Source organism: Mesorhizobium sp. BHscii (assembly GCF_053848065.1).
Genome location: NZ_JBSPKW010000002.1, coordinates 218,072 through 274,278 on the forward strand (window position 1 = coordinate 218,072; position 56,207 = coordinate 274,278).

Annotated in this window: 54 protein-coding genes and 1 tRNA gene (2 of these 55 running past the window's edge); 23 read left to right on the top strand and 32 right to left on the bottom strand. The window is 62.1% G+C overall.

Annotated features, from left to right (window positions below; genetic code table 11):
- On the bottom strand, positions 1 to 2,190 hold the 5' portion of the coding sequence (locus tag ACWTU7_RS03860) for an OmpA family protein (RefSeq protein ID WP_455837844.1). It extends 21 nt beyond the left edge of the window; 2,190 of the gene's 2,211 nt are visible here — the first part of the coding sequence; it begins with the start codon at positions 2,188 to 2,190; its stop codon lies beyond the left edge, outside the window.
- A gap of 212 nt (positions 2,191 to 2,402) precedes the next feature.
- On the opposite strand from ACWTU7_RS03860, the gene ACWTU7_RS03865 reads away from it, so the two are divergent.
- Positions 2,403 to 2,849 (top strand): YcgN family cysteine cluster protein, encoded by a 447-nt coding sequence (locus tag ACWTU7_RS03865; protein ID WP_127210840.1) that lies wholly within the window; start codon positions 2,403 to 2,405, stop codon positions 2,847 to 2,849.
- A gap of 293 nt (positions 2,850 to 3,142) precedes the next feature.
- Complete coding sequence (locus tag ACWTU7_RS03870; protein WP_292180700.1) at positions 3,143 to 3,505, top strand: hypothetical protein; 363 nt, start codon at positions 3,143 to 3,145, stop codon at positions 3,503 to 3,505.
- A gap of 115 nt (positions 3,506 to 3,620) precedes the next feature.
- On the opposite strand, the gene ACWTU7_RS03875 is transcribed toward ACWTU7_RS03870, so the two are convergent.
- Positions 3,621 to 4,331, bottom strand: coding sequence for an SIMPL domain-containing protein (locus tag ACWTU7_RS03875; protein ID WP_455837843.1), 711 nt, complete (start codon positions 4,329 to 4,331; stop codon positions 3,621 to 3,623).
- Between the two features lie 237 nt (positions 4,332 to 4,568).
- Between ACWTU7_RS03875 and ACWTU7_RS03880 the strand changes: the two genes are divergently transcribed.
- A tRNA-Ile gene (locus ACWTU7_RS03880) sits at positions 4,569 to 4,644 on the top strand.
- Positions 4,645 to 5,087: 443 nt separating this feature from the next.
- On the opposite strand, the gene ACWTU7_RS03885 is transcribed toward ACWTU7_RS03880, so the two are convergent.
- The 11 genes from ACWTU7_RS03885 to ACWTU7_RS03935 form a co-directional block, all read right to left on the bottom strand.
- The gene (locus ACWTU7_RS03885; RefSeq protein ID WP_455837842.1) at positions 5,088 to 5,306 is read right to left on the bottom strand and encodes a hypothetical protein; all 219 of its coding nucleotides are present in this window, start codon (positions 5,304 to 5,306) and stop codon (positions 5,088 to 5,090) included.
- A 29-nt stretch (positions 5,307 to 5,335) separates the two neighbouring features.
- Positions 5,336 to 6,571: an aminotransferase class III-fold pyridoxal phosphate-dependent enzyme gene (locus ACWTU7_RS03890; RefSeq protein WP_455837841.1), complete on the bottom strand. Its 1,236-nt coding sequence runs from the start codon at positions 6,569 to 6,571 to the stop codon at positions 5,336 to 5,338.
- A 114-nt stretch (positions 6,572 to 6,685) separates the two neighbouring features.
- Positions 6,686 to 7,069 carry a hypothetical protein gene (locus ACWTU7_RS03895; protein ID WP_455837840.1) on the bottom strand — a complete coding sequence of 128 codons (384 nt, stop codon included), beginning with the start codon at positions 7,067 to 7,069 and terminating at the stop codon, positions 6,686 to 6,688.
- Between the two features lie 58 nt (positions 7,070 to 7,127).
- Positions 7,128 to 7,790: a class II aldolase/adducin family protein gene (locus tag ACWTU7_RS03900; protein WP_455837839.1), complete on the bottom strand. Its 663-nt coding sequence runs from the start codon at positions 7,788 to 7,790 to the stop codon at positions 7,128 to 7,130.
- 3 nt (positions 7,791 to 7,793) lie between these two features.
- On the bottom strand, positions 7,794 to 9,125 hold the full coding sequence (gene otnK, locus ACWTU7_RS03905) for a 3-oxo-tetronate kinase (protein WP_455837838.1): 1,332 nt from the start codon (positions 9,123 to 9,125) through the stop codon (positions 7,794 to 7,796).
- 4 nt (positions 9,126 to 9,129) lie between these two features.
- Complete coding sequence (locus ACWTU7_RS03910) at positions 9,130 to 10,179, bottom strand: ABC transporter ATP-binding protein (RefSeq protein WP_455837837.1); 1,050 nt, start codon at positions 10,177 to 10,179, stop codon at positions 9,130 to 9,132.
- Positions 10,176 to 11,189, bottom strand: a complete 1,014-nt coding sequence (locus ACWTU7_RS03915; RefSeq protein ID WP_455837836.1) for an ABC transporter ATP-binding protein — start codon at positions 11,187 to 11,189, stop codon at positions 10,176 to 10,178. Before ACWTU7_RS03915 ends, ACWTU7_RS03910 begins: the two co-directional genes overlap by 4 nt.
- A 3-nt stretch (positions 11,190 to 11,192) precedes the next feature.
- Positions 11,193 to 12,002: an ABC transporter permease gene (locus ACWTU7_RS03920; protein WP_455837835.1), complete on the bottom strand. Its 810-nt coding sequence runs from the start codon at positions 12,000 to 12,002 to the stop codon at positions 11,193 to 11,195.
- A gap of 37 nt (positions 12,003 to 12,039) precedes the next feature.
- Complete coding sequence (locus tag ACWTU7_RS03925; protein WP_455837834.1) at positions 12,040 to 13,053, bottom strand: ABC transporter permease; 1,014 nt, start codon at positions 13,051 to 13,053, stop codon at positions 12,040 to 12,042.
- 50 nt (positions 13,054 to 13,103) lie between these two features.
- Positions 13,104 to 14,459, bottom strand: a complete 1,356-nt coding sequence (locus ACWTU7_RS03930) for a flavin monoamine oxidase family protein (protein WP_455837833.1) — start codon at positions 14,457 to 14,459, stop codon at positions 13,104 to 13,106.
- 83 nt (positions 14,460 to 14,542) lie between these two features.
- Positions 14,543 to 16,168, bottom strand: a complete 1,626-nt coding sequence (locus tag ACWTU7_RS03935) for an ABC transporter substrate-binding protein (RefSeq protein WP_455837998.1) — start codon at positions 16,166 to 16,168, stop codon at positions 14,543 to 14,545.
- 237 nt (positions 16,169 to 16,405) lie between these two features.
- Between ACWTU7_RS03935 and ACWTU7_RS03940 the strand changes: the two genes are divergently transcribed.
- A complete protein-coding gene (locus ACWTU7_RS03940) occupies positions 16,406 to 17,368 on the top strand; it encodes a GlxA family transcriptional regulator (RefSeq protein WP_455837832.1) in 963 nt (320 codons plus the stop codon).
- A gap of 595 nt (positions 17,369 to 17,963) precedes the next feature.
- On the opposite strand, the gene ACWTU7_RS03945 is transcribed toward ACWTU7_RS03940, so the two are convergent.
- The gene (locus ACWTU7_RS03945) at positions 17,964 to 18,974 is read right to left on the bottom strand and encodes an SIS domain-containing protein (protein ID WP_455837831.1); all 1,011 of its coding nucleotides are present in this window, start codon (positions 18,972 to 18,974) and stop codon (positions 17,964 to 17,966) included.
- Between the two features lie 65 nt (positions 18,975 to 19,039).
- On the opposite strand from ACWTU7_RS03945, the gene ACWTU7_RS03950 reads away from it, so the two are divergent.
- The 10 genes from ACWTU7_RS03950 (at position 19,040) to ACWTU7_RS03995 (ending at position 28,711) form a co-directional block, all read left to right on the top strand.
- Positions 19,040 to 20,215 (top strand): GNAT family N-acetyltransferase, encoded by a 1,176-nt coding sequence (locus tag ACWTU7_RS03950; RefSeq protein ID WP_455837830.1) that lies wholly within the window; start codon positions 19,040 to 19,042, stop codon positions 20,213 to 20,215.
- Between the two features lie 22 nt (positions 20,216 to 20,237).
- Positions 20,238 to 21,065: a MurR/RpiR family transcriptional regulator gene (locus tag ACWTU7_RS03955; RefSeq protein WP_455837829.1), complete on the top strand. Its 828-nt coding sequence runs from the start codon at positions 20,238 to 20,240 to the stop codon at positions 21,063 to 21,065.
- Positions 21,049 to 21,942: an ROK family protein gene (locus tag ACWTU7_RS03960; protein WP_455837828.1), complete on the top strand. Its 894-nt coding sequence runs from the start codon at positions 21,049 to 21,051 to the stop codon at positions 21,940 to 21,942. Before ACWTU7_RS03955 ends, ACWTU7_RS03960 begins: the two co-directional genes overlap by 17 nt.
- A gap of 73 nt (positions 21,943 to 22,015) precedes the next feature.
- The gene (locus tag ACWTU7_RS03965) at positions 22,016 to 22,729 is read left to right on the top strand and encodes an N-acetylmannosamine-6-phosphate 2-epimerase (RefSeq protein ID WP_455837827.1); all 714 of its coding nucleotides are present in this window, start codon (positions 22,016 to 22,018) and stop codon (positions 22,727 to 22,729) included.
- On the top strand, positions 22,726 to 23,733 hold the full coding sequence (locus tag ACWTU7_RS03970) for a Gfo/Idh/MocA family protein (RefSeq protein ID WP_455837826.1): 1,008 nt from the start codon (positions 22,726 to 22,728) through the stop codon (positions 23,731 to 23,733). Before ACWTU7_RS03965 ends, ACWTU7_RS03970 begins: the two co-directional genes overlap by 4 nt.
- 29 nt (positions 23,734 to 23,762) lie before the next feature.
- On the top strand, positions 23,763 to 25,058 hold the full coding sequence (locus tag ACWTU7_RS03975) for an ABC transporter substrate-binding protein (protein ID WP_455837825.1): 1,296 nt from the start codon (positions 23,763 to 23,765) through the stop codon (positions 25,056 to 25,058).
- 100 nt (positions 25,059 to 25,158) lie between these two features.
- Positions 25,159 to 26,007, top strand: a complete 849-nt coding sequence (locus tag ACWTU7_RS03980) for a carbohydrate ABC transporter permease (RefSeq protein ID WP_455837824.1) — start codon at positions 25,159 to 25,161, stop codon at positions 26,005 to 26,007.
- A complete protein-coding gene (locus ACWTU7_RS03985) occupies positions 26,004 to 26,816 on the top strand; it encodes a carbohydrate ABC transporter permease (protein WP_095518973.1) in 813 nt (270 codons plus the stop codon). Before ACWTU7_RS03980 ends, ACWTU7_RS03985 begins: the two co-directional genes overlap by 4 nt.
- Positions 26,817 to 26,828: 12 nt before the next feature.
- On the top strand, positions 26,829 to 27,908 hold the full coding sequence (locus tag ACWTU7_RS03990; protein WP_455837823.1) for an ABC transporter ATP-binding protein: 1,080 nt from the start codon (positions 26,829 to 26,831) through the stop codon (positions 27,906 to 27,908).
- Positions 27,909 to 28,525: 617 nt separating this feature from the next.
- Positions 28,526 to 28,711: a hypothetical protein gene (locus ACWTU7_RS03995; RefSeq protein ID WP_455837822.1), complete on the top strand. Its 186-nt coding sequence runs from the start codon at positions 28,526 to 28,528 to the stop codon at positions 28,709 to 28,711.
- Between the two features lie 157 nt (positions 28,712 to 28,868).
- Here ACWTU7_RS03995 and ACWTU7_RS04000 read toward each other — a convergent pair whose 3' ends face one another.
- The 5 genes from ACWTU7_RS04000 to ACWTU7_RS04020 all read right to left on the bottom strand — a co-directional run bounded on the left by ACWTU7_RS04000 (position 28,869) and on the right by ACWTU7_RS04020 (position 35,504).
- Positions 28,869 to 32,051: an efflux RND transporter permease subunit gene (locus ACWTU7_RS04000; RefSeq protein ID WP_455837821.1), complete on the bottom strand. Its 3,183-nt coding sequence runs from the start codon at positions 32,049 to 32,051 to the stop codon at positions 28,869 to 28,871.
- A complete protein-coding gene (locus tag ACWTU7_RS04005) occupies positions 32,048 to 33,157 on the bottom strand; it encodes an efflux RND transporter periplasmic adaptor subunit (protein WP_455837820.1) in 1,110 nt (369 codons plus the stop codon). Before ACWTU7_RS04005 ends, ACWTU7_RS04000 begins: the two co-directional genes overlap by 4 nt.
- Positions 33,158 to 33,869: 712 nt before the next feature.
- The gene (locus tag ACWTU7_RS04010; RefSeq protein WP_455837819.1) at positions 33,870 to 34,592 is read right to left on the bottom strand and encodes a tyrosine-type recombinase/integrase; all 723 of its coding nucleotides are present in this window, start codon (positions 34,590 to 34,592) and stop codon (positions 33,870 to 33,872) included.
- Between the two features lie 179 nt (positions 34,593 to 34,771).
- A complete protein-coding gene (locus ACWTU7_RS04015) occupies positions 34,772 to 34,951 on the bottom strand; it encodes a hypothetical protein (protein ID WP_455837818.1) in 180 nt (59 codons plus the stop codon).
- A 214-nt stretch (positions 34,952 to 35,165) separates the two neighbouring features.
- Positions 35,166 to 35,504, bottom strand: a complete 339-nt coding sequence (locus tag ACWTU7_RS04020; protein WP_455837817.1) for a substrate-binding domain-containing protein — start codon at positions 35,502 to 35,504, stop codon at positions 35,166 to 35,168.
- Positions 35,505 to 35,797: 293 nt separating this feature from the next.
- Between ACWTU7_RS04020 and ACWTU7_RS04025 the strand changes: the two genes are divergently transcribed.
- Both ACWTU7_RS04025 and ACWTU7_RS04030 read left to right on the top strand, forming a co-directional pair.
- A complete protein-coding gene (locus ACWTU7_RS04025; protein WP_455837816.1) occupies positions 35,798 to 36,463 on the top strand; it encodes a hypothetical protein in 666 nt (221 codons plus the stop codon).
- 45 nt (positions 36,464 to 36,508) lie between these two features.
- Positions 36,509 to 36,730, top strand: coding sequence for a hypothetical protein (locus ACWTU7_RS04030; protein WP_095518969.1), 222 nt, complete (start codon positions 36,509 to 36,511; stop codon positions 36,728 to 36,730).
- A gap of 115 nt (positions 36,731 to 36,845) precedes the next feature.
- On the opposite strand, the gene ACWTU7_RS04035 is transcribed toward ACWTU7_RS04030, so the two are convergent.
- The 10 genes from ACWTU7_RS04035 to ACWTU7_RS04080 all read right to left on the bottom strand — a co-directional run bounded on the left by ACWTU7_RS04035 (position 36,846) and on the right by ACWTU7_RS04080 (position 45,975).
- A complete protein-coding gene (locus tag ACWTU7_RS04035) occupies positions 36,846 to 37,862 on the bottom strand; it encodes a formate dehydrogenase subunit gamma (RefSeq protein WP_455837815.1) in 1,017 nt (338 codons plus the stop codon).
- A 53-nt stretch (positions 37,863 to 37,915) separates the two neighbouring features.
- Positions 37,916 to 38,512: a formate dehydrogenase FDH3 subunit beta gene (fdh3B, locus tag ACWTU7_RS04040; RefSeq protein WP_127209329.1), complete on the bottom strand. Its 597-nt coding sequence runs from the start codon at positions 38,510 to 38,512 to the stop codon at positions 37,916 to 37,918.
- 15 nt (positions 38,513 to 38,527) lie between these two features.
- On the bottom strand, positions 38,528 to 41,440 hold the full coding sequence (locus tag ACWTU7_RS04045; protein ID WP_455837814.1) for a formate dehydrogenase subunit alpha: 2,913 nt from the start codon (positions 41,438 to 41,440) through the stop codon (positions 38,528 to 38,530).
- A gap of 7 nt (positions 41,441 to 41,447) precedes the next feature.
- Positions 41,448 to 41,660: a formate dehydrogenase gene (locus ACWTU7_RS04050; RefSeq protein WP_095518965.1), complete on the bottom strand. Its 213-nt coding sequence runs from the start codon at positions 41,658 to 41,660 to the stop codon at positions 41,448 to 41,450.
- A 33-nt stretch (positions 41,661 to 41,693) separates the two neighbouring features.
- Positions 41,694 to 42,365 carry a TorD/DmsD family molecular chaperone gene (locus tag ACWTU7_RS04055; RefSeq protein WP_455837813.1) on the bottom strand — a complete coding sequence of 224 codons (672 nt, stop codon included), beginning with the start codon at positions 42,363 to 42,365 and terminating at the stop codon, positions 41,694 to 41,696.
- Between the two features lie 102 nt (positions 42,366 to 42,467).
- Positions 42,468 to 43,169: a DUF3306 domain-containing protein gene (locus tag ACWTU7_RS04060; protein WP_455837812.1), complete on the bottom strand. Its 702-nt coding sequence runs from the start codon at positions 43,167 to 43,169 to the stop codon at positions 42,468 to 42,470.
- Complete coding sequence (locus ACWTU7_RS04065; RefSeq protein WP_455837811.1) at positions 43,166 to 43,678, bottom strand: DUF3305 domain-containing protein; 513 nt, start codon at positions 43,676 to 43,678, stop codon at positions 43,166 to 43,168. Before ACWTU7_RS04065 ends, ACWTU7_RS04060 begins: the two co-directional genes overlap by 4 nt.
- Before the next feature lie 13 nt (positions 43,679 to 43,691).
- The gene (locus ACWTU7_RS04070; protein WP_455837810.1) at positions 43,692 to 44,708 is read right to left on the bottom strand and encodes a DUF6352 family protein; all 1,017 of its coding nucleotides are present in this window, start codon (positions 44,706 to 44,708) and stop codon (positions 43,692 to 43,694) included.
- Complete coding sequence (locus ACWTU7_RS04075) at positions 44,705 to 45,247, bottom strand: DUF6505 family protein (protein WP_095518960.1); 543 nt, start codon at positions 45,245 to 45,247, stop codon at positions 44,705 to 44,707. Before ACWTU7_RS04075 ends, ACWTU7_RS04070 begins: the two co-directional genes overlap by 4 nt.
- Complete coding sequence (locus tag ACWTU7_RS04080) at positions 45,238 to 45,975, bottom strand: biotin/lipoate--protein ligase family protein (RefSeq protein ID WP_455837809.1); 738 nt, start codon at positions 45,973 to 45,975, stop codon at positions 45,238 to 45,240. The genes ACWTU7_RS04075 and ACWTU7_RS04080 overlap by 10 nt, the downstream gene beginning before the upstream one ends.
- 102 nt (positions 45,976 to 46,077) lie before the next feature.
- Here ACWTU7_RS04080 and ACWTU7_RS04085 point away from each other — a divergent pair, with 102 nt between their 5' ends.
- The gene (locus ACWTU7_RS04085) at positions 46,078 to 48,117 is read left to right on the top strand and encodes a 4Fe-4S binding protein (RefSeq protein WP_455837808.1); all 2,040 of its coding nucleotides are present in this window, start codon (positions 46,078 to 46,080) and stop codon (positions 48,115 to 48,117) included.
- 2 nt (positions 48,118 to 48,119) lie between these two features.
- On the opposite strand, the gene ACWTU7_RS04090 is transcribed toward ACWTU7_RS04085, so the two are convergent.
- A complete protein-coding gene (locus tag ACWTU7_RS04090) occupies positions 48,120 to 49,406 on the bottom strand; it encodes a c-type cytochrome (protein ID WP_455837807.1) in 1,287 nt (428 codons plus the stop codon).
- Positions 49,407 to 49,516: 110 nt separating this feature from the next.
- Here ACWTU7_RS04090 and ACWTU7_RS04095 point away from each other — a divergent pair, with 110 nt between their 5' ends.
- Entirely contained in the window at positions 49,517 to 49,723 is a 207-nt protein-coding gene (locus tag ACWTU7_RS04095) for a DUF6494 family protein (RefSeq protein WP_029350232.1), read from the top strand.
- A gap of 42 nt (positions 49,724 to 49,765) precedes the next feature.
- On the opposite strand, the gene ACWTU7_RS04100 is transcribed toward ACWTU7_RS04095, so the two are convergent.
- A complete protein-coding gene (locus tag ACWTU7_RS04100; protein WP_455837806.1) occupies positions 49,766 to 50,641 on the bottom strand; it encodes a substrate-binding domain-containing protein in 876 nt (291 codons plus the stop codon).
- Positions 50,642 to 50,739: 98 nt separating this feature from the next.
- Between ACWTU7_RS04100 and ACWTU7_RS04105 the strand changes: the two genes are divergently transcribed.
- The 5 genes from ACWTU7_RS04105 to ACWTU7_RS04125 are packed head-to-tail and all read left to right on the top strand — an operon-like array spanning position 50,740 to position 56,137.
- Positions 50,740 to 51,432 carry an ABC transporter permease gene (locus ACWTU7_RS04105; protein WP_455837805.1) on the top strand — a complete coding sequence of 231 codons (693 nt, stop codon included), beginning with the start codon at positions 50,740 to 50,742 and terminating at the stop codon, positions 51,430 to 51,432.
- A 2-nt stretch (positions 51,433 to 51,434) separates the two neighbouring features.
- On the top strand, positions 51,435 to 52,157 hold the full coding sequence (locus ACWTU7_RS04110) for an ATP-binding cassette domain-containing protein (RefSeq protein WP_455837997.1): 723 nt from the start codon (positions 51,435 to 51,437) through the stop codon (positions 52,155 to 52,157).
- A 47-nt stretch (positions 52,158 to 52,204) separates the two neighbouring features.
- The gene (locus ACWTU7_RS04115) at positions 52,205 to 53,017 is read left to right on the top strand and encodes a substrate-binding domain-containing protein (RefSeq protein ID WP_455837996.1); all 813 of its coding nucleotides are present in this window, start codon (positions 52,205 to 52,207) and stop codon (positions 53,015 to 53,017) included.
- A 41-nt stretch (positions 53,018 to 53,058) separates the two neighbouring features.
- The gene (locus tag ACWTU7_RS04120) at positions 53,059 to 54,189 is read left to right on the top strand and encodes a molybdopterin-binding protein (RefSeq protein WP_455837804.1); all 1,131 of its coding nucleotides are present in this window, start codon (positions 53,059 to 53,061) and stop codon (positions 54,187 to 54,189) included.
- A 7-nt stretch (positions 54,190 to 54,196) separates the two neighbouring features.
- Positions 54,197 to 56,137, top strand: coding sequence for a molybdopterin biosynthesis protein (locus tag ACWTU7_RS04125; RefSeq protein WP_455837803.1), 1,941 nt, complete (start codon positions 54,197 to 54,199; stop codon positions 56,135 to 56,137).
- Here ACWTU7_RS04125 and mobA read toward each other — a convergent pair.
- Positions 56,121 to 56,207, bottom strand: the final stretch of a protein-coding gene (gene mobA, locus ACWTU7_RS04130) for a molybdenum cofactor guanylyltransferase MobA (protein ID WP_455837802.1). 546 nt of this gene lie beyond the right edge of the window; only the last 87 of its 633 coding nucleotides appear in the window; its start codon lies beyond the right edge, outside the window — the gene reads right to left on this strand; the stop codon is at positions 56,121 to 56,123. The two genes, ACWTU7_RS04125 and mobA, sit on opposite strands and share 17 nt — an antisense overlap.

Below are 56,207 nucleotides of genomic sequence, written 5' to 3' on the forward strand. Positions count from 1 at the left end.
CGCCACCAGCGAGGTGATGCGGCGGATGGCGACGCGACGGTTCTCGCGCTCAGGCTCCGACGTATCGACCTTGAGATATTCCTCGCCATAGCCCTGTGTCGTCAGGTTCTCCGGCGGGATGTTGAAGGCATTGGTCAGGGCCTCGGCGACAGCCTCCGCGCGACGGTCGGACAGAGCGAGGTTCGCCTCCGGCCTGCCGACGGCATCGGTATGGCCTTCGATCAGGAAGGTTTCCGCCGGGTTCTTCTCCAGCAGCTTCTCCATGGCGCTGGCGACGCCTTCCAGTTTCTGCACCTCGGTTTCGGGGATCGAGGCTGAACCGAATTCGAAGTTCAGCGTGTCGAGGTCGATGCGGCGGGCGATGTCGCGCACGCGGGCCGAGCGCTTAACCTCATCGATCGAGTAGAGGCGCTGAACCCTCTCCACCGGCGGCTGTTCGAGGAAGGTATAGTAGTCGTCTGGATCCTCGACCTCTTCGGAATCCAAAATGTACTCCTCGCGCGGAATGTCGATCCGAATCGGCGGCAGATCGTCGCCCGGATCGCGCCAGTCGTCATCGTCGTCATAGTACCGCTCGTCGACATAGCTCAGCACATATTCGCGTCCGTCGGGCGCGATGCGTGAACGCTGGATGACGTCGCCGTAGCGGTTGCGGATGGTGACGATCTGGATTCCGTTGTCACGCTCGACGATTTCCCGGGTGCGATCGCCCGACAACTCCTCATAATAGACGTTCCTCGCGCCACGGCGCATGCGCGGCGTATCGTCGCTTTCCACGATCGTCTGGTTGTTGAACTGTAGGATAACGCGGTCGCCGAGTTCCCTGACGACGTCGACCCCTCGCGGGCGCGGACGGCGGCGAATGTCCTCGACGTCGGGCACACGCTCAACGCGTTTGCCTTTTTCCTCCGTCACCGGGACCATCCTCTCAAGCTTGATCGCCTGCTGGGCCGTCCTGTCGTCGGTGGGCGGCGGTCCCTGGTCGACCGGAGCCGGCTTCGGGGCTTCCGCCTGCTCGCCGTCCTGCTGGGTGGGCTGACCACCCGCGTCCTGGCCGCCCGTCTCTTGCGCGTTGTCCTTGCCGCCCTTGCGCTTGCGCCTGGCATCCTTCTGGCTGTCAAACACGGGAACCGCGTTTGGATCGGACGCTTCGCCCTGGACCGGAGCTTCGCCTTGGGCCGGCGCAGCCTGCTCGCCATCGGCGGGCTGCTTATCGGTTGAGGGCTGCTCACCCGTTACAGGCTTCTTGCCACGTTCCTTAGCCTGATCCCGGGGCTTTTCGCCCTCAGCCGGAGCCGCTTGCCGGTCCGTTGGAAGCGGCTCGGCCTGCTCGCCGGCGGGCGTGTCCTGTTCGGCTGGCGCAGCCTCGATCTGCTGATCCTGGTCCCGCTTCTTGCGCGGCTTGACCTGCTCGTTGTCATTTGCAGGTGCGACCTTCTCGCCTTGCGCCGCCTGTCCGGCAGGCTCTTCGGCAGGTGCCGTTTCGATCTGCTGTTGGTCGCGCTTCTTCCCACGCGGTTTTTGCTCTTCGGCCGGGGCGCCCTGTTCGGCGGGCGCTGCTTCGATCTGCTGTTGGTCGCGCTTCTTCCTGCGCGGTTGTTGCTCTTCGGCCGGGGCGGCCTGTTCGGCCGGGGCTGCTTCGATCTGTTGTTGGTCGCGCTTCTTCCTGCGCGGTTGTTGCTCTTCGGCCGGGGCGGCCTGTTCGGCCGGGGCTGCTTCGATCTGTTGTTGGTCGCGCTTTTTTCTGCGCGGTTGTTGCTCTTCGGCCGGGGCGGCCTGTTCGGCCGGGGCTGCTTCGATCTGTTGTTGGTCGCGCTTTTTTCTGCGCGGTGGTTGCTCTTCGGCCGGGACGGCCTGTTCGGCGGGGGCTGATTCAGTCTGCTGCTGCTCGCGCTTCTTCCTGCGTTGATTACCCTGCTCCTCCCCGGAAGGAGCCGCCTGCTCAGTGGGAGCCGATTCAGCCTGCCGCTCGCGTTTCTTGCGAGACTTCTGCTCCGGTTCCGCCTGCTGCGCGCAGCCTTCCGCCGACTCGCCTTCGGGGCAGTTGGACTGCGCCAGGATCAGTGGGGCCGTCATGCCTTGCAAAGAATCGAACGCGGCGCTGCCCTGCAACGGGAATGCGCCCAACGGCGCGGACGCCATCAGCAGGCCAAGTGCCGTGCCTGCCAGAATCCGTGATTGGCGTTTCATTAAAAATCCTCCTTTTGGCGTCCCATCCCGGCCCAAACTGTTCATCAACCGGATTGGTTCCGGTTAGCAGGCATTAACGGCCACGAACGGCGATTGGCCGGCGTTTTGAAGGCGACTTCGTGTCATTCCTATGGTGCCGGCCTATGGTGCCGGCCGGCTTTGCGTCTGTCGCGGTGCTTGACCTTAACGCCAGCGGGGGCCACATCCCATCAATGGAAACGCCGTTCTGGAAAACCAAGACGCTCGAAGCGATGACCCCTGCCGAGTGGGAATCGCTTTGCGACGGCTGCGGCAAATGCTGCCTGTCGAAACTCGAGGACGAAGACACCGGCGAGATCTACTGGACGAGCGTCGGCTGCCGGCTGTTCAACGCCGAAACGTGCCGCTGTTCGGACTATGCCAACCGGCTGGCGCGCGTCCCGGACTGCGTCGGGCTGACGCCGCAGAATGTGCGCACTATCAGCTGGCTGCCCAAGACCTGCGCCTACCGGCTGGTCGCCGAGGGCCACGATCTCTACTGGTGGCACAGGCTGGTGTCGGGGAGTGCCGAGACGGTGCATGAGGCCGGCATCTCGATGCGCGGCCGGGTCAGCGCCAGCGAGACCGATCTTGCCGAGCCGGACGACTATTTCGAGCACATGCTGGACGACGAGCCTTAGGGGAGCCTCGAGCCAGGGCCCGGAACCGGCTGCGCGACAGGGGCGTTTCTATCCAGATTGTTCAAAACCGGCTAGACTGTTCAGAACCGGCCAGTTGTTCAGAACCGGAAGTGGAGAAACTGCGAAATTACCTCTTGTTGCCACATGAACCCAATATGAACGGCTGGTTCGTAAAAAGTTCAGATACGCTGGCGCATTCTCTTCCCTATCGGTTCGACCAAGACACATTGGTTCGATCAAGACACACCGGTTCGATAAAGAAGGGCGGAAGCCCTGAACAAGGAGAGAAGACAATGTTCAACACGATCAAGACGGCGGCGCTTTCGGCGCTTATCGGCCTCGGCACGCTTGCCGCTATCCCCGCCACTGCCCAGGCAGACAGCATCTATCTCGGCTTCGGCAATAACGACGACCCGCGCGTCGGCGTCTATACCGGCGACGACGATTATTTTTATCGCGAACGCCGCCGCGAACGCGACTGGCGCCGGTCCTGCTCGCCGAACCGTGCCCTCAATAAGGCAGAGCGCATGGGTCTGCGCCGCGCCCGTATTGTCGACGTCAGCCGCCGCACAGTGAAAGTAGCGGGCCGCCAGTATGGCGACCGCGTGCTGGTCGTGTTCGCCAATGAGCGCGGCTGCCCGGTCCTCTACCGGTAAGCGTTCATCTACCGGCAAGGGTGCGGCTCGAAAAACCCCCGGGGGGATCAGTCCTCCGGGGGTTTCTGCATGCAGCAAGATCGATGTTGCCTATTACCCGTGCTTCAGACGGCGGTCACTTCAACTCGAAAGTGACGTTGACCTGCACCGTGTAGGAATTCTCGCCTGCCTGCACCGGAACCGATTCGCGGGCGGCGTCGAAGGCCTTGGCGTTCATCGGTATCGGCGGCGGCGCGACATTCTGGTCGGTGATTTCCAGCACCCGCCCGATGCTGACGCCGGCGGCTTCAGCCAGCGTCTTTGCCTTGGCCATGGCGTCGGCGACCGCCTTCTTGCGGGCTTCGGTGAGGGTTGCAGCCGGATCCTCGTTGGAAAACGAGATGCCGCCGCCCTGGTTGACGCCGAGCGATACCGCCTTGTCGAGAATCTCGCCTGTTTTGTCGATGTCGCGGATGCGCACCGAAAGCGTGTTGGTCACCTGGTAGGCGATGAGTTCGGCTTCCTGGCTGCCGTCCGGCTTGTTGGTGTAGTTGTAGCGCGGGCTGATCTGGATGCCGGCTGTCTGCAGGTCGCGCTCCTTGATGCCAGCCGACTTCATAGCGGCGATCACGGAGGCCATGGCGTCGTTGTTGGCATCGAGCGCGGCACGCGCGGTCTTGGCCTCGCGCATGACGCTAAGCGTCAGCAGCGCCAGATCGGGGGCCGCGGTCGCTTCGCCTTCGCCGGTAACGACGATGCGGGGCGGGGGCGGCGAATCGGCCGCGCCAGCCATCGCCGGAAACGCGATTGCGGCGGCGAGCGCCAAGGGCAAAAGATGTCTGGTCATAAAAATCTCCTCGGTCTGCGATCCAGTCGCGCTTGTCGACTACCGCATCGGCCCAAAAATCGGAATCGATTTCGGAAAGCACGATGCGTAGATTCAAAGCGTTAGAGCGTACTCTGCGCGTCTAAGTGGACGCATGTCGCTCTAATGTCTGAATATGGGCTGATTTGGACGATCTCGGCCAGCCAGTTCGGAAAGCCTTGTGCGATTCGGGGAAAAACATTAATCCAGCCGCGTGTGGGGCCTGTAGCTCAATGGTTAGAGCCGGCGGCTCATAACCGCTTGGTTGGGGGTTCGAGTCCCTCCGGGCCCACCATATCGTTATTTGTCAACGACTTGCATCGATTTTGCCCTTTGGTTAGCCAAGCCCCCGGTGGCGAACCTCCGCGCATCGTTTTGATTTTGTTGAATCATGGTGGGCTGCTGAGGACGAGCTAGAGCGTGTGGCAGGCATCAACGGCCGCCTCGTGAAAAGGGTACCCGCCAGTGGCTGTACAGCATCGCCGTTCCATTCTCTTAATTCTCAGCTCGTGCCAGCGCATCAGTTGGTGAGGGGGGCTATATCAGGTGCATGCGGATAGCCAACGCCACGGTCTGTATCTTGCTGCGGGCCCAATTTGCCGCAGCAATTTATGACGTAATGGTTGACCGCAGATGCCGACAGCCGAACACAGCGCCATAGCGCAAGCGACGCTCGACCGTGACGCGGACAATGGCCCTCCTTGAGGAGCGCTACCGTAAGACAGTCGATTACCTGGTTCAGGTGATCGCCCAAACAACCCCGATCACGGCCTGGCCAAGGCCGGCGGTTGATGGCCGGTTGCACGGCAGCGGTTGAAGGGCCGCAGATCCGCCGCGCATTGCGAACAGGTCAGCGGTCCGCCTTCGGCGGGCCTCACTGTCGCGCCGGGCACTGTTGATGGATTGGAAGGCGATGCCCATGCCGACTTTCAACGATTGCAGCATCGTGACGATCATGCAGCAGGATGAGGCAGTTGTTCGACACCTTACCGAATAACTGCCGCAGTATCGCGCATGGCGGCATCGGCCGCATCGAGCGCTCGATCAATGTCGGCGGCCTGATGTGCTGCACACAAGAACATATTGTGGCGAGGATGTAGATACACGCCGTGACGAAGCGCTGCTGCGCAGAAGACATTGGCGGTCTCGAGTTCCGGATCGTTCTCGAATCGAACCATCGGCATCTGGACAGGACCCGTTTGGCTCAAACGGAACCCATGTCGTTCCGCGGCGGCAGCAAAACCTTTGCGAAGCCGCGCACCCATGGCCTCCATATGCGCCAAGGCATCTGTGGTGCGAAGGATCTTGAGAGTTTTCAGGCCAGCGGCCATTGCGGCCGAGCCGTACCAAAAGGAACCGGTGACGAATATTTTCGAAGCACCTTCCAACATGGTGCGGCTGCCTGCGACAGCCGCAAGCGGCCATCCGTTGGCGATGGCCTTCGAGTAGGCGCCAAGGTCAGGCTTGACGCCATATTTAGCCCAACTGCCCCGCACATCCAGTCGGAACCCAGCGCGGACATCATCCAGGATGAGCGCCGCGCCGGCACGGTCACAGATAGCACGCGCATGACGCAAAAATGCAGCGTCCGGCATCTCCTGCTCGCAATTGACGTCATGGCGATATGCAGTCATTAGAATGGCGGCCAGATCATCGCCGGCGGTTGCAACGGCCTCATCAAGGCTTGTGCTATCGTTGTATTCGAAGGTGATCAGATGAGCACGGTCCTCCGCCGTAACACCGACGAGCGAGGGTGAGCACCACGGCACCGCTCCATGATAGGCGCCACGGGCGACGAGGATTTTGCGTTTTCCTGTAGCCGCGCGAGCGACCGTGACGCAGGTCGTTGTCGCGTCGGTGCCGTTCTTCTGGAGGAGAGCCCAGTCGGCGAATTCGATCGTGTCGACGAGTGCTTCCGCAAGCTCGACCATCAACTCGGTTGGGCCATTGCCGATGTCGCCTCTACCAATCTGTTCGATGGCCGCGGCGTCCACCTCCGGGTGCCGGTAGCCCAACACGTTCGGGCCCCAGGCGCACATAAAGTCGATGTATTCTTTGCCATCGGCATCCCAGACGCGGCATCCGTCGGATTTGGAGAAGAATTGCGGGTAGCCAGGGCCGATGGCGCGGGTCGCCATGTGGCCCCAGACGCTGTTCGGCACAACTCGGCTGGCACGTGTTAGCAGGGCGTGGTCGTGGCTGTTGATGAGGCTGTGTTTCATTTGGATACCACTATGTCCTTGCTTGTTAAGAGGCTCGTTGCAAAGCCGTTGACTCGCTCCATCTTGATCGAAATGCCTGCGACCTTACGCGGACATCACCAAGCGTCTCGATTCTCAAACCTGGAATTTCCTCTTTGCCCAGTCGGCGGGAGTGACCGCAAAGAAAGCAGTTGATGTTCCTTTGCTGCGCCAGGCGAGTGACGTCCCGGCAGGAATCCACATCATGTCGCCAGGCTTCATCGGATAGGCGGCGTCGTCGACGGTGATCTCGAATTCCTGTTCGACCGCGTGGCAGATCATCACTTCGTCATACCAAAGGGTGAAGGGAATCTCGCAGTCTCTGAAGTAGACGATGCCGCTTGCTATGCGGGCTCCAGTATCCGCGTTCATAAGTTCGTTGGTGGATGCTCCGCGAGGGCTGAACGGCGCCGGCTTGAGATCGGACAATCTGTAGTGAGCAATGCTTTCCGAGGATTGGGCAGAAGCTCTGTCGTTCATGGTTCTCTCCTTGTGATTCCAGTGCAGGGATCGCTGCAGGTCGGGTGCTGCCGACAGCCTATGAGGCCACCGGCGCCGCCTGCCAGCCATAGCCTGCTCCGTAGCGTTGCCTGACATCGGCCATTTCGTTGAGGGTCAGCAGAACTGGCTCTGAGAAGGATCGGCAAAGCACAAACTGCCGGACCAGAGTCTCGAGTTTGACCGTTCGTGCAAAAGCCTCTGCGACGGAGGTGCCGACCGCGACCATGCCGTGATTTGCGAGCAGGCAGGCTGACCGATTTTCCAGTGCCTGGACCGCAAATCTGGCAAGTTCCGGCGAACCGAAGGACGCATATTCCGAGCAGCGAACATCATCCCCGCCGAAGCCTGCGATCATGTAATGAAAGGCCGGCAGATTATCTCTCGCGCAGGAAAGCGCTACGCAGTGGTCTGGATGGGCATGCATGACCGCACCAACCTCTGGACGGCTCTTATAAATGGCGGCATGCAATGCCCATTCGGTAGACGGCCTGATGTCTCCGGACCAAGCCCCGTCGAGGTCCATAGCGACTATGAGCTCCGGCTCGAGCTTCTTTGGCGGGATTCCGCTCGGGGTTATCAGCATGCCACCGTTTAGCCGGGCACTTACGTTGCCGGTTGTTCCGATATTGAGATGCTGTGCTTCCGCGTCGAGCGCTGCAGCGACCAAGGATTGGCGAGCATTCTCAGGCTTCGTCGTCATGAATTAACCTTTCGGAGGCCAGCGGGTGAGGAATGGTTCCTGGAGGATCGGGCGACGCATGTCGTCCAAGGCGGAAGCAAGGATGTCGACGCTGCCAAGCTTGCCGGATTTGAGCAGCAGTGCGAGCGGGAAGGGATGAACAGCCACTGCACGTGAGAAACCTGGCTCGCGATAAGGGCCTACTTCGAGGTCCGTGATGCCGAGGGCTCGCACAACCGACCCAGAGGTCTCGCCTCCCGCAATGACCAGACGGCGGATGCCGAGGTCGAAGACAATTGTTTTGGCAATTTCGGAGAGGATCGCTTCTGCGCGCCCAGCGACCTCGAGCCGCCCGTAAGAGGACTGGAGCGCGTCGACGCGCTCCTGCGGTAGCGAAGTGCTGATCGCGAAACTTCTGCCTGCGGCAACAGAGGCCTCGGCGAACCGCCGAGCTTCGGCGACAAGATCGTGGCCGGCATAGGCGCACCCGATATCGACGACGCATACGTCATTTTCTGCTGCGAAGTGTTCGAGCTGCACCGCGGTCTGCGATGCCACACTGCCGACCAGTACGGCGCCAGGCCCATCTACGCCGCTGAGGCGAATCGTGGAAGGCTGTTCGAGCAGGCCCTGCTCCAGCCAAAGTGGCGGCAGATGCGCCGCAACCGATGAATTGCCTGTCAACAATGGCGCATCGATGGCCGCCGCCGCGAGGCTCGCAAGGTGGCGCTCATAAAGCGTATCGGCTATGAAAAGGGACGCGCGTTCCTGCTGACGCTCGCAATAGGCACGTATGGCGTCTGGACCTTGGTCAACCACCGAACAGTCGACGAGACCGACGGCGCGCTTGCTTTGCGCCTGGAGAACGCGGACGATGTTGGAATCCGTCATTGGCGTCAGCGGATCGAAACGCTTCGGTGATTCTGCCAACAGTTGCGCGCCGCCAAACACGTGGCCCTGGTAGACCGTCCGTCTTGTTTCACAAAGGGCAGGTACGAAAAGTGCTTGGCTGGCTCCCAGGCGATCCATGATCGCCTCAGCGCAGGGACCTATATTGCCTGCCGGCGTCGAGTCGAATGTCGCGCAATATTTGAAAAAGATCTGTCGCACTCTGTTCGCCAGCAAAATGTCCAGCGCTTCCATGGTTGAGCGCACGGCCTCATTCACTGGTGCTACCCTCGACTTCAGTGCGAAGACGTGCGCTCTACCGAGACGCGCGGGCACTCCGGATCCTATGGAAAGCGTCGTTGGCACGCCGCGAGCAATCAGCATCGAAGCCAGTTCGAGGCCGCCAGTCAAATCGTCGGCGATCGCCCCGAAGACAAGCGGCATCTGCGCGGAATGATTGGCGGTCATTCGGTCACCTGCGATGTCGCGCTTCGGGACTGTTGACACGGTCTCCTGGGAGTTCTGGAAAATGACAGGCCGCCTGGTGGCCAGGCTCGATTTCGGCAAGTAGCGGGGTCACGTTTGCACAGACCCCCTCAGCCTTCCAGCAGCGGGTGCGAAACGGACAACCTGTCGGCACGTTGATTGGGCTTGGCACGTCGCCTTTCAAGGTGATGCGCTGCCGAGCGCGTTCGGCATCGGGATCCGGCAGGGGGACCGCTGAAAGCAAGGCTATTGTATAGGGGTGGGCGGGCGCACCGTAAATTTGAGCCGCCCGTCCGATCTCGACGATCTTGCCGAGATACATCACAGCGACGCGATCGGAGACATGCCGGACCACAGCGAGGTCATGCGCTATGAAAACATAAGCGATGCCAAGCTTAGCCTGCAACTCGTCCAGCAGATTGAGCACGCCTGCCTGGACCGATACGTCGAGCGCCGATACCGGTTCGTCCAGCACCAGGACTTCCGGTCTGAGCACCAACGCACGTGCAATGCCCACGCGCTGTCTTTGCCCGCCTGACAACTCGTGTGCATACCGCTTGCCGTGTTCGGGAGCGAGTCCCACCAGATCGAGAAGTTCGGAAGCCCTTTCCGCGGCCGCCTTGCCTTTGATGTTGATCAAGCGGAGAGGCTCCGCGATGATCTCGCGAACCCGCATACGCGGGTGAAGCGAAGCAAGAGGGTCCTGGAAGACGATTTGCAGGTGACGCCGGAACTGGCGCATTTCGCCTGCGGGAAGTGTGGTCAAATTCGCACCGTTGAAAGACACTGTGCCTGAAGTCGGTTCGACGAGCCTGAGCAAGCAGCGGCCCAAGGTGGACTTGCCGCAACCGGATTCACCGACCAGCCCGAGTGTTTCGCCCTTCGCCAAATCGAAGGAAATTCCGCCAACCGCTTTCACCGTCCGCCCGGATCCCCATCCGAGCAGTCCGCCTTTGACATCGAACTCCTTGGTGATGTCGCTAACCGACAAGATGATCTGGCGCGAATGTTGCGCCTGGAACGGGCTCGTCTTCATGCCTGACCCGCCTGTGAGGCCAATTGGTCGACGGCTGCTCCTCGCAGACCCTCTGCGAAGTGGCACGCAGTCATTGTCTGGTCAACACGTCTCGGTTTCGGTTCCTCCGAGCGACATGCGTCTTGCGCCATGGAGCAACGGGGATGAAAGGGACAGCCCGCGGGTCGGGCGCTGAGCATTGGCGGGCTGCCGGGGATCGGCTCAAGTGGGGGTTGATTGCCCGAGATCCTGGGCAGGCATGACAGCAGGCCGCGCGTATAGGGATGCCGGGAGTTATAAAAGATATCCCGGACCGCTCCGGTCTCCATGACCTTGCCGGCGTACATCACGACCACTGTATCGGCTGCGCCGGCGACGACGCCAAGGTCATGCGTGATAAGGACGAGCCCTATCGAAAACCTGGTCTGCAGGTTCTTCAGCACTTCCAGAATCTGGGCTTGCACGGTGACGTCCAGAGCGGTCGTCGGCTCATCAGCGATCAGCACCTCCGGATTGTTGGCAATCGCCATCGCAATCATCACACGTTGGCGCATGCCGCCCGAAAACTCGTGCACATACTGATTTGCACGCACCTCAGGCTGCGGAACCGCAACCAGTTCGAGAAGCTCGATGCTTCTTCGCCGTGCTTCTGCGGCCGACATCTGCGGATTGTGAAGCCGCACGGCTTCGGCAACCAGCTTGCCTACGGTGATCACCGGATTAAGTGCAGTCATGGGATCTTGAAAAACCAGGCCAATCTTGCTGCCGCGCAGCTTCCGCATGCGCCGCTCGTTTGCCCCAACAAGTTCCTCCCCGCGCAATTTGATCGAGCCTGTCACCCTCGACGACGGGGGTGACAGCCCCATTGCGGCGCGCATCATGACGGATTTTCCGGAGCCGGACTCCCCGACGATGCCCAGCACCTTGCCGGCTTCGGCAACGAAATCGACGCCGCGGATGATCTCAAGGCCATTTCTAAGCATCACGCGCAGATCTCGCACGTCCAACAATGGCTGTTGATTCATTGCCATCGATCAGTGCTCTCTCGGATCGAGGATGTCGCGCAGCGCGTCGCCGATGAAATTGAAACCCAGACCCAGCGACAGAATGGCAAGACCGGGTCCGAAAGCGATCCACCATGAGTAGAAGTGCGCTGCGCCGTCGGAGATCATCGAACCCCACTCCGGGCTGGGCGGTTGGGCGCCGAGGCCGATGAAGCTCAAGGAGGCTGCAAGCAGCACGACCTGGCCAAAGTCCATTGTCGCGCTGATGATCGTGGGCGTCCATGAAAGCGGCAGGATGTGCTTGGTGAGCAACCGGAAGGAGGAAGCGCCGCCTGCCCTCGCGGCCTCGATGTGGTCCTGCGAAATAACATCGAGGACTTGGCCACGCATCAGCCTTGCATAGACAGGCCACCACACGGCGATGACCGCGATGGCCGTGTTTTGAAGACCCGGTCCCAAGGAAGCCGCGACGGCCATGGCCAGAAGGACAGGCGGGAAGGAGAGCGTGATGTCGACCAGCCGCATCAGCACACTGTCTGTCCAGCCACCCAAAGCGCCAGCCATCGCGCCCACGATCGAGCCGAGGGCGACCGAGCAGGCCACCACGACGATGGAAATTGCCATCGAGTGGCGTGCACCGTACAGGGTGCGGGTCATCACATCGCGTCCGAGCGCGTCGGTTCCGAGCCAATGCTGGAACGATGGGGCCTGCAGCTTTCGCGCTACGAGCTTCAAGGGATCATAGACTGACCAAAAATCGATTGTCAGCGCCACGATGATCCAGAAGCCAACGATCACCAGGCCGACGATCAGCACGGGCCGCAAATTGACGTTTGGCATCCATTGAGCTTTTGCGTTTGAGGCCAAGGACATCACATCACCCCAGCTTGATGCGTGGGTTGGCATAGGCGTAAGCGACGTCGGTCACGAGGTTCGCCAGTAGGAAGGCACTGGCCCCTATAAGCGAAACGCCGATGATTGCCGGGTAGTCGAGTGTCCGGGCCGAGTCGACGGCATAGGATCCGATGCCTGGCCAGGCGAAGACGGCTTCGGTCAGCACCGCACCTGTGATCAGATAGGCGAAGGAATAGCCGACGATCGTCAGCGTCGGAATCATTGCGTTCGGAAGCGCATGCCGAAGCAGCGTTCGGGCTTCGCCGGCGCCCTTTGCCCGCGCGGCCAGGATGTAGTCCTGCCCCAACACATCCAGCATGCTGGCGCGGACGAGCCGGGAGATGATCCCGGTTACAGACCATCCAAGCACGAACGCCGGAAGCACAAGATGATGCAAAGCATTCAGGAATGTGCCGAATTGGCCCGATAGCAATGCGTCGAGTGTGAACATTCCGGTGACAAACGGAGGCTGCTCGGCGCGCGCATCTAGCCTGCCCGGGCCAGGGATCAGGCTGAACTTCACGGTAAACAGGTAAAGCAGCAGCAATCCCGACCAGAACACTGGGACTGTCGAGCCAAAAAGCGCAAAGAACCGCGCAGCGTAGTCGGCAGGCCGGTCATGAAAGCGCGACGCCACCACGCCAAGCACGATGCCGCTTAGTGTGCCGAACAACATGGCGAGGATCACAAGTTCGAGCGTTGCCGGCAGCCGTTCAGCGATGTCGGTGAGGACGGGTCTGCGTGTGCGGAAAGAAACGCCGAGATCGCCCGTCACCAGGTTCTTCACGTAAATTGCGTATTGCTCCGGCACGCTGCGGTCGAGGCCCCATCTCTGCTTAGCTGCGGCGACCACCTCTGGATTGCCCATCTGTCGTTCGCTGACCAGAGCAGACAATGGGTCCGCCTGGGTGAAATGCGATAGAAAAAAGGCCACCGTCGCCACGCCCAGCAACAGCAGGGGCATGGAAATCAATCGTCGGAGCACATACTGCGTCATGATGTTCCCGGTCTTGCTTTTCGCGGTCGCCGTCGAAAACGACCCAGCCTTCAATGGTGCGAAGCTATGATACGCTGCGCCGCCGCTTCTCCCGCCATAAGCGCGCCCTCCATATAGCCCCGGTACCGCGTCGCCATATGGGTTCCGGCCCAATGCAGCGCGCCGATGGGTTCGCGTATCTCCGCGCCGATCGTGGTCAATGCACCGGGTATGAGAAACGGACTAGATGCACCACCAGACCATTCCTCATCTGCCCACACGCGATCCATATATTCCAGCGGCTCACCGGCTTCATCTCCGAGAGCCTGTCCGAGTTTGGCGAGGATAACTTCCCGCCGTTGGGTGGGTGTGAGACTATCGATGCCGTAGGCTGCCCGACCCGTGAACAGCGTGATCAGAATCCCCTTGTCGGTGCGTTGTCCACCTAGATCGAAAGCAGCAGTCATCGAACCGTCCGTTGAAATGATATTTCCATTGAGATCGCGATCACGCCAGAAGGGCTTGTCGTAGACGACCACAGCCTTGGTGTTGCGACCGCTGGGAAAGCGTTGGTGCAACAGGCGCCGTTTCGCCGGCAACGGCGGATCGAATTGCAACTGGTTGATCATGACGGGCTGCGTGGCGAAAACGACATGGCGACAGCGAAGTGAAATCTTGTCGCCGATCACCGTGGCGCCTTTGTCGTCCCATTCGACTCGGCGCACCGGCGATGAGAGGATCAGCGCGTCGCCCAGTTCTGCCGCCATTCCCTCCGAGACCATGGCCGATCCCATCATGTGGAAGGCCTGGCCGCCGGTCGCCGTGTCCGACATGAAAATCGGGCCGCCGCAACCCCTGAGCTTCTGAATCAATTCGAGCGCGGAGATCTCCTCCGGTAGCGCCCCGTAATAGGCTCCGGGGATACGGCACATCGAAGCATGGACACGGCCGGGTTTGCAGATCGAATCCACCCAACTGGCGTAGGTGATCGAGTCGAGTGCCTTCGCGTCCTCGCTCTCCCAGGGATTTTCGACCAAACCATCCATTTCTGCATAAAGCCGGCCATAGGCCTCCTTGTAGTCAGCATGCTCCTCTGGTGAGAGACCGGGTACTGTGCCCATCTCGCCATAGAAGACCTCGGTCCCGTGCAGACAAGCGCGTCGTCCGGCAACGAACTGCTTGACGAGCGGCACATTGTATTTGGCTATGAGCGTATTCATCCGCGTGTGCTGGGGAGAAACCCATTGGCCGCCCAGATCGACCCGGCCACCATAGACCTTGCTTTCCGGCGAATACGTCAGTCCTCCCACACGGTCGCGTGCCTCCAGTAGCTTCACGGACAGGCCGGCATCCTTCAGCAGCAGGCCCGCGTAAGATCCAGAGAGCCCAGCTCCGACGACAACGACGTCGACCTCATTTTCGCTCATGCCAGATTCCGCTTGTTCGCAAAGTCACCGCGGACCGGAGGCATATCGCCTCCGGTCTACCTCTTGGAAGTTTGGGCGCGACGCTACTCGGCCTGGATGTCCGAAAGCACCATGTTGCAGCACGCGCTGAAACGAAGGCCGCTGATGCCCTTTCGGGATACGAAAACAGCATCAGGGCTCACGATCGGAAGAATGATGCGATCGTTCGCCAAAACGCCGGCCAGCTTCCCGAACAACTCGTTGCTTTTCTCGCCTTGGGCCGCCAAAGCCGCAGCCAGTAGCTTCGGCGTTTCTGGATTGGCGAGGCTCGGATCGTTCTTACCGCCAGCCCGCTTGTACCAGACGGTGCCGTCCATCATCGCGAAATACTGGGCATATTGCGACGATCCGTAGTAGTCCGGTGCAAAGAAGACGGCGGTCAACGGAATGCCGTCACCATTGACTTTCTCGCGCCATACCGAGAATTCGACCGGCTGAAGCTCGAGCTTGATATTGATCTCTGCAAGATCCTGCTGGACCTTCTGCATCATCAATGTGTAGTCGACGCCGTACTGGTTGACGTTCGGATAAGTCGCGCTCAGCGTGAAGCCATCAGCGGCGCCGGCTTCCTTCATCAACGCCTTGGCTTTTTCCACGTCGTGCTTGATGGGTTCGCCGACACCGCCGCCGGGGAAGCCGTTGGGAATTGGTGCCGCCAGCCGCTTGCCCTTCCCATCCACCGTCAGGTCGATGATGCCATCGTAGTCGATAGCGCTGGCAATTGCTTCGCGGATCTTCGCGTCGAGCGGATGCGGCAGGTTCTTTGCCCCGGGGCTGACTGCGACGTAGACCATGTTGAAGGAAGGAGCCGTCTCCACCACGACATTCTCGTTGTTGATGGCCTTTGCAGTCGTCGGATCGACCTGCATGGCGATGTCGGCGCTGCCGTTTTCCAGAAGTTGCGTCTGGCTGACCGCGTCCTTGGTCTGCAGGAAAACGAACTCCTCGACAGACGGCTTCTTGCCCCAATAGTTGTCATTGCGCTTCAAGCGGAGCTCATGGTTGGGGCTGTAGCTCTCCAGCAAATAGGGACCAGCACCGGCTGAATTGGCCAGGAGCCATTGCTCCGCATTGTCCTTGCTGCTTGCGTTGGGGCCGGCATCGCCACCGTGCTCGGCCACGGCGTCCGAATTGATAATGCCGGCGTAGGGCGCCGTGAGCGAACCGACGAATTCAGAATTCGGCGCCGCCAAAGTAATCGTGACCGTTTCCTTGTTAGGCGCCTCGATGGATTTCACATTGTCTAGAAGGTAGGCCATGCCGCCCTTGATGTTCTTGAGCCGCTCAAGGGTCCATTTCACATCCTTTGCTTCCACCGGCGAGCCGTCGGAGAACCTGGCCTTCGGGTCGAGCTTGAAAGTCAGAACCGTGGCATCGCTGTTGGCGCTCCATTCCTTCGCCAGCATCGGCACGATCGATTTGTTGTCGGGCGACAAATCAACCAAGCGGGCGTAGACCGAGCTGAGATAGATCTGGCACGTGTCGCAGAAAGCTCTTGATGGATCGAGCGAGTTTAGATCCATGTCCCGGGCAACGACGATTGGCTGTCCGGCGTTCTGAGTAGATCCCAATGTCGGGAGTGCGACGAACGAGGCGAGCATCGTCGTCGCCGCTATCATGGCACGCCGACGGGCGGACACGGTGCGGGTATCGAGGCGTTTTGGCTGCATGTCTTTTCTCCCATACCACCATTGAAGGGGGCTTTTCCGCAGCGAGGTTCCCTTACCTTCTTTTCGCTGCATGGGAGGATAGTGGCATCGAAGAGGTTCCGCATTGTTGACAAAAGCGAAGACAATCGTGCTATTTGCGAATATCAGAGTTTTTTCATTCGAACGGCCATCTGAAGCATGGACCAAGCCAATAGCAAAACCCGGCAAGTCGGAATCGATGCCGACAGGAAGCGATCAGTGGCGCTGCTCGTTGGCCGCGAGCCGTCGCTGCACAGCGCGTTCCTCGCCATCGAGCCATTCCGAGCCGCCAACCGTGTGAGCAAATCGGCACCCTTCAGTATCGATCTCTTGTCGGCAGACCCCGCTACGCCACCCGCCAGCATGGATATTAAATTTCCCATGACGGCGACATTCGATGAGGATCGGAAATTTGACCTGGTCATTTTGCTGGTCTCTTACAGCGTGGCCGATGAGGCAAAGGGAAAATTGTTCGGGTGGCTTCGCCGGCAATCCGCTGCAGGAGCACACCTTTGCGGTATGGACACGGGGCCGCTTCTGCTGGCTGAGGCTGGTTTGCTGGACGGCTACGACGCGACCTGCCATTGGACCGCGTTGGCCTCTCTGAGGGAACTCTCCGCAAACACTCGCATCGTCGAGCAGCTTTATTTGATCGACCGCAATCGTTCGACATGTGCCGGACAGGCCGCGAGCCTCGACTATTCAATGGCTATGTTGAGACACATGTGCGGAGATGCACTCTACCACCTCGTCCGCAACGAACTGATCTACACGCCGCGGTTGCCCGAATTTCGTCAGCGTGAGATCGTCAATCCTCAACCGTTCATGACCAACCCGGTATTGAACGGGGCGCAGCGTATCATGCAGGAAACGGTCGAAAGTCCGTTGGATATCGACACGGTTGCTCAAAAGTGCGGAATCTCCGTTCGGGAGCTGCAGTACCTTTTTCAGCGGCATCTGAGCACCACTCCCAAGAAGAGATATATCGCTTTGCGCCTCCAGCGCGCGAAGGAGCTGCTGCTTTACAGTTCCATGAGCATCCGCGAGACAGGGCTGGCCAGCGGTTTTGCTACTCCCTCTGCCTACTACCGGGCATTCTTCGCGAATTTCCAGACGAGCCCGCAGGACTATCGCAGTGCCTTCGCCAGAAAATCCACGGTTTACGGCCGGAATCTTTATTAAGCAGTCGAAGGCAGTCGCGCCGCGCGGTGCCGCATCGGACGCCGCAATTCCGCTAGAACAATCAATTAATGGCTTCAGGTCGCGGTGAGGACTCCTTGGGTAGGATGTGGATTGCGCCGCGACCTAAAACTGTTTGATCGGCATTTCAGTTTCCGTCGGGGCCGGCTAGCTGCAATCATGCGCCTCAAAGTCGAACCGGCGGCAAACTCTCGTCCCCAGGTTCGCCAGACCATACGAGATCATACGAAGGGTATGGGTTGGCTAACCATCCGCTAAACCATTGTTTTTCTTGTAAGTTCTCACACCCTCCCGGGCCCACCAAAATCGTTAAATTTCAGCAGGTTAGAACCAACTCTCCGCAGAAAGTGGGCCATTCGGAATTTAAGGGGAAAGTCTTTGTCCGGGATAATTCTCCTGCTTGTTAACACCAACAACACGTAATTCACGCGCTCTCACTCTAAAAGGCTCCACCGAACTTTCACCGGGTAGGTTCCGCCCAATCCGAAGCTTGGTGAGTCAGCTGTATGTTGGAATGCCCGCTCGAAGCGGGGAGGTGTCCGACCAACGGCTTTCAGTACGAGTTGCAATCTGCAGTTCAGATCGTCTCGGTCACCTTGCGCAGCAGCTTGGGCCGGTCCGGATCGAGCCCGAGTTGCGTCGCTGCCATGACAAGCGCGCGATAGAAGCCCGGCAGGGGGATCAGGGGCGCTATCATGCTGCCCAGGTTCTCTGCCGACCGGCGGCCAATGTCCTGCAGATCGAGCACGGGGCGACCGAGCGCCCGGTACGCGCTGACTACGGCGTTTTGGCTTTCCGAGGAAACGGCGTCGGTCTTCCATCCGACCAGGGCGCAGTCCGTCTGGCCGAGTTGCCAGGGACCGTGCCGCACCTCCGCCGCGGAATAGGCCTCCGCGGGGAACTGCACGATCTCCTTGAGCTTCAGGGCAGCTTCCTGGGCGATCCCCAGCGCTGGTCCCCGCCCGATGACGAATGCGGTGCGCGCCTTGACGATGGCGGAGAGATCGATGGTGTGATTCCGATCGGTCTGCTCCAGAACATCCGGCAGCGTATCGAGCGCTCTCCGCAAGCTTGCGTCGCCGGACAAGATTCTCAGGAGGCGGAGACCGGCTGCGGCAGCACCCATGAAACTCTTCGTGGCAGCAATGGCCCTTTCTTCCCCGGCATTGATCGGAATCACGACATCCACTTCCTTTGCAAGCGGCGAAGACATGTCGTTGACGATCGCCGCGACCAGCGCGCCACCCCTCCTGGCCATCCCGGCCGCCCTCACAATGTCGGGGCTGCGGCCTGATTGGCTGACGACGAGGCAAAGCGCGCCTTTGAGGTCCAGCTGGCGTCCATAGATCGAACTGATCGACGGTGAGATTGAGGAACCGGGGATGCCGAGCGAAATCTCGAAAGCATAGCGGAGGAAGGTAGCGGCATGATCGGAACTGCCCCGGCCGATCGTCGCCAGGAGCCGGGGCTTCTCGCCGCCAAGCGCGTGTACCGCCTTGCCGATCGCTTCGAGCTGAACCGCCGACGATTGGCGCAGAACAGTCGGAATCTCGGCGATTTCCCTGAGGATCGCGCTGTCGTTGCTCATTATGCATCCTCTTGCGGCCGGCTCGACACTGCGCTATGAAGTAAAACTTCACAATCTGATTGTAAATGAAAAAAATCGCCAGCAGTTTAGTATATGACCGGGCCAAGAGTGGCGAGGAGGACGCCGTATGCCATCTGCTGACGATGGCGTTCGGGTTCAGCCGGGAGCGGGCGCGCGAATATGTACACCACGTCGGGATACACTCGTTTCGCATGTTCAGAGAGCCCGGCGGCGCCGCGAAAGCGTGCGCCGCCCTTCTGATGACGTCGCATGCGTTCGGAGGCGTGGACGTGCCGGCGGCCAATATCGCGCATGTCGCCATTGCGCCGGAGGCCAGAGGGCAGGGGCTAGCGCGGCCAGTAGTTGACGCGCTGTGCGATGAGGCTCGGGTGCAAGGCGCGCTCATGGTGTCTCTGTTTGCCTCGGCAAGACCCGTCTACCGCAAATGTGGGTTCGAGCTGGCCGGAAGCGAGATAATTTATGAAGCCGATACAGCCGCGCTGCCTCTGAAGACCCCAATCGCGTTCGTCCCCTTGCCCCTGTCCGATGACAGCGTCGTGTCTGCCTATGCCGCCAAGCGAAGAGTCGAAGCAGGGCTGCTGGGGCGGGCCGACATGCATTGGAAGGAACTCGTGCGGGCGCCGACAGATGCGCTTGCGGCCTACGGCGCCGGCAAGTCGGATGCGGATACCATCGGCGCATATGTCATCGTCGACGGATCCGATCCTGACATCCTGTACATTCGAGACTGGTATGCGGCGAATCGAGAAATGGCCGAGGCGGTACTGTGTTTCGTGGGACGTTTCAGGTCCGTTTATCCGAAGGTTCGCTGGCACGGCGGTCCACAGGACGATCTTGTAGCCGCCATGCCCGACAAAGGGTGGCGCCTGTTCCACCAGGAGGAATGGCTTGCTCGCGTCGTGGAGCCGGCGCAGGCGCTGGAATGCCGCGGCTATGTCCTGCAAGATGCATCGCTCGGACTTCGTATCAAGGACGTGGACGACGGCGACCTCGATTTTAGCCTCGACCTGTCCGACGGGACCATGCGAGTGAGCCGCGGCGTGCGAGACGGATTGCCGACTGTCATGGTCGACGGGGCCTTCTTCACCAGCCTTTTCACAGGATTCAGCTCCGCATCGCAGCTCTCACGGCGCGGACGCCTATCAGGCCCTTCGGCTGCTGTGCAATTGTGCGACCTTGTCTTCGCCGGCCCGCAGCCTTGGGTCGCTGAACACTTCTGAACGATATCGTCCGGGGACAATTATGAAACAGGCACTGATCGCCAGCTTACGTGCGGCAGCCGGCGGCATGACGCCGGCACTGGCGAAGGTCGCGGAAACCGTCCTCGCTCAGCCCCAGACCACGCTCTACCAAAGCATCACCGAACTTGCGGAAATATCGGGTTCATCGGAAGCCAGTGTGATGCGGTTCTGCCGCGAACAGGGCTTCACTGGATTCCAGGATTTCAAGCTCGCCATGGCCAAGGAACTCGCCGGCGAGCAGCTGGAAAAGGATAGCGCCGAACCGGCCGACGATATCCAGCGGCTGGTCGAGACCGCAGTCGTCGCCCTGCGCGAAACCGAGCAGCTGATCGTGCGCGAGGACGTCACCACGGCCGCCCAGCGGCTGCTTGGCTCGCAGGCGATCGATTGTTTCGGCGCCGCCGCTTCGGCCGTCACGGCGCAGTACCTTGCCTATAAGATGACGCGCATTGGCATGCTGTCGCGCGCCTTGGCCGACGCGCACCTCGCCACCATGGCCGCGGGGACCGCCACGAAAGCGACGGCGCATGTGATCATATCTAGCTCGGGCTCGACTGTGGATTCAGTGGGCGTAGCGAAGCTCGCCCGTTCGCGCGGTGCCTTCGTTCTTGGCATCAGCAACCGATCCAAGAGTCCGCTCGCTGCCGTGTGCGATCTGACGCTGATCGCCTCATGGCCAGAGACGCCGCTCACCGGTGGCGCTTTTCCTTCCAAGATAAGCCAGCTGCTGATCGTCGACGCCTTGCTGGCGGAAATGATGAGGCAGGACCCGGACAGGCTGGCGATGATCCAGCGCACGGCGGAGAGCGTGAGTGACCGATCGTTCTGAGAGCGTTCTTGCAGTCGACATCGGCGGCACGAAGATCGCCTTCGCGGAGGTTGCTGGCGCGAAGCTGAGAAACCGGCGTCAGATTCCGACGCCCCGCTCCGGCGGTGACGCGCTGGTCGAGGCCATAGCTGCCGAGATCAGGGGCGCTCGGCCAAGCCGATTGGCAGTGGCGACGACCGGTATCGTTTCCGATGGTGGCACTCTAAGCGCGCTCAATCCGCGCACCTTACCGATCGAGAACGGCTATCCACTGGCGCCACGGCTGCAAGGATCGATCGGGGTGAGGCCGCTCGTCGTCAACGACGCGCAGGCGGCGGCTTGGGGCGAATATGCGTTCGGCGCGGGGCAGGGCGCCAGGAACTTCATGTTCGTCACCATCTCTACTGGGGTCGGGGGCGGGCTTGTCCTCGCCGGCCTCCTACAGAGCGGCCAAGCCGGGCTCGCCGGCCACGTCGGACACATGAGCGTGTCGGGAGCGGATGCACCTTGCGGCTGCGGCCGCCGGGGGTGCCTTGAAACCGTAGCGTCCGGCACCGCTATCGCGGCACGCTTCGGCGAGCGCGTGGGCCGCACCGTTACCACAAAGGGTGTCTTCGCCGAGGCGGCGGCGGGGAACGCCGAAGCAGAGGTCATCCTGGAAGATGCGGCCGCCGCGCTCGCCGAGACCTTCGCCAACCTGGTCGCCGCAACGGATCTGGACCGCATAGCGCTGGGCGGTGGAGTAGGGCTAGCGTCCGGCGTCTTGGATCGTGTGCTTCGTCACGCCGACAGCCTGCCCGCCGCGTTTCGACGCCAGATCGTGCAGGCCCGTGCGGGCGCCGATGCGGGGCTGATCGGCGTGGCCGATCTGGCGATGAAGAAAAATTTCATCATGTGATTTTATTTGACAAATTACTTCGCCAGCAATACGACTTGTTTCCGCCACATGACGGCAGACCGAAATCGGGTCGTTGACGTTGACACAGCTTTTACCTGACAGCCTTTACGGGACGCTCGTCGTCTCATGCCAGGCTGACGCCGGAACGCCGCTGGCGGCGCCGACACACCTCGCGGCGATTGCCGCCGCCGTGGTCGAGGGGGGCGCGAGCGCCATCCGCACGGAGGGTCTGGCGAATGTCGAAGCGGTGAGAGCGTGCGTCGCAGTCCCCGTCATCGGCCTCGTCAAGACCTCGCGCGCCGACACCGAAATCTACATCACGCCATCCATCGAGGATGCACGGGCGATTGCCCGGGCGGGAGCCGACATCATCGCGTTCGACGGGACGGCCCGGCCGCGGCCGGCATCCGTCGTTGAAATGGTTGCAGCCATCGCCGAATCCGGCGCGCTGTCGATGGCCGACATCAGCACGGTCGCGGAAGCCCGTGCCGCGGTTACGGCAGGCGCCGACCTGGTGAGCACCACCATGGCCGGTTACACCAGCTATACACCTGCGGATGAGGGTCCGGACTTCGGCCTGATGCGCGCGCTTGGCCGCGCCGGTATCCCCTTTGTCGCCGAAGGTCGCATCTGGACGACCGACGAAGCGCTGCAGTGTTTCGATCTGGGTGCCAGCTTCGTCGTCGTCGGCAGCGCAATCACGCGCCCGACGCTGATCACGCAGCGCTTCGCCCGGTCCATCGCCGGGCGACAACCGGCCACCCCGCAGAGAAAGGTCCCGTCATGACCCGTCGCGTCGCCGTCATCGGTGCAGGATTCATGGGGTTGATGCACGCGTCGATTTTCTCGAGCGCGCCGAACTGCAAACTGGCGGCGGTCGTCGATCCGAATGTCGAACTCGCGAGGGCGGTAGCGGCGCGCTGCGGCAACGCCAAGGTTTATGCCAGCCACGACGAGCTGCTCGCCGCCGAGAAGTTGGACCTGGTCAGCATCTGCACGCCCGACAATCTCCACCGCGCGCCGGCGGAAGCGGTCGCCGCCAAGGGCGTGAACCTTTTCATCGAAAAGCCGATCGCCTCGACCGTGGACGATGCCAAGGCCATCATCGCCGCGGCCCGCGGCGCCCGCGTGAAGCTCGGTGTGGGCTACCTTCTGCGCTTCGATCCTCGCTACGCCCGCGCCAAGGAACTGATCGATGAGGGGAGGATCGGCGCGCCTATTCATCTCTACGCCCGCCGCAACAGCGCACGCACCGAGGGTCCGAAGCGCTATGCCGGCAAGCTTCCCTTGGCGCTGCATGTCACCGTCCATGACGTCGATCTCGTCCTGTGGATGCTAAGTGGTCAGCATCCGGTTTCCGTCTATGCGCAGCAGACGGACCGCTTGCTCGGACCGACCGGCACCCAGGACAGCATCGCCGCCATCGCCCGTTTCTCGGACGGCACGGTGGTCAACTTCGAAAGCGCCTGGTCGCTGCCTTCCGGAGCGCGGCACATGATCGATGCGCGCCTCGAACTGATCGGCACGGAAGGCTCGTTCGAAGTCCAGTGTGGCGACAGCGGCCTCTACTTCGCCGACAATGACCGTTCGCAGGAGATCGACACACAGCACTGGCCAACACTGGCCGGTCGTGTCGGCGGCGACCTTCGCCAGCAGCTCCTGGCCGTCCTCGAATGGTTGGAGGGAGCCGATCGCCCAGTTGCATCGGGAGAAGATGCGCTCCGCTCGCTGGAGCTCACGCTCGCAATGATCCGTTCCGCAGAGACCGGTGAGGTCGTGCGCCTCGGCTGAACGCCACTCACAACAATGGGAGAACCAACATGCTGAACAGACGCGAATTTCTTGCAACGACCGCGGCCGCGGCGATGCTTTCGGGCCTTTCTGCCCCGGCCACGGCACAAGACAAGCCGTTCGATAGCGTGCAGCTCTCGGTGCTGATGGAAGGCCATCCCACCACGGATGCCATCCAGAAGATGCTGCCGGAGTTCAAGACGCTTACTGGTATCGACGTCGCGCTGGAAGTGGTGCCGGAGCAGGACATCACGGCCAAGATGCTGCTGGAATTGTCCTCCAAGTCTGGCCGCTACGACGTCGTTCAGAACAACATCATCTACATTCCGGGCTTCTTGAAGAACGGCTACATCGTGCCGCTGGACGAGAACCTCGCCAAGCACACCGACCAGTTCGACAAGGCGGATTTCGTCCCCGGCTACTTCAACACCAATGTCGTGGACGGCAAGGTGTACGGGCTCCCCGTATACGGTGAGAGCACCTTCGTTATGTACCGTAAGGACCTGTTCGAGCAGCACGGCCTCAGCGAGCCGAAGACGTTCGACGACATCGAGAATGCCGCCAAGACGATTTCCGAGAAGACCAACAAGGAGATCGCCGGCATTACCATGCGCGGCCAGCAGGGCATCCAGGGCGTCTATGTCTGGGCTGCCTATCTGTGGGGCTTCGGCGGCTCGTTCCTCGACGACAGCGGCAAGTCGGCGCTCGCCACGCCGGAAGGCACGGCAGCGCTTGAGGCCTTCACCCGCGTCCTGAATTCCTACGGTCCCGTTGGCGTCGCCAATTTCGGCTGGGAAGAAAACCGTCTCCTGTTCCAGCAAGGCAAGGCGGCGATAACCCTCGATGCCACGGTCAACGGCGCCTACAACGAGGATCCGGCGGCCTCCAGCGTCGTGGGCAAGATAGGCTACGTTCCTGTGCCCATGAAGTCCTCGTCACCCAAGGGTGGCTCCTCGTCGCTTGCCGTGCACAGCCTTTATGTGACCGCTGACTCGCAGAACCAGGAGGCAGCGACTCTGTTTGCCGCCTGGGCGACGGCCAAGGAGCAGCAGGTGAAGTCGATGGAGACCGATCCGAATTCGGGCGTCACCTCGCTCACCGCGCTCAACGGTAAATCTTTCGGCAAGCGATACGGCGCCTTTAAGGATGCGATGATTGCCGCGATCAACCAAGGCAACCCCCAGTATCTGCCGACGATTGAGCAGGCCAACGAGGTCATTAACAACACCGGCATAGCCGTTTCCAAGGCGCTCGCCGGCACGGCATCGGCCGCGGATGCGCTGAAGGAAGCCGACGAAGCCAACAACGCAGCGATCGGGCGCTAAGGCGGCCGATCATACCCTGCCGCGCCGACCTCCCTGGGCGCGGCAGGGTCCTTTCATTCCGAAACAGGTTGTCGTGGTGAAGCGAACCGATCCATCTCGGATGTTCTATCAGCCGATCGTGATGGTGCTCAGCATCACGTCGCTGGTGCTCACCCTCTATGTCGTCTGGCTATCGCTCCGGGACCTGTCGCTCATGCGGGCAGGGCGCGACACTTTCGTCGGTCTCGACAACTACATCCGTTTCTTTGCCGATCCGCGCGGACTCTGGGCGCTTTGGCGGACCGTCCTCTTCACGGTGCTCGCAACGTCGATCGAGGTTGTCCTCGGACTGGCGATCGTCTTGTTTCTCGACAGGAACTTCGCGCTCAAGCGGATCGTTCGGACGCTTCTCCTCGTCCCGATCATCATGACGCCGGTCGTCGTCGGTCTCACATGGCGGTTCATCTTCGATCCGGCGTCGGGCATGGCCAATTACCTTCTTTCGCGCCTCGGCATCGATGCGATGGACTGGCTGGGCAGCCCGCAGGTCGCCCTCTTTTCGGTGCTGATCGCCGATGTCTGGCAGTGGACGCCTTTCGTCATCCTCCTGTCGATGGCCGCGCTCGATTCGGCGCCTTCCGATCCTCTCGATGCCGCGCGCGTCGACGGCGCACGCGAATGGCAGGTCACCTGGTACGTGCTTTTGCCGATGCTGCGCCGCGCGATCGCGATCGTCGCTCTGATCCGCGCCATCGACAGCATCAAGGCGTTCGACCTGTTCTACATCATGACGCGGGGAGGTCCCGCGCTCTCGACCGAGACGTTGAACTTCTACGGCTATGTCGTAGCCTTCACCAATTTCGAGATTTCCTACGCCATCACCGTCGCCCTGATCCTTACGATCTTCACCAACGTGGCCCTGCTCGCCATGTACGGCGTGCTGTTCCCGAGGAAGGGCGAGCGCACTTGATCCGGCGTCTCTTCTTCTATGTCGGACTGGTTGTCCTTCTCGCCGCGGTGCTCTTTCCGCTCTATTGGGTCGTCGCGACATCGTTCAAACTGCCCGGCGACGCCTTCGCCATCCCGCCGGTGTGGCTGTTCGAGCCGACCCTCGACAACTTCCGCACGATTCTCGCGAACAAGACCTTCCTGCGAGCGTTCGCCAACAGTTTCGTGATCTCGCTTTCAGCCAGTGCACTAGCCGTCGCGATCGGCGCGATCGCGGCATACGGAATCACCCAGCAGGACGCAGAGAAGCGGCGCGGCCAGGAGAAGTTTATCCTGAGCCTGCGCATCGCGCCGGCGCTGGTCTTCGTCATTCCGGTCTACTATTTCGCAGTGCGCCTCGGCGCGCTCAACCAGCACTGGCTGCTGATCGCCGTCTATGCCTTCATCAATGTTCCTTTCGCCATCTCCCTGCTGATCACCTTCTTCGACGACATTCCGCGCGAACTACGTGACGCGGCACGTGTCGACGGCGCGAGGGAATTTTCCATCTTCTGGCGCATCTATCTGCCGGCGGCGCGCGGCGGCGTGGTGGCGACGCTTATTCTCTGCGTGCTGTTCACCTGGAACGAGTTCTTCGTCGCCCTGACGTTGTCGGGCCGCAACACACAGACGCTGCCCGTGAGCATCACCTCCTTCCTTACCTTTCAGGGCATCCAGTGGGGCGCCCTGACGGCGGCGGCTACGCTCATCATGCTGCCGATGCTTGTGCTCGGCATGCTCGTCCAGGGCCAGATCGTGCGCGGCATGACGCTCGGCAGCGTGAAGGGCTGATTTGGAGATCACATGGCGCAGCTCTCGATACGCAACGTCGAAAAGTCCTACGGCGCCGTCACCGTTCTCGACGACATCTCGATCGAGGTGGAGGAAGGCGCGTTCGTCGTGCTGCTCGGGCCTTCTGGCTGCGGCAAGTCCACGCTGCTGCATGCCATCGCCGGGCTCCACGAGATCGACGGCGGCTCGATAGTCATCGGCGACAAGGACGTCACCGATCTCCCGGCGCGCGAGCGCGACGTTGCCATGGTCTTCCAGTCCTACGCGCTCTACCCGACCATGTCGGTGCGGGAGAACATCGGCTTTCCACTGAAGATGCGTGGGCTCTCGAAGAACGACATCGCCGACAGCGTCGATCGCGTGGCGGCCGTCCTCAAGATAGAGGCGCTGCTGGAGCGGCGGCCGAGGGAACTCTCCGGCGGTCAGCGCCAGCGCGTGGCCATCGGGCGCGCATTGGTCCGCGATCCGAGACTGTTCCTGTTCGACGAGCCGCTGTCTAATCTCGATGCGGCTCTGCGTGGCGACCTGCGCGCCGAGATTAAGCGGCTCCATCAGCGGATCAGGCGCACGATGGTCTATGTCACCCACGACCAGATAGAGGCGATGACGCTGGCGACCAAGATCGTCATCCTCAACCACGGCGTCGTGCAGCAGGTAGGCTCGCCGCACGAGATCTATTTCAATCCGGCCAATCTGTTCGTTGCTCGCTTCATTGGTTCGCCGCCCATTACGCTGATCCAAGGCGCGGTGTCCGGCCACAAAGGCGGACTGCGCTTCACGATCCCTGCGTCCGGTATCGACTTATCGCTTTCGATGGCCACCGGTGCGACCGTTCACACAGGCGCCGCGATCCTCGGGCTGCGCCCCGAGAACATTCGGATAACGGCCAAGGCCGGCCCGACCCTGTCCGCGACCGTCGATCTCGTCGAGCCGACGGGGCCGGAGGACATCGTGACGCTCAATATCCAGGGTCATCCGTCAGTTATCCGTACGCCGGCGGGCATGGCGGTGCAGGGCGGCAGCCTCGGCCTCGAACTGGATCTCGACAAAGCCCTGCTGTTCGACCCCGCCTCCGGCGCCAGGCTCGGGTAGGCGAAAACGGCCAGGAAGCTTTTGGCAGCAGGAGGCCTCGTCGGTCGCCAACGCGATCTGGTGTGACGGTCGCTTCTCCGAGGTCACGCCGTTCCCGGAGCACGTCAAGCGACGACGCGGCAAATGCGGTGGGACAGAAACATCGAAAAGCATTGGATAAGATTTGAACACCCGACAGTCCCACTGATTGTCAAGTGTCTGATTTTTCACGATTTCCAACCATCCTCCGGGCCCACCATTAGTCTAAATCAACGGCTTAAGGCCGATTTGCATCATTCCGTGCTCACGCCGGTATACTGGTTGCGATACGGCCCCGGCAATTTCCTGTGGTTCTCCGATATTGCGCTCTTTGCCGTGCTATCGCGTTGTGGACCGGCAGCCGACTCCTCTATTCGATGATGGCAGTCGGCGTTCTGCCGCTCGAGTTCGCCTGGTTGGCGGACTTCGTGACCGGCGGCAAGCTGACCGGGCTCGCTGCCTACATGTTCAATCCAAGGGAGCCGCATATGCGAGGGCGCTGTCCGGCTTTCATTTGTTCATGCCGGTCATCATTATTTTCATGCTGATCCGGCAAGGCTACGACCGCCGCGCGTTCAAAGCGCAGACCGCTCGCCTGGGTGGTACCGGTTGCAAGTTACTGGTTCACCCGGCCCGACGAGAACATCAACTGGGTGCACGGGTTTGGTCCGGAGCCGCAGAAGATCTTGCCGCCACGCATGTATCTCGGCCTGTACATGGTGCTCCTGCCCCTGGTCGCCTACTTGCCGGTCCATCTCGTATTGAAACGGCTGTTCCGGCCGTAGGCGGCCATGCGGAGACGACCGGCGAATTCCAATGCGCTGCGCGACCGGCCGAGGAGGTAGCGCCGATGCAAGCAGGCGAGGGAGCGCAGCGCCAGACACCAGATCTGCGGCCTTTCGGTTCGAGTTGGGGTAGCTCGGCGCCTCATCGGCTCGGCATCTACTCGGCTGCGCCGCTCTCGGAAGCCAGGGTCGGGCCGGCTTCAGACCGCCTGCGCCGGAATGTCCTGCGCAGAGCAACGTAGAAGACCGGCGTCAGGAAGAGGCCGAACAACGTCACGCCCAGCATGCCGGAGAACACGGCCGTTCCGAGCGATTGGCGCATTTCCGCGCCAGGCCCGCTGGCGATCACTAGCGGCACCACGCCCAGGATGAAGGCGAATGCCGTCATCAGGATCGGCCGCAGCCGCAGCCGGCAGGCCTCGACAGCCGCCTCGACGGCGTCAAGGCCGCGCTCCTCACCTTGGCGCGCGAACTCGACGATCAGGATCGCGTTCTTCGCCGCCAGGCCGATGAGCACGATCAGCCCGATCTGCACGAGGATGTTGTTGTCGAGACCGCGGAAGGCGACGCCCAAGAGGGCGGCCAGCACGCTGAGCGGGACGATAAGCACGATGGCGAACGGCGTAATCCAGCTTTCGTATAGCGCGGCGAGCGCCAGAAAGACGAACAGAACCGACAGGCCGAAGATGAAGACCGCCGTGTTGCCGGTCTGCCGCTCCTGGAAGGCGAGTTCAGTCCATTCGAAGGAAGTGCCCTGCGGCAGCGATTCGGCTGCGATCCCCTCCATCAGGTCGAGCGCCGTGCCCGTGGCGACACCCGGCGCTGCATTGCCCTGAAGCGGCACGGAGACATACATGTTGTAGCGTTGCACGAGCGAGGGACCGGTGACGTCGCGGATCTCGACCAGTGTGCCGAGCGGCACCAGGTCGCCGGCCGCCGAGCGCACCTTCAGCTTCAATATGTCGTCGCGATCGATGCGGAAAGCCTGGTCGGCTTGCGCCCGCACCTGGTAGACGCGACCGAAGGCGTTGAAATCGTTGACATAGGCGGTGCCTAGATTGATCGACAGCGTCTCGAAGATGTTGGGGATCGGCACGTTCAGCATCCGCGCCTTGTCGCGGTCGATCGCCAGGAAGAATTGCGGGCTGGAGGCCGAGAAGGTGGTGAAGACGCCCATCAGCCCGGGCGTCTGGTTGGCCTTGCCGGCGATTTCGTTGGCCAGCGCCAGAATCGGCCGCATGTCGGCGCTGTTGCGCTCTTGGAGCATCATCTTGAAGCCGCCGGAGTTGCCGATGCCCCGCACTGGCGGCGGCGGCAGCGCGATGATGAAGGCCTCCTGGATGCCTTGCAGGCTGCCAAACAGCGTGCCGATGATCTTGTCGGAAGTATCGCCGCTCTCGAGCCGTTCCTCGAAGCTCTTGAATGGCGCGAAGATCACGCCGGAATTGCTGGCGTTGGTGAATGTCGCGCCGTTGAATCCTGCGAAGGCGACGGCGTTGGCGACACCCGGTGTCTCGCGGATGATATCCGACGCCTTCTGGATGACTGCGTCCGTTCGGGCGAGCGAAGAGCCCTCCGGCAATTGCACGACGACGATCGCATAACCCTGGTCCATGTTCGGGATGAAGCCGCGCGGCACCGTCTGCAGCATGTGATAGGTCGCGTAGAGCAGGCCTGCGAAGACGAGCAGCATGGCGGCAAGCGCCAGAGTCGTGCCGACCAGCCTGTGCACCAGCCACGCATAGCCGTCCGCCATCCTGTCGAACCCGTTGTTGAACCCGTTCGCCAGAGCGCGGCCGAACCTTGCCAGGAAGAAGTTCGAATGTTCCTCGCTGTGCGGCTTGAAAAGCACGCCAGCGAGAGCCGGCGAAAGCGTCAGCGAGTTGAATGCGGAGATCGCGGTGGAGACCGCGATGGTGATGGCGAACTGCAGGTAGAACTGGCCGGAAATCCCGGGAATGAAAGCCGCCGGAACGAAGACGGAGATCAGCACCAGCGAGATCGCGAGGACCGCGTTTCCCACTTCATCCATGGTCTTGTGCGCAGCGGCGCGCGGAGCGAGCCCCAGCCGGATGTTCCGCTCGATATTTTCCACAACCACGATGGCGTCGTCGACAACGATGCCGACCGCCAGCACCAGCCCGAACAGAGTGAGCATGTTGAGCGAGAAGCCGAAGGCGAGCAGCACGGCAAGCGTGCCGATCAGCGAGACCGGTATCGCCACGATCGGCACGATCGCCATGCGCCACGACTGCAGGAACACGATGATGACGATCACCACCAGCAGGATCGCCTCGGCGATGGTGAGATAGACCTCGTTGATAGATTCGGCGATGAACTCGGTCGGATTGTAGATGATCTCGTAGGCCAGCCCCTCCGGGAAATCCTCCGAAAGCTCCGCGATGGTCTCCTGGATTTCTTCCGCCGAGGCCAAGGCATTGGTGCCCGGCCGCTGGAAGATGCCGAGCGCCACCGCCGCCTTGTTGTTGAGATAGGAATTGGTGACGTAGTCCCTGGCGCCGAGCTCTATACGCGCCACGTCCTGCAGGGAGATCAAGCGGCCGTCCTTGGTCGACTTGACTATAACGTAGCGGAAGTCGCGCGCGTCTTCGAAGCGCCCTTGCGTGGTGACCGTATACTGGAAGGCCGAGCCGTCGCCAATCGGCGGCGCGCCGATCGAGCCGCCCGACACCTGGACGTTCTGGTCGCGCAGCGCCTGGACTACGTCGCCTGCGGTCATGCCGTAGGCGGACAGCTTTTCCGGGTCGAGCCAGACGCGCAGCGAATATTCGCGCTCGCCGAAGATCTGCACGTCGCCGACGCCGTCAAGCCTCAGCAGGACGTCGCGCACGCGCGAACGCGCATAATTCGAGACGTAGAGCTGATCATATGTGTCGTCGGGCGACAGCATATGGATGACCATCATCAGGTCGGGCGAACTTTTCGCCGTGGTGATGCCGAGCCGGCGCACCTCTTCCGGCAGGCGCGCTTCGGCGATCGAGACGCGGTTCTGGACCAGCACCTGCGCCGCGTCGAGATCGGTGCCGGGGCGGAAGGTGATGGTGAGCGACATCGAGCCTTCGCCGGAGGAATAGGACGACATGTAGAGCATGTGCTCGACGCCGTTGATTTCCTGTTCGATCGGCGTCGCCACGGTCGCGGCGACCGTCTCGGCGTCGGCGCCCGGATAGGAGGCGCGCACCACGATGGTCGGTGGCGCGATTTCGGGATATTGGGCGACCGGAAGCTGCGTATAGGCGATGCCGCCGACGAGCACGAGCACGATCGACAGCACCACCGCGAAGATCGGGCGGTTGACGAAGAAATGGGCGAAGTTCATTGCGTCTGCCCTTCGGCTTCAACCTTGGGCGGCAACGTGGTCATCTCGGACTTGACGGTGACGCCCGGCCGCACTCGCACCAGCCCGTTGATTACCACGGTCTCTTCGCCGGTGAGGCCCTCGCGGATAACGCGATAGCCGTCGATGCGCGGGCCGGTGCGGACCGGCTTGGCCGAGATCAGGCCTGCCTCGTCGACAACGAAGACGATGCGGCGGTTCTGGTCGGCGCCGATCGCCTCGTCAGGCAGAAGCACGCCCGGATGCGGCAGCGAGCCGGGCACGTTGATGCGGCCGAACATGCCCGGCTGCAGCACGCCGTCCTTGTTGTCGAAGCGCGCCCTGGCCCGCATCGTGCCGGTAGCTTCGTCCAGACGGTTCTCGGCGAAGTCGAGCTTGCCCTTGAACGTCGCTTCATCACGGTCGGCGACACGGACGACAACATCGACGCCGCCGGCGCCCTCCTGCATGACGCCGCCGCGCTCGCGGGCGTCGCGCGCATAAGCGAAGTAGGTCCGCTCATCGATGTCGAAATAGAAGTCGATCGGGTCGATCGAGACAATGGTGGTCAGCACGGTCTGGTCGGCCTGCACCAGATTGCCCGGCGAGATGAGCCGGCGGTCGACCCGGCCGGAAAACGGCGCCTTGATCTCGGTGAATTCGAGATCGAGACTTGCGTTTTCAAGTGCCGCCTCCGCGCCGTCCAGTTGCGCTTGGGCGGCGAGATATTCGCGGCGGCGGTCGTCCAGTGTCGAAACCGGTATGTTGCCTTCGCGCGACAGGGTCTCGGCGCGCTCGAACTGCATCTTGCTGAATTCGACCAGGGTCTTGGCCGAGTCGACCTGCGCCTGCGCCTGATTCAGCGCCGCCTTGAACGGCCGCTGGTCGATGGTGAACAGGAGGTCGCCCTGCTTGACCAGCGTACCGTCCTGGAAATGGACCCGGTCGAGATAGCCGCCGACGCGGGAGCGCAGCGAAACCTGGTCGACGGCTTCGAAACGGCCGACGAACTCATCGTCCTCGACGATATCGCGCACCAGCGGCTTGGCTACCGTGACGACGGGCGCGGGAGGCGCGTCCTGCGCCTGTGCGGCCGGGGCCGCGAGCAAGCCGATCGCCGCGAAGGCCGCGGCGGCGAGCCATTTTGCAGGGACGTTTCTGCTGGAGGGGGCGGCCAGAGAATCGTGGCGGAGGCGTGCAGTGTGAACCATGGTTACCCCTCGTAATCGGCCCTTTATGCGAAGTCCGTAACATCTAGGCAGCGGGTGTGCCGCACAAATCAATTTTTTGAACTGACCACCACAACCGACAGCTTGCTATAGAACAACAAACATCGAACATCATCAACCTTGACAAGGAAGCGGCTAACCGGGGCGCGCGAACGCACATCTCGCGTTTATCCGCTGCTTAGGCATCGCCATGCGCTCGAGCTAAAGCGGATCTGACGAGCCATTGCGCATCCCGACGTGCGGCGGTTCTGTCGGGAGGAACAGGGCCGCTCTCGCATAGAGGTCCGACCTGCTTCTCATTCTGCGGTTATAGGCGGCGATATAGGCTTCGATGAAATCGGCAGATTGGACATTTGCTACACTCCGAAACGCTATTGCACCACCCGCATAGCACTGGGACGTGACAACCGCACGTCCGCTCGTCTCTCCTGCAGTTTGGAAAAAAGATCGTCGATAAGCGGCGCATGTATGGCGCGAACGAGGGTGAGGTCGAACCGGTCAAGCACCTTATCGGAAGCGTGCTGCTGTGGCGTGACAATCGTGAAGGATGCACTCTGAAATTAGAGAAGTGACGCCACCGCGACCCCAATGCCTATGCCGGCAAACCTGCCATACGCATGGCGTCGGTGACGTCATCGAGGATGTTCGACGCAATTCCTACGGCAGCGGACCAGCGCCCGATGGTGAAGTGCGGGTCGAGCGAGAGCAGCCGCCCAGCCGAGGCTTTTGCCTCGTCGAGCTGCCCGAGCCTGGCTAGCGGTGCCGCCAGCCATCCGTGCAGGATGCTGAAGCCGGGGTTCAGTTCCACCGCCCGCCGGCCTGCTATGACGGCTTGCTCGTGTCGGCCGGACAGGAAATTGCCGAAGCCGATGATGGCGCGAGCGATGTCGACGGCGATCCGCTTCTTGTTTGCCTCACGGACATAGTCATCCGTCACGGTCATCGAGGAATGGCCCATTGCCTCATGATGGCGCGCTTGAACGTTGCATTCGGCAAGGTATGTGCCGAAGGTGCGACGCAATCCGTGAAGGGTGTAGCCGTCCGGAATTCCCGCTTGGCGCGTCCAATGCTGCATCATGCCGGTCAGGCTCTTTTCGGAGAACGGCCGTTTGTAAGCACTCTTCAAGACCGTGCCGCGCTGTGAGCGGTCGAGCGGTTCCAAGGCCATCGCCAGCTTGTCAACGACGGGAATGAACATCTCCCTCCCGCCATGGCGGTTGCGGTTCTTCTTCTGTCGGAAATCAAACGCTTCGATTAACTCCAGCGAGCCGTCGAACAATTCAATCTCCTCGGTGACGAGGTCGTCCCACTCCAAGGCGGCGATATCGCCGCGCCGATTTCCAAGCCAAAAGCCCAGCGCGTAGCAGGTACGCGCAGCAGTGCCGATCGGATGACCGTGCGGTTGGTGCCAAATATGCCCTCGATGATGGTGCGAAGCCGTCGAGGTGTTCGACAGGAGTATCGCGCCAGGTAAGCGGGTATTTCGGATCAACCTCAGGTTGAGAAGCGTTCGATCAGCCGCGTATTCTTCCGTTGCCTCGCTTCGTCAAAATCCAGCCACTCCATCGTGGTCTCAAGCCGGCGCGCGGCATGGCCGGAAGTCCTTGGTAGCGCCCGTCCAGGCAGATCGATGATCGCGGCCTTTTTGCCCTGACCCTGCGTGGGTCTGGCCATTAAACTCTCCTCCGACACTTCTGCCTCAGCTAATCCTTACGCGACGAGTTCTCCTGCTGCCTTGAGCGAAGAACTTCTCGAGGCGCCTGAAAACAACGGCGGACACGCCGCAGCACCGGTTCACAACAGTGGCTGGGGTTCACGTTCTAGCAGCAATCGCAGGCGGGCTCGGCAGGGCGCTGCCCTTAATGAAGCCGCTCGAACGATGGCGGCCCTAAGATTCGGTCATCCGCTCACCACACGACTCCCGGACGATCAGCTGCGGGTCCACGATGATGTCCCGCGGTACACGATGTGGATTGGCAATCTTGTCCAGTAGGACTCGAGCGGCAAGACGGCCGATATTTCGCGCATCAATCGAGACGGTGGTCAGGCTTGGCGTCCAGAGCGACGACTCCGGTATATCGTCGAACCCAACGAGCGCAACGTGCTTTCCTGGCGTCATGCCAAGTCGCTGCATTGCAAGCATGGCACCAAAGGCCATCAGATCATTGTAGCAGATGATCGCATCCGGCCGCTCTGGTAGGTTCAGCAAAGTCAAGGCTACATTCATGGCCTCGTGCCTGCCGCTGATCGGCGTCGCCCATCACGATATCGACAGAACGTTAGCACATGTCGGCTTTCTCAGGTCCGAAAGCTCGCCGTAACGCCTCCAGGGCCGCGTTTCAGGTTCTGCTGCGGGGGCGGGGTGCATTCGTTGGGCCAAAAATCCATGAAGGCGGCCGGCGAGACCGCGGCCGAATTGCGGGGCAGGTTAGGCCTTGCAAGTCCATGGATCGTTCGGGCACCCTCCGGCGTTATGTTGTCAGCCAAGCGGGTGACTTTCATTAGGGAAGGAGCAAAGCGATGAAAGAAATGGTTCTCGCAGGAATCGTCGCGCTGTCGGCGTCAACGTCGCTGGCGCAGACGAGCACTGCCCCCGAGGCTACGGCTCCAGCAGCCGCTACTGCAACGCCTGCTGCCCAGCAGGCAGGCGGGCCCGCAAATCTCTGCCAAGAGCTCCTCGCCTTCATGAAGGCGCCTGCCGAAGCGGCTACCCCGACCGCCGCTGCCCCGGCTCAGAAGGCTGGTGCATTTACTAGCAGCGCAGCCGCGCCCGCCAAGCCGGAGACGGGCTCGGCGCAGAAAATTACGGGGCAATCTGGAGTTGCCAGCGACGCTCCACAACCGAACAAGGAGAAGGTGGCCAGCGGATCGGCCACGAACGCGCCCCAGAAGGAAAGCAGGGCCGCGCCGTTGCCCCCCTCCGATACGTCGAGCACCCCCAAGGATTCCGTGATAGATGTCGCGAAAGCGGAGGAACTGGCCGCCGCCAATGACATTGCACAATGCCAGAAGACCGCGCGGCAAATGAGAGTGGCCGGCGTCGCCATGCCGCCGCCGTTGCTTTCACTGGCGGCGCTCGACCTGCAGTTTCAGCAAAAATCCGGTGAGGTCCCCCAGTCATCCGGATCTGGCAATCCACCTGCGACGGGGCAGGATCCAGCGCAGCAGACGCAGACGCCGAAATGAGAGCATGACTACGACTTTGAGCAGGTGAGAAAGGGAGAAGGCGGGATGGGTATGATCTTGACCGGAATTGTCGTTTCGATCGCAATTGCGCTCGGGGCGGGCTATTTTCTTCTGAGCGCGCAGCAGCAACAGCCAGCATGGCAGGTTTACAGCAGCGAGAGCACTCGCGTGGGCGATCCGGGACATAATCTGGTTGGTCAAAACTGGACGGGCGAGCCAGGCGACAACTCCACCGCAGCCGCGGGCGGGGAGGAGACGCCTTCCTAGCCCTTCGCTCGTTGACGTGGGTTCGAAGGCACCGCCTCGCGCAATGAAAGCCCAACGAGGATGCCAAGAAATGCCCGGACCAAGGGCCCGCGCATTTCGGTTTTGCGCAGAAGCACTATTCGGCCGCTTCGGCCGCCGAGCGCGGCTGTATTGTACCTTTCGCCTCCTGCCCTTCAACCCAAAGGCTATGATGCTCCTTCGCCCAGTTCATATCGACCGTGCCCGAACCCATTGCTTCATAGGCGCCTTCCATTCCGAGCGTGCCGATATAAATGTGAGCGATAAGAACAGCGATCAGAATTATGCCAGCAGTCGCATGAATATACTGGGCCGTCTGCATGCCGTTTATGTCGGTGAATGCGAACGGAAACAGCATGAATATGCCGGATATCGACATCGCAATTCCGCCCAGGACGACGGCCCAGAAGATGAGCTTCTGGCCGGTATTGAAACGTCCGGCCGGCGGGTGCGTCCTGTTGGTTTTGTCGAAAAAGCCGCCGCCGACTCTGAGCCAATGCGCGTCATGGCGATCCGGAAGGTTGTCCCAGGCCCATGTCACCAGCATGACTAATATGCCGAGCATAAACGCCCACGCGACGAAGTCGTGGGCGTATTTCGCCCAAATCGACCAGGTTGAAAATGCATCGGCCCCGATCAGCGGCATCAGCAGACGCTTGCCAAAGATAAAGTTCAGGCCGGTGATGGCTAGGATGATGAACGCCGTGGCAGTCATCCAGTGGGTTAGCCGCTCCAGAGCACCGAAGCGCAAAATCCTTACGCTCGATTCGGGCGCCAGTGTGCGGATGCGGCCCCTGTAGAAATAGAACAGCGCCAGCAGCAGCAAAATGCCGAGTATCGCGATGCCGCCGATCCACGGCAGCCAGCCCTCGTGGAAGCTGCGGTAATCGCGGCCTTGCGGTTGCTCGAGCAAGCCGGCGGCCGTATTGGGCAGGGTGACGCGCCCCTCGATCTTCTGCAACTCGTCAAGAAGCTGCCGTTCGCTTACAGCCTGTGCGGTCGGGTTGCTCCCGGATGGGGCTTGCGCGTAGACAGGTGCTGCGACCAGCAGCGTGAGTGTCATGAACGCTGCGATAGCCCGCGGCGTCACTCGACCAAGCCAGTTGTCCGGCATTTCTGCGTCCTCCGTGATAGCTCCGTTGCCCGCGGGACGAGCCCGACTGCCTCCTACACGTCGATTGTTTCTCGATAGGCCGTCTGCCAGCCCCAGGCTCCCGAACCATAGCCACGTTGCGTCACACGCTCCTTGTAGATCGCCGCGATGATCTCCCCGTCGCCGGCCAGGAGCGACTTGGTTGAACACATTTCGGCGCAAAGCGGCAGCTTGCCTTCAGCCAGCCGGTTGGCGCCGTACTTGGCATATTCAATTTCGGTGGAATCCTCTTCCGGGCCCGCGGCGCAGAAGGTGCATTTGTCCATCTTGCCGCGCGAACCGAAGTTGCCCACACGAGGATATTGCGGCGCGCCGAACGGGCAGGCGTAGAAGCAATAGCCGCACCCGATGCACAGATCCTTGGAGTGGAGCACCACCGCGTCCGCCGTGGTATAGAAGCAGTCGACCGGACAGACCGCCGCGCAGGGCGCGTCGGTGCAATGCATGCACGCCATCGAGACGGAGCGTTCGCCGGGCTTGCCGTCATTGATGGTGACGACGCGGCGGCGGTTGATGCCCCAAGGCACGTCGTGCTCGTTCTTGCAGGCGGTGACGCAGGCATTGCACTCGATGCAACGATCAGCGTCGCAAAGGAATTTCATCCGGGCCATTTCTGTTCCTCCCGTTCACGCCGCTACGATTTGGCAGAGCGTGCACTTCGGCTCCTGCATGCCCGTCACCGGGTCGTAGCCGTAGGTGGTGATGCTGTTGGCGCTCTCTCCCAGAACATATGGATCGGAGCCCTGCGGATAGTGAGCCCGCAGATCCTTACCCTGGAACCAGCCGCCGAAGTGGAAGGGCATGAAAGCGACGCCCCGGCCGACGCGCTCCGTGACCAGCGCCTTCACCCGCGCCCTCGAGTTGTTCTCCGCACCATTCACCCAAACCCAGGTCCCATCGCCGATGCCGCGTTCGGACGCATCGGCCGGGTTGATCTCAACGAACATCTCCTGCTGCAGCTCGGCCAGCCATCTGTTCGACCGCGTTTCCTCGCCCCCGCCTTCATATTCGACGAGCCGGCCGCTGGTCAGGATCAGCGGGAACGTCTTGGCGATGCCCTTTTCCACCGCGGCCTGCTGCACGCTGAACCCTATGTTCGGCAGCCGGAACTGTGTGGCGTCGGGATAGGTCGGATATTTTGCGACCAGGTCCACCTTCGGCGAGTAGATCGGCTCGCGATGGATTGGCACTGGGTCGGGCAGGTTCCACGCTACTGCGCGAGCTTTGCCGTTGCCGTAGGGATGGCAGCCATGGCTGAGTACGACGCGCTGGATGCCGCCTGACAGGTCTGTCGACCACGAGACCTTATTGATGTCGTCGCCGATCGTTTCGATCACGGCGAGTTCTTCCGCCGTCAGATCCTTGTCCCAGCCGAGTTTCTTAAGCACGGCCATGGTGAACTCCGGATAGCCGTCGGTGAGTTCCGAGCCTTGCGTGTACGAACCTTCCGCCAGGAGGGTCTTGCCGTTGCGTTCAACGCCGAAGCGGGCGCGGAACGGGCTACCGCCGTCCATGACATGCAGGCCGGTGCTGTAAAGATTGGCCGTACCCGGGTGGCGGATCTCCGGCTTGCCCCAACATGGCCAAGGCAGGCCGTAATAGTCGCCACCGACCTCGGGATCATCCTTCGGAGCCCGCATCGTCACCAGGTCGAACTTGTGCTGGTTCTTCATATGCGCCTTGAGGCGCTCCGGCGACTGACCGCAATAGCCCGTCGACCAGCTCCCGCGGTTCATCTCGCGCAGCACCTCCTCCGGCACCGGCCGGTCTCCCTCGACGGCTATTTTCTTGAACATCTTGTCGGCAAGCCCGAGCTTCTTCGACAAGAGGTAGATGACCTGGTAGTCGTCCTTCTGCTCGAAGCTCGGCTTGACGATCTGCTCGCCCCACTGGATGGCCCGATTTGAGGCGACGCGCGAGCCTGACGTCTCGAACTGCGTACAGACAGGCAAGAGATAAGTGTTGTCCTGACGCCCCGCTTCCACCGCCAGTGATGCCCAGGTCGTGGGATGGGGATCGGCGACAACAAGCAACTCCAGGCCTGTCAGGCCCTTCATCGATTCCGGAATACGAGCGATACTGTTGCTGGCGTGGCCCTGAATGAACATAGCACGCATGCTGTCGCGCTGCCCTATCTTGTCCTTGGGCAGCGAGACGGAATCGAACCACCTTGTCAGCGGTATGCCCGGGGTTTCCATGGCTTCCTTCGAGTCGAACTGGCTCAGCAGGTCCTCGTAGGGGATCTCCCAGACGCGAGACCAATGCTTCCAGGCGCCTTCCGTCAACCCGTAATAGAAGGGCAGGGTGACTACATCGAGCCCGATATCCGTCGCGCCCTGTACATTGTCATGGCCCCGGAAGATGTTCGCGCCAGTACCCGGCTTGCCGACATTGCCGGTGGCAAGACACAGGATGCAGCTCGCGCGCGTATTGGCGGTACCAACCGTGTGGTGTGTCTGGCCCATGCACCAGATCATCGTCGACGGCTTCTGCGTGGCGAACAGCTCGGCGACGCGCTTCACCTGGTCCCCAGGCACGCCGGTGATCTGCTCCACCTCCTCTGGCGTGTACTTCTCGACTTCCTTGCGGACCTCATCCATCCCGTAGACGCGCTGCGCGATGAATTCCTTGTCCTCCCAGCCGTTCTCGAAGATGTGCCAAAGCATGCCCCACAGCAGCGCTATGTCAGTGCCGGACCGGAACCGGACATACTCGGTCGCATGGGCGGCGGTGCGCGTGAAACGGGGATCGATGACGATCAGATTGGCCTTGTTGAGTTCCTTGCCTTCCAGCAGATGCTGCATCGCTATCGGATGCGCCTCAGCCGGGTTGCCGCCCATGATGATCATGGTCTTTGAATTGCGAATATCGTTGAAGGAGTTCGTCATCGCGCCGTAGCCCCAGGTGTTGGCTACGCCGGCGACGGTCGTCGAATGACAGATGCGGGCCTGGTGGTCCTGATTGTTTGTTCCCCACAGGGCAGCGAGCTTGCGGAAGAGATAGGTGCCTTCGTTGGAAAACTTGGCCGACCCCATCCAGTAGACGGATTCCGGGCCGGACTTTTCACGGATCTCGAGCAGTTTGTCGCCAATCCCATTGATCGCGTCGTCCCAGGAGACCCGCTCCCACTGCCCGGCGGTGAGCTTCATCGGGTATTTCAGTCGGCGGTCGCTGTGTACGAGCTCGCGTACGCTTGCTCCCTTGGCGCAATGGGAGCCACGGTTGATCGGGCTGTCCCACGAAGGCTCCTGACCGGTCCAAACCCCGTTCTGGACTTCGGCGGTAACGGTGCAGCCGACCGCGCAATGGGTGCAGACGCTTTTCTTGAGTTCGATGGGCTCGCCCGGCTGCGGCGGACTGATGGCGGCCGCCTTTTGAACGGTGCCGAGCTGAAACGACCCGATTACAGCCATCCCGCCGGCCACGAGACCGGAACGGCGAAGGAAGGTTCGCCGGTCGATGGGAGCGGAGGCGACCGTTCCCATCAGCGTGTGCAATCTTGTGCGGTTCGCCTGACCGCTCTTGCGCTTGGTCAGCATGGCGCTCTCACTTCTTCAACGTCTCATAACCGTTCACACGGTAGAATGCCTTGACGTGCTCGGTCTCGCGGTAGCGGGCCCTCGTCTCCTCCTCGCCGGGATCATAAGCTTGCGCTTCTCCGGGGCTGAGCGTCACGGCGGCCACGGCGGTCGTGGACGCGCCGCCGAAGGCGCGAAGGAAATTGCGGCGGTTCATTGCCGTCTGTTTCTTTTCCTGCATCTGCCATCCTCCCTATCTGTCGACGCGATCAGGTCACGAGCTACGTCGCGCCTCCATGGCGAAGCCTTCGGCTTCGATGTCGATGAAAATCCGCCCCAACACGCCCACTGCCCGGTAAAACCTGGCCGAGGCCGCGTTTTCCAGATCGGCGAAGAAGCGGCTCGCCCAGGGCGCGATGTGACGTTCAAAGAAGTCCCGCTCCTCGCCAGGGGGAACCACGAAATGTGTGGCGGCAAAGCCGCTCATGATCTCGAATAGCGTGCCGAGATGATCTTCCGGGTCAAAATGACCGTCGGCGCGTTCAACGCCGAGGCGCTTCATGTCCCCGCGTAGACGGGCAAGCGGCCGTTCATTGAGAAAGCCCGTCAGGTAGTATGAGGCGTAGGGAAGGAGTTCGCCGCGCCCGACCCCGATGAAGAGCTCGAAATACTCGCGACTGACCGCTGCCGGGGAGGCCGAAGCCGCGGCCTGGCCGAGTGCCGCATGAGCAAGGCCGAGCGGCGTCTCGGTGTCGCCCCGCAAACCGGAAAGCCGCGCCATAAGGTTTGCATCCGGAGCGGCCAGGAGAAGCGTGGCGAGCAGCGCGTACTCATCCGCGCGTGCGCTGTTGACGTCGTCGACGTCAGCATCTCTAACGCCGGGAACCAGAGCGTCAGCTCCGCACGACGTGCCGGTTGCCTCCTCTAGGCGCAAGTCTGGGTTCATCTACTGACCTCGACCGTGCCCCTCAACGAGTGGGTAAAGTAATACTAGTCCCCCGCCCGGCAATTGCAACAGCAACTGTGCCAAAATGGCCACATATCCAGATCAGCGCGGCACGGCGCCGCCATGGCGCCGCTGGCGATTAATCGGCGATGATTCCGCGGAGCCGGCAGCTTCGTCGCGGCCGGCGGCGGTTTCGGCCACGTCGGCCGAAGGGGATGGACGGGTTGCCGGCTCGATCGAACTGTCCGGCGTAACAGCCTGCGAAGCATCGGGTGAGGCGTTCGCGTCCTCGTCCGCCAAGACGACGGTGGGCGCAGGCGCCGTCTCCGGTGCCTCCGAAGCCATGGCGGCGCGTGCTGGGTCGGCCGGGTTGCCGCCGCTCAACGTCGACAGGAAATCCACGACAGGTTCGCTGGATTCTTTCAAGGGGCCGAATCCCGCCATGGATCCCGGCCTATTGAAGTCCCAGGCATATTCGGAAGGCCCGATATGATCACGAATTGCCGGATCGAGCGACCACATCCTGCGCAATGCGGCGCGCTTCAACATCTTGGGCACGCCTTTGCGCAGGAAGGCCGAAAGGTCGCTTTCGGCGGTCAAATCCTCAACACGGGGGAGGGACTCGGCAGGCTCGGCGGCCTCCGGCTCCGCAATTGCTGGTGCAAGCTGCTCCCCAACACCCGCTGGCGCCACAGCTTCGTCAGGCGCAAGCTGATCCTTCTGCGGCTCCGCAGTCGCGCTGTAACGCGCCGCCTGTTTTCGGCGCGACCAGCGGGCGAAGACATTGTCACTTCCCGCGCTCATTCGGCATCATCCATCGTTCCGGAGCGAGGACCGCGCCTCGCCAGGGCATTGCTGTCCGCCCGATCGCGCTTGCGCTTGATGAAGGGACGCTCAACGTGATGCGTCTCGATGAAGGCGGCCACCCATTGCTGAAGCTCGATCGGCATAGGCACGGCTTCGATGATGTCGGAGCCAGCCTCTGTCAGCGACTCGCCTTCGAACGGGTCAGCGGTCACCAGGTGCAGCACAACTCCGGGTGGAGCAGGGCTCGACCGGAGCGCGATCCAGAGGCTAGGCCGCCCCGAACGGAGGTTGTCCCGGTACATGCCCGTGTCGCACCCGAAGAGCTCGAGTTTGAAAGTTCCGGCATAGAAACGCGTCAGGCCGTCGGATTCGTGCAGCACTGACCATGGCGCCGCGCACGGCGCGCCCGCCAGCACGGCCACGGGCACCCAAACATGGTCGACCCACGGGCTGTTCAGAGCCCGTCGCTCGACGATCACCCCGACTTCCGCAGTGTCCCGCACCATGGCACAAATCCTCCTAATTCACCGTCCCCGGGGCGCGAAACGGCAGGCCTGCGATGAGGTTCTGCGGCTTCATGCGGATCGTTCGGTCGGCGGTCATGGCCATTATGAGCCAGACGGGCCTGGCGCCCACTGCCGGCTGAACTTCGCCTGTGTCGGAAAAGCTGAGCCGGAATAGTGCAACGACGCGCTTTGCTGTCTCCGCGTCGAGTTCGCCGCCGGCCCAGAGCGTATTGCCGATGCGGGTCGCTTCGGCGTCGAGGCCGACGAACCAGGCCCAGTCCTCGTCCTCGATCCGCTCCACCGGCTCGATTTCCACGCCCACTGCAACGAGATGGCGAATCCAGATCTCCATTGCGGTCGCAAGGCCGCGCCGGGCCGGACTCCGGGCGCTGCCGAGCTTGAGCACCATATCGAAGGCGTCGCTCCTGGCGAAGTAACTCTCGGGATTCTTATCGTTGAGTATCTCGAGTTCCGTGACAGCTGGACCACCAAGCATGTTGAGGAGCGGCGAGGCATGGCGGTTCTGTTCATGCAGTTCGATTGTTTCGGCATCGGCGAGAAGCACAGCCCCCTCGTGAGACGTCACGCGTTGCGGCCGATAAAACAGCTCGGCGGCTCGCAGAACGCAGGCGTCGTGCTGACCGTCCAGCGCATTGCGCAGCACGACCTGGGCAAGCTGGTTCATGAACAGCGGGGGGATGTTTTCCGCCGAGCCGCGCGCCAGCGCGAGGTATGCGGCTTCGAGTGAGGGAGCGGCCAGCACATGATCGCGAAAGGCGATCATGAACTGCCAGTTCTCGCGCGCATCCGGATCCTCCAAGGCGGCGATCTCCTCCTTTGCGACCGGCCGGCGCGGATGATGCATCAAAAGTTCGTGATGCAGGCGCAACTCCGCCGGGCAGGCGGATTCGGGGGGGAGAAGCTCTGGCCGGGCAAAATATGCCTTCAGAAAGGAGTCGGTCACGAGCAGGCGCCCGGCCTCATCTCTGTCGAGAAGGTGATGACCGGAGGAAATCCAGAAATCCTTCACTTCTGCCTCCCGGCGAATGCAAGGAGATCGAACTTTTCCGTCGACGCGTCTTCACCCTCGATTTCGACGAAGCGGAATGCCGTTGCCGGCTCCAGCCGGCTCGCCTTACGATGCAGGGTGCGGAACGACTCTCGGATGCCGGCCTGTTCGCTGGTGCGGTTGACCCCAATCAGCGTGTTCGGCGGGTGGTCGCACAGCGATTGCGCGAAGGCGATCTCCTCTTCGGCGGCGACACGCGCCGTTTCGATGTCCGGCGCACCGCATCGCACCACAAGCTGCTCGGCCAGCCGATCGACGGCTGCCGCGCGGTCATGCGCGGTCGCGTCCGTGACCACGACGAGGGTGGACCAGCCGAAGCTGTCAATGCCCAGGAACCCGGCGCGGAACGCCTGCCGTTCCTTGCCGGAAAGCGTGGCGGTATCGGCGCCGAAGAACAGGAAGGTGCCGGTCACCGCCCATTCGCCTGGTCCTGCAGCGCGCGAATAGACAAACGTGTCCGAAGCATCGAGACGGATCGTTCGCGGCAGCTTCAAATCCATGGCGTTCCCGTCCTCGGATCGAGCCAGGAAGGCCTGGCAAGCGCTTCGGCCAAGCTTTTTCGCTCGCCAAGCCTTTGAGAGGCCATATGGGAAATCAGTAGATCTCCGTTACCGGCAAGCTCTGTATGCTCATCGCCCTTTCGGGGCAGCCGGTCGAGCCAGCGGCTGGCGATCGAACCGAAGCCGGTGTCGCTCCATTCGTGGAATGCGGCCATCAGATGGCGGGAGAAGCTCGCAACGATCTCACCGGCATCGAGCGCAGCGAAGCCTAGTTCGTCAAGCGCGCCAAGCAGCGGACGCAGACCGGGCTCGCCGGCGCGGATGACGGCAGTGCGGATCATGCCCGAGAAGACGAGCCAGTCGGGGATTTCGTGCTCCCGTGCCCCTTCCGGCCAGCCCAGGCGGGCGCCGCCGACGAGAACTCCGTCGACGCGAATAGTGCCTGGCCAGTCGAAGGTGATGGGCCGCGACGGCGGAGCATGGACCGCAAGCGCATCGGCGAGCGCGTTCATGCCTGCATAGATCGCGCGACGCGCTTCCTCCAGGGGCTCCTCAGGCTCAAGCACCACGGCGAATTCGGCCAGATCGTAGCGGCGCACCCAGGCGAGCGTGCCTGCGCCTTCCTCTGCCGCGATCGCGCAGGCATGCGCGAAGGCGTCGCCAGCCTCTCTCAGCGGCACGAGGCTGTAAGGCGGTGGCAGTTGGAGGTCGCTGACAGATGGGCGCATAGTGCCGATCCATATTTTGATGACGGCGACTGTAATGTCTTTATAATACTTCCAAGGAAGAGGCGCTACCGCGTGGGCAAGGAAGATGCCACGGGAGTCGGAATGAGCCTGGCCAAACGACCCACGGTCCTGGTCTGCTCCTGCGAGCGGAGCATGCCGGGCTTCGGCGCCAGCGTCGCCCGCGGCTGCCCGGGCGCACGGGTCGAGGCGGGGGACCAGTTCTGCGGCGCGGAGCTCGACCGGGTGCGCAGCGCCCTGCGCAGCGGCGAAGCTGTCACCATCAGCTGCACGCAACAGGCGCCGCTTTTCGGCGAGCTCGCCGAGGAACTCGGTTTCGCAGGCGATCTGGTTTTCGCAAACATTCGCGAGACGGGGGGCTGGTCGCAAGGCGCTGCTGCTGCCGGCCCGAAAGCGGCGGCTCTGCTCGCTATGGCGGCCGAACCCGCTTCGGCGCCCGCGCTCGTTACGCTTTCGAGCAATGGTGTCGTCCTGGTCTATGGCTGCGACGCGACGGCGATCGATGCGGGCCGGCAACTCGCCGAGAAGCTGGACGTCACTGTGTTGCTTAGCCGTCCGCGCGAAATTGCGCCGCACCGGGTCTGGGATTTTCCCGTCATGCAGGGCACGATCCGCAATGCGCGCGGCCATCTTGGCGCCTTCGAGCTGACGGTCGACGATTTCGCGGCGCCCAATCCATCTTCGCGCGATCGGCTTCGCTTCGGGATATCGCGCGATGGAGCCGTCTCGAACGCCGACATCATCCTTGATCTCTCCGGCGGAGTTCCGCTTTTCCCTGCCCATGAATTGCGCGACGGCTACGTGAAGGCCGATCCCGGCGATCGCGCCTCCGTCGCCACTGCGATCGCAAGGGCTGCCGACTTGGTGGGCGAGTTCGACAAGCCGCGCTTCATCGATTTCTCCGCCGATCTGTGCGCCCATTCGAGATCGCGCATCACCGGCTGCACGCGGTGCCTCGACCTGTGCCCGACAGGGGCGATAACGCCTGCCGGCAACCACGTCGCGATCAATGCGGAAGTATGCGCCGGCTGCGGCAGCTGCGCGGCGGCATGTCCCACGGGTGCTGCCGCCTACGCCGTGCCGGATGCAGAATCGCTGCTTCGGCGGCTGCGGACGCTTCTTTTCACCTATCGGGAGGCGGGCGGCCTGGATGCGATCGTCCTTTTCCATGATCTCGGCCATGGCGAGCCGCTGATCGACGCACTCGCCCGGTTCGGCGCGGGTCTGCCCGCAAATGTCCTGCCGGTCGCCGTGAACGAGACAACCCAGTTAGGGGTCGAGGCGTGGACCGCGCCAGTCGCTTGGGGCGCTTGCGCTGTAAGGGCTCTGTCGTCGGCCAAGCCCAGGCATGAGCTTACCGGAATTGCCGCAAACATCGCGATCGCCAATCTTTTGAGCCAGTCTCTCGGTTATGGCGCCGAGGTCTGCGGATTGATCGAAGAGGACGATCCCGACATCCTCGCCTCGGCGCTCGACATGATTACCCCAGACGTTGCGTCGCGGCGCCCGGCGGCATTCCTGCCCATCGGCAAGAAGCGCAGCTTGCTGACGAGCACCATGGTCGAGCTCCATCGAGCTGCGCCGACGCCGGTCGACCGCGTGGCGTTGCCTGCTGGAGCTCCGTTCGGCGGCCTGGACGTCAATGTCGACGGCTGCACGCTCTGCCTCTCTTGTGTATCGGCCTGTCCAACGGGGGCGCTTTCCGACAGCGAGCAGCAGCCGGCCTTATATTTTTCCGAGAGCGCCTGCGTGCAGTGCGGCCTTTGCGCCGCGACCTGCCCGGAGAAGGTCATCACCTTGACGCCGCAGGTGGATTTTCAGGCATGGGGCGCTCGCAGCCGGGTCGTGAAGCAAGAGGAGCCGTACAACTGCATCCGCTGCGCGAAGCCGTTCGGCACAAGGAGCACTGTCGAGCGGATCGTCGCCAAGCTCGAAGGCAAACACTGGATGTTTGCAGGCGAGAACGCACGGCGGCTCGACCTTGTACGGATGTGCGACAATTGCCGTGTCGATGCGGCCATGAATGAGGGCTTCGATCCTTATGCCGGCCCTAGTCGCTCGCCGCCGCGAACCACGGAAGACTATCAGCGGCAGCGCAAGAGCTCGAGCGATAAGGCGGTCTGAGCCTAGTCGGTACGTGTCTCGGCCTGAAGAAAGCGGATCAGGGCTGCCCGATCCTCAGCATTGCTGATCGTCTGTTCAGGCATCTTGGTACCGGGGGTGTAGGCGTTCGGACCCAACTCGAACAGCGCCGACACTGTTTCCGGTGTCCAGACGATGTCCATTTTTCGGAAAGCGGGCGAATAGTGGTAACCCGGCACGGATGCTATTTTGCGCCCGAAAATGCCATGCAGCGTGGGCCCGGCTCGATGGCCGTCCTTCGGGTCGAGAGTATGGCAGGCAACGCAGGCGCGAAATACTTCCGCGTCCGGATTACCCGCGTATCTGGCCATTGGATCGGCCCTGCCGGCCGTAGCGGCTCCAAGGCGCTCGCCCGTCGCGATGTTCCATTCCCGCACCAGATGGTCGGCGCCGCCAGCCAGAAGCGTCTTGCCGCCAGCCGCGAACGCAAGCGACCATACCGCCACGCCGGATGTGTCGAGAGTGCGGATGGTGGAGAGGCTCATAGCGTCCAGCAACAGGATTCCATCACCGATGCCGGCGACTGCGAGATAGTTCGGGTCTGGCGTGGCGGCGAGCGCAATCACCGGTTTGCGTAAGGCCTGAACTTCCAACTGCACTTTGCCGCGCCGATCGAGCAACCGTACCCGCCCGTCCGCACCTCCGACGAACAGCCGGTCGCCGGGCGCTCTTACAAGCGTGTTGAGCGGCGTCGGCATGATGGCCCGAACCGGCGCCGCCCCAGCCTGGCTCGGCCAAAAGATGACTGTGGCGTCATAGCCGGCGCTGACGAGGGTTGCGTCCGCCAGGAAGGCGAGTGCATTGACGTTTGCGCCATGGCCTTCCAGGACGCGCGCTTTCCCACCAGCAAGGGGCCAGAGCCGGACGGTGGTGTCCCAGGACGCCGAAGCCAGCATCGATCCGTCGGGTGACAGTTCGAGGTCGGCGACAGGTCCGGTGTGACCCTGCAGAATGAGGGCCGGCTCGCCTCGACCGGTTTGCCAGATCGCGATGCGACCGTCCGCACCCGCACTGGCAAAGCGCCCGTTCGGCAGTGCGGCCACGGCACTTACCTCACCGTCATGAAAGAGCAGCACGTCGCGCGCTTCGCCGGTCTCCAGCGACCAGATGATCGCCCTGGTGTCAAAACTGCCGGTTGCCACCGTCTTTCCGTCCGGCGCCACGGAAATCGCCCGCACGGGACCGCCATGCCCGCGCAGTTCCGCGCCATGTGTCGTCGCGCCGGCGAGGAAAACAGCAGCGAGCAAATGCATTGCGAGCGTCTTATGCATTGCGCATCATACGTTTCCGTGTTCCGCTGGCCGGCAGCGCCCTTCGCCGGAGAGCAGCATGCGATCGCAATCCGACCAGCCGCACCGTCCCAGCTATTAGAGGCAATCATATGACCCAAAACATGGAAACCGATCCCTTCAACGTGTCGATGCGCAAGTTCCTGAAGCAGGTCGGCGTAACCTCGCAGCAAGCAATCGAAAAGGCCGTGGCGGATGGGGGGCTGAAAGGGCAGGGGCGTCTGACTGTGAGGGCCGTGATTACGGCTGAACGCGCCGGTTTGCACCACGTCGTCGAAGGCGAAATCGACCTCGGCTGAATAGGTTCGGCGGCGCGTCCGGCGCCCCATTGACACCCCACCTCAATTGAAGAAACGGACCTGCCCGGCCGGGCTCGTGTCATACCCCGTGAGTTCTGCGGCGCGCCGGGCGAAGCTGTCCTGAGCCATGAGGCGGATCAGCGCCTGGATCGAAGGCTGAAAATAGGTTCGCTGCCGCATCAGCAGATCGAAATTCTCCCACGCCAATGATACGAACTCCAGGCCGGCGGCGCGCGCGGCGGCGCGTGTGGCGATTCCGCAATCGGCCCTCCCGGTCCGGATCGCGGCTGCGAGATCAGGCCCTGTCAGGCATGGCGGCGCGAGCCGGTTCAACCGCTTCCGGCTGGCGCCGGCGCGGGCGACCAGGACATCCAGCAGCATTTGGGCTCCGGCCCCGGTCTGACGCACCGCCATTTTGGCGCCGCTTTCAAGGACATCGGCCAGGCTGTTGAGCGATCGGGGGTTGCCCGGCGGCAGCAGCAGCCCCTGTTCGCGCCGCGTGAAACCGATCAGCACCGCATCGTGCAGCCGCGGCATTGCGCGCGCGGCCTCCACATTGGGGTCGGCTGCATCATTGTGGTAATGGATCGCGGCAGCGGCGACTTCGCCACGCAAAAGACGCGCAACGCCGGCTCCCGTCCCCTCGGTCAGCGAGGCGAGGCCGGAGCCTGCCTGGCGAAGGCTCCATTCAAGCAGATCGTCCTGGCTGCCGCCGACTATGGGCGGCGGCTCGGGCGGAATCAGTCCCTCAGGATGCGACAATCCCGAGAGAACCCACCGGTCGAGTTCGTTACGCGGAAACAGCCACTTGCCCGTCACTTTGCTGCACGGGATCCTGTTTTTGGCGACCAGTTCGTAAAGCTTGCGTTCGCCCAGGCGCAAATAGTCTGAGGCTTCCGGAATCGTCAGCAAATCCATCCTGCAATATTATGCATATTCCTGCGCAATTTCAACTGTTTGACGAATGCGGAAGGAATGCAGCAGAATACAGGACGACGCGGCGCAGGTGAACGGGAATGTCGGAAAGCCTAAGTGCATGGCAGCTTATGGCGAGCGGTGACGCGACGCTGATCTCGATAGTGCGTCTTTCGCTAACCATCACCCTGGCCGCCGTTGCAATTGCAGCCGTCGTGGGACTGCCGCTCGGGGCGTTGCTGGCTCTGACGCGTTTTCCGGGACGTTCCCCGCTCGTGGTGCTTGTTAACGGCTTCATGGGCCTGCCGCCAGTTGTCGTCGGCCTGACCGTTTACCTGCTGTTATCCCGATCAGGGCCACTCGGCGAGTTCGGCCTGCTGTTCACACCGGCCGCCATGGTCATCGCGCAGGCGCTTCTCGTCCTGCCGATCATCGCAGCTCTGACGCGCCAGACCATCGAGGATTTGTGGCGCGAATATCGCGACGAACTGACAGCGATGGGCGTCGGCCCGACAGGCAGGGTGGTAACGCTCTTGTGGGACAGCCGTTTCAGCCTCATCACCGCAATGCTCGCAGGCTTCGGGCGGGCGGCCGCCGAAGTCGGCACAGTAATGATCGTCGGCGGCAACATAGAAGGCTTTACCCGAACCATGACGACCACGATCGCGCTCGAAACCTCAAAGGGAGACCTGCCGCTCGCGATGGGGCTCGGCATCATCCTGATCGGCCTCATTCTTGCCATCAATGCCGCTGCCTGGGGCCTGCGAACCTGGTCGGAGCAACGGGTGGCTTGATGATGCGTGCATCGCTTACCGACCTTCCTCTCATTCTGGACCGCGTCTCGCTCAGCGCAGGCGCCATGACTATGCTTGACCGCGTGAACCTGGCGATTACTCCCGGCGCGCCGACACTCGTGCTCGGTCCCAATGGGGCGGGCAAGACGTCACTGCTTCGGGTTTGCATGGGACTTGCCGCGCCTTCCGCAGGAACTGTGAGCTGGGGTGGGCGCACCGATCGCGGGCTAGGGCGCCGGGCAATGCTGCTCCAGAAACCGGTGATGCTGCGCCGCTCCGTCGCAGCCAACGTCGCCTACGGACTGGCGCAAGCTGGTTGTCGGCGCCATCGTCGCGCGGCACGCACCGAGGAACTTCTGGATCGTGTGGGCCTTCTGGGCCTGGCGGCGCGACCTGCGCGCCGCTTATCCAGCGGCGAGCAACAGCGCGTGGCGCTTGCCCGCGCACTGGCGCGCGAGCCCGAGATCCTGCTGCTCGATGAGCCCACCGCCAGTCTTGATCCCGCTGCTACCCGCCATGTCGAGGAGATCATCCTCATGGCCTCGCAATCGGGCACCAAGATCGTCATGGCTTCACACGATCTCGGGCAGGTGCGCCGGCTCGCGGCAGATGTCGTCTTCCTCGTTTGCGGCCGACTGTGCGAGCACGCCAGCGTCGATGATTTTTTCGATCGCCCATCATCAGCAGAAGCTGCCGCCTTTATTCAAGGAGAGCTCGTCCTTTGACTGCGGAGACGGAGCTTCCAGTGTTCAACCGTCGACTGTTTGCCGCAATTGCGATCATTTTGACTGCCCTCGGCTCCAGCGGCACATTGGCCGGCGCGAAGGAGCGGTCGATCGTCGTGGCCTCGACGACCTCGACGCGGGATTCCGGCCTTTTCGATCACATACTGCCTTTGTTCGCCACAAAGACCGGTATCTATGTGAGGGTGGTCGCGCAGGGAACCGGCCAGGCCCTCGACGCCGGCCGCCGGGGAGACGCAGACGTGGTCTTGGTCCATGCCAGGGAGCAGGAGGAGAAATTCGTCCGGCAAGGTTTTGGCGTGAGACGCTTCGATGTGATGTACAATGATTTCGTCCTGATCGGGCCCAGAGGCGACCCGGCCGGCATCAAGGGTTCGCCGGATGTCGCTGCCGCCTTGACATCGATCCAGAGCAAGAAAGCTGTTTTCGTTTCCCGCGGTGACAAATCTGGAACCCACTTTGCAGAACTCGGACTCTGGAAGGCGGCAGGTGTCGATGTCGCGGCGATGAAGGAGCCCTGGTACAAGGAAATTGGGCAGGGCATGGGCGCTGCGCTCAACACAGCCAGCGCCATGAATGCCTATGTGCTTTCCGATCGCGCCACATGGCTGGCGTTCAAGAACCGCGGCGAACTGGAGATCCTGGTCGAAGGCGACGAAAGGCTGTTCAACCAGTACGGCGTCATGCTGGTGAATCCCGCGAGGCACGCGAGCGTCAAAGCTGAACCCGGCCAACGCTTCATAGATTGGCTGATCTCGCCTGAAGGACAGCAGGCGATTGCCGAATACAAAATTGACGGCCAGCAACTCTTTTTCTCGAACGCCGAGCAGGAGCGCTTCTGAAGTCGGTTGCAAAGCGGTTCGCACCTGCCCCATCATCGGACATGATGAGAATGCAGCCTTCCCTCGGCGCGCTGACCGGTCTCGAAGCGGCTCTCGCCGGACTCCTCGACGGGGTGGTACCGGTTGCGCCCACTCTTTTGCCGCTTTACCAGACGCTTGGAAAGATTGGGGCCGCTATGCCGCCCCTGGTACACGCGCAGCCCACCCGCGACACGGCAAAGACAGATGGCTGGGCGTGTCGCGCGCTCGATCTTGCCGGTGCGTCGGCCTATTCGCCGCTGCCGCTGATGGCAATTCCGGTCTGGGTAGAGGCAGGCGTCGCCATGCCGGAGGGATGCGATTGCGTTCTCGATGCCGATCTCATCGATTGCAGCGGCCCGATGCCCCAGGCGCTCGGGGAAGCAGCACCGGGCCAGGGCGTGCGACGCGCTGGCGAGGACATGGAGGCGGGCCGACCACTCATCATTGCAGGGCACAGGCTGTCGGCCGCGGACCTCCTCGCCCTGCGGAGTGTAGGGATTGGTGAAATTGCGGTGCGGGCACCGCAGGTGCGCCTGATCGATGTCGCCGCCCCGGCGAGCGATACTTTAACGGGGCATTTTATCGCCGACCTCGCAAGAGCCTCTGGCGCCACGGTGTTCGATATCGAAACGGTTACGCGCGACGCCAGATCCGTCGCCCAGGCGCTTGCGAGTGCAGCCGGCGATTTGATCATCCTGATTGGAGGCACTGGTGCGGGGCGCGCCGACGCAACAGCCGACGTGCTTGCCGCGCGTGGGGCGCTCATCGCCCACAACATAGCGCTGCAGCCCGGCCGAACCGCGGCGATCGGCCGGCTCGACGCGGTCCCGATAATTGCTCTGCCCGGCGCGCCCGATCAGGCCTTTGCCGCCTTTCTTGCGCTGGTTCAGCCGACCATCGATCGCCTGTCGGGCAGGAGCGCCCGGCGACAGACGGTCCTGGCACTGGAGCGAAAAATCTCCTCCACGGTCGGGCTGGCCGAGATCGTCCTCCTGAAGCAGGAACAAGACAGATGGGCCCCACTTGCGATAGGAGATTTTTCCCTGGACGCGATCCGCATGGCGGATGCATGGCTTGCTATTCCAGGCGGCAGTGAGGGGTGTGCTGCGGGAACAGCTGTCGGCGCCTTTGTGTTCGACGATCCCAGATGAGTAAGTCATGACCAGATCCACCCGCCAAGATACCGGCCAGGAGCAGTTCCTGACGGTCCTGTCGCGCGACGAGGCGCTCGCCCGTTTCGAGGCGGCGCTTTTTCCGCGAACGATCCCGACCGAAGAACTGACGCTTGCGGATGCGCTTGGGCTGGCGCTTGCCGATGATGTCATGGCTCCTATCGACGTGCCTCCCTTCGACCGTTCGAACGTCGATGGTTTTGCCGTGCGCGCCGCCGACATGGCCACCGCGTCGGAGGCCCTTCCTGCCAGGCTCCTGCTCAACCACGAAACTATCGCATGCGGTGTTGCCCCGCAAATACCTGTGCTCGCAGGCACCGCCACCTCCATCTCTACGGGCGGTCCCGTGCCGCGCGGCGCCGATGCCATCGTCATGGTGGAGCACACTCAACCCACCGAAGGTGATGCCATCGAGGTCAGGCGCGGAGCCTCGCCCGGCCAGTTCATCTCGCATGCCGGATCCGATATTGCCCGCGGTGAGGTTCTGCTGCGCGCCGGAACGGTGATCGGCTCGCGAGAAATTGGCATGCTTGCCGCCTGCGGAATTGCGCTGGTGACGGTGGCGCGTAAGCTGCGCGTCGCGGTTTTGTCGACTGGCGACGAACTTGTCCAACCGGGCGACGCCCTTCGACCCGCCGGCATTTACGACGCCAATGGGGCAATCGTCAGCGCCGCGATAACTGAAAATGGCGGCGAGGCGAGCTTTCTCGGCGCGTATCCGGATGACGAAGCCAAGCTGGAAGCCGCCATGCGCGAGGCGCTAGCGACCCATGAGGTGTTGATACTGTCGGGCGGGACGTCCAAGGGCGCCGGTGATGTCAGCCACCGCATCGTGAACCGTCTCGGCGCGCCCGGCATCGTTGCCCATGGCGTGGCGCTGAAGCCGGGAAAGCCGCTCTGTCTCGCCGTTTGCGACGGCAAACCGGTCGTCGTGCTGCCGGGATTTCCGACTTCGGCCATGTTCACTTTCCACGACATGATCGTACCTTTGCTGCGCCGCATGGCGGGCCTGCCGCCTCGGACCGAAGCGAAGGTCACGGCAAAGGTTCCGCTGCGCATTCCTTCCGAACTCGGCCGCACGGAGTTCGTGATGGTATCGCTGGTCGAGAGTGATGAGGGGCTGGTCGCCTATCCCACCGGCAAGGGCTCGGGGGCGATAACTTCCTTTGCCCAGGCGGATGGCTTCATCAGCATCGAAGCTTTAGCCGACAATATGCCTGCCGGAAGCGAGGCTTCGGTGACGCTGTTCACACCGCACGTCCGTATTCCCGATCTCGTGGTGATCGGCAGCAACTGCACGGGCCTGGATCTCGTCGTGGGCATTCTGTTTCGCGCCGGCCTGACGGTGCGGTCTATCGCGGTCGGGAGCCTGGGCGGCCTGGCCGCGGCTAAACGGGGCGAGTGCGATATCGCGCCCATCCACCTCTTCGACGCCAAGACGCAAAGCTACAATGCGCCGTTCCTGAGCGACGGCCTCGAACTCGTGGAGGGATGGCGGCGCATGCAGGGCATCGTCTACCCCCCAAGCGACATCCGCTTCCAGGGGGCCGACGCAGACGAGGCGGTGCGTGCCGCACTCGCCGATCCAAATTGCATGATGGTCAACCGCAACCAGGGCTCGGGTACACGCATCCTGATCGACCAACTGCTTGGTCCGGCGCGTCCCGACGGATATTGGAACCAGCCCCGCTCGCACAATGCCGTCGCGGCGGCCGTGGCGCAGAACCGAGCAGACTGGGGCGTCACCATTGCGCCGGTGGCGCAATCAGCCGGGCTCGGTTTCATTGCGCTGAAGGAAGAGCATTATGATTTCGCGCTGGTCTCTGCCCGCAAAGAGCGACCCGCGGTGCAGGCCTTCCTTACCGCGCTCACTTCGCCTGAATTCAACGAGGGGATCGAGCGCATGGGTTTTACCCGACCTGGCTAAGGTGCCAGAGCCGTTCGGCCTCGGCAAAATCTTCGACCGTGTTGACATTGAAGAATGGATCCACCGGCTT

Coding starts and splice junctions, on each gene's coding strand:
- ACWTU7_RS04050 (WP_095518965.1), bottom strand. CDS start 41,660: ATGCAGGAAAAGAAACAGACGGCAATGAACCGCCGCAATTTCCTTCGC.
- ACWTU7_RS04045 (WP_455837814.1), bottom strand. CDS start 41,440: ATGCTGACCAAGCGCAAGAGCGGTCAGGCGAACCGCACAAGATTGCAC.
- ACWTU7_RS04000 (WP_455837821.1), bottom strand. CDS start 32,051: ATGAACTTCGCCCATTTCTTCGTCAACCGCCCGATCTTCGCGGTGGTG.
- ACWTU7_RS04090 (WP_455837807.1), bottom strand. CDS start 49,406: ATGCATAAGACGCTCGCAATGCATTTGCTCGCTGCTGTTTTCCTCGCC.
- ACWTU7_RS03935 (WP_455837998.1), bottom strand. CDS start 16,168: ATGCAGCCAAAACGCCTCGATACCCGCACCGTGTCCGCCCGTCGGCGT.
- ACWTU7_RS04065 (WP_455837811.1), bottom strand. CDS start 43,678: ATGGTGCGGGACACTGCGGAAGTCGGGGTGATCGTCGAGCGACGGGCT.
- ACWTU7_RS03945 (WP_455837831.1), bottom strand. CDS start 18,974: ATGAGCAACGACAGCGCGATCCTCAGGGAAATCGCCGAGATTCCGACT.
- ACWTU7_RS04120 (WP_455837804.1), top strand. CDS start 53,059: ATGATGAGAATGCAGCCTTCCCTCGGCGCGCTGACCGGTCTCGAAGCG.
- ACWTU7_RS03895 (WP_455837840.1), bottom strand. CDS start 7,069: ATGAACGACAGAGCTTCTGCCCAATCCTCGGAAAGCATTGCTCACTAC.
- ACWTU7_RS03980 (WP_455837824.1), top strand. CDS start 25,159: ATGTTCTATCAGCCGATCGTGATGGTGCTCAGCATCACGTCGCTGGTG.
- ACWTU7_RS04100 (WP_455837806.1), bottom strand. CDS start 50,641: ATGGATTTGCTGACGATTCCGGAAGCCTCAGACTATTTGCGCCTGGGC.
- ACWTU7_RS04030 (WP_095518969.1), top strand. CDS start 36,509: ATGGGTATGATCTTGACCGGAATTGTCGTTTCGATCGCAATTGCGCTC.
- ACWTU7_RS04085 (WP_455837808.1), top strand. CDS start 46,078: ATGAGCCTGGCCAAACGACCCACGGTCCTGGTCTGCTCCTGCGAGCGG.
- ACWTU7_RS03870 (WP_292180700.1), top strand. CDS start 3,143: ATGTTCAACACGATCAAGACGGCGGCGCTTTCGGCGCTTATCGGCCTC.
- ACWTU7_RS04125 (WP_455837803.1), top strand. CDS start 54,197: ATGACCAGATCCACCCGCCAAGATACCGGCCAGGAGCAGTTCCTGACG.
- ACWTU7_RS04035 (WP_455837815.1), bottom strand. CDS start 37,862: ATGCCGGACAACTGGCTTGGTCGAGTGACGCCGCGGGCTATCGCAGCG.
- ACWTU7_RS03900 (WP_455837839.1), bottom strand. CDS start 7,790: ATGACGACGAAGCCTGAGAATGCTCGCCAATCCTTGGTCGCTGCAGCG.
- ACWTU7_RS04020 (WP_455837817.1), bottom strand. CDS start 35,504: ATGAATGTAGCCTTGACTTTGCTGAACCTACCAGAGCGGCCGGATGCG.
- ACWTU7_RS04095 (WP_029350232.1), top strand. CDS start 49,517: ATGACCCAAAACATGGAAACCGATCCCTTCAACGTGTCGATGCGCAAG.
- ACWTU7_RS03910 (WP_455837837.1), bottom strand. CDS start 10,179: ATGAAGACGAGCCCGTTCCAGGCGCAACATTCGCGCCAGATCATCTTG.
- ACWTU7_RS04015 (WP_455837818.1), bottom strand. CDS start 34,951: ATGGCCAGACCCACGCAGGGTCAGGGCAAAAAGGCCGCGATCATCGAT.
- fdh3B (WP_127209329.1), bottom strand. CDS start 38,512: ATGGCCCGGATGAAATTCCTTTGCGACGCTGATCGTTGCATCGAGTGC.
- ACWTU7_RS04105 (WP_455837805.1), top strand. CDS start 50,740: ATGTCGGAAAGCCTAAGTGCATGGCAGCTTATGGCGAGCGGTGACGCG.
- ACWTU7_RS04075 (WP_095518960.1), bottom strand. CDS start 45,247: ATGGATTTGAAGCTGCCGCGAACGATCCGTCTCGATGCTTCGGACACG.
- ACWTU7_RS04060 (WP_455837812.1), bottom strand. CDS start 43,169: ATGAGCGCGGGAAGTGACAATGTCTTCGCCCGCTGGTCGCGCCGAAAA.
- ACWTU7_RS03925 (WP_455837834.1), bottom strand. CDS start 13,053: ATGACGCAGTATGTGCTCCGACGATTGATTTCCATGCCCCTGCTGTTG.
- otnK (WP_455837838.1), bottom strand. CDS start 9,125: ATGACCGCCAATCATTCCGCGCAGATGCCGCTTGTCTTCGGGGCGATC.
- ACWTU7_RS03865 (WP_127210840.1), top strand. CDS start 2,403: ATGGAAACGCCGTTCTGGAAAACCAAGACGCTCGAAGCGATGACCCCT.
- ACWTU7_RS03970 (WP_455837826.1), top strand. CDS start 22,726: ATGACCCGTCGCGTCGCCGTCATCGGTGCAGGATTCATGGGGTTGATG.
- ACWTU7_RS03930 (WP_455837833.1), bottom strand. CDS start 14,459: ATGAGCGAAAATGAGGTCGACGTCGTTGTCGTCGGAGCTGGGCTCTCT.
- ACWTU7_RS03885 (WP_455837842.1), bottom strand. CDS start 5,306: ATGATCGTCACGATGCTGCAATCGTTGAAAGTCGGCATGGGCATCGCC.
- ACWTU7_RS03990 (WP_455837823.1), top strand. CDS start 26,829: ATGGCGCAGCTCTCGATACGCAACGTCGAAAAGTCCTACGGCGCCGTC.
- ACWTU7_RS03890 (WP_455837841.1), bottom strand. CDS start 6,571: ATGAAACACAGCCTCATCAACAGCCACGACCACGCCCTGCTAACACGT.
- ACWTU7_RS04025 (WP_455837816.1), top strand. CDS start 35,798: ATGAAAGAAATGGTTCTCGCAGGAATCGTCGCGCTGTCGGCGTCAACG.
- ACWTU7_RS03875 (WP_455837843.1), bottom strand. CDS start 4,331: ATGACCAGACATCTTTTGCCCTTGGCGCTCGCCGCCGCAATCGCGTTT.
- ACWTU7_RS03920 (WP_455837835.1), bottom strand. CDS start 12,002: ATGCCAAACGTCAATTTGCGGCCCGTGCTGATCGTCGGCCTGGTGATC.
- ACWTU7_RS04080 (WP_455837809.1), bottom strand. CDS start 45,975: ATGCGCCCATCTGTCAGCGACCTCCAACTGCCACCGCCTTACAGCCTC.
- ACWTU7_RS03955 (WP_455837829.1), top strand. CDS start 20,238: ATGAAACAGGCACTGATCGCCAGCTTACGTGCGGCAGCCGGCGGCATG.
- ACWTU7_RS03915 (WP_455837836.1), bottom strand. CDS start 11,189: ATGGCAATGAATCAACAGCCATTGTTGGACGTGCGAGATCTGCGCGTG.
- ACWTU7_RS03950 (WP_455837830.1), top strand. CDS start 19,040: ATGAAAAAAATCGCCAGCAGTTTAGTATATGACCGGGCCAAGAGTGGC.
- ACWTU7_RS04055 (WP_455837813.1), bottom strand. CDS start 42,365: ATGAACCCAGACTTGCGCCTAGAGGAGGCAACCGGCACGTCGTGCGGA.
- ACWTU7_RS03975 (WP_455837825.1), top strand. CDS start 23,763: ATGCTGAACAGACGCGAATTTCTTGCAACGACCGCGGCCGCGGCGATG.
- ACWTU7_RS04110 (WP_455837997.1), top strand. CDS start 51,435: ATGCGTGCATCGCTTACCGACCTTCCTCTCATTCTGGACCGCGTCTCG.